52 protein-coding genes and 2 pseudogenes (1 of these 54 running past the window's edge) are annotated in these 57,671 nt (G+C 51.6%); 26 read left to right on the top strand and 28 right to left on the bottom strand.

Features of this window, described 5'->3' with window-relative positions; all coding sequences use genetic code 11:
• The 5 genes from ACQKE4_RS14195 to salA all read right to left on the bottom strand — a co-directional run.
• On the bottom strand, positions 1–548 hold a 548-nt coding region (locus tag ACQKE4_RS14195; RefSeq protein WP_427389063.1), incomplete at its 3' end, for a Rieske 2Fe-2S domain-containing protein.
• Between the two features lie 89 nt (positions 549–637).
• Positions 638–1,612, bottom strand: coding sequence for a catechol 1,2-dioxygenase (gene catA, locus ACQKE4_RS14200; RefSeq protein WP_427389064.1), 975 nt, complete (start codon positions 1,610–1,612; stop codon positions 638–640).
• Positions 1,613–1,675: 63 nt separating this feature from the next.
• A complete protein-coding gene (gene catC / locus ACQKE4_RS14205) occupies positions 1,676–1,966 on the bottom strand; it encodes a muconolactone Delta-isomerase (RefSeq protein ID WP_290836399.1) in 291 nt (96 codons plus the stop codon).
• Positions 1,967–2,023: 57 nt separating this feature from the next.
• On the bottom strand, positions 2,024–3,142 hold the full coding sequence (locus ACQKE4_RS14210) for a muconate/chloromuconate family cycloisomerase (RefSeq protein WP_290836398.1): 1,119 nt from the start codon (positions 3,140–3,142) through the stop codon (positions 2,024–2,026).
• 476 nt (positions 3,143–3,618) lie between these two features.
• Positions 3,619–4,917, bottom strand: coding sequence for a salicylate 1-monooxygenase (salA, locus tag ACQKE4_RS14215; protein WP_427389065.1), 1,299 nt, complete (start codon positions 4,915–4,917; stop codon positions 3,619–3,621).
• A gap of 203 nt (positions 4,918–5,120) precedes the next feature.
• Here salA and ACQKE4_RS14220 point away from each other — a divergent pair, with 203 nt between their 5' ends.
• Positions 5,121–6,026 carry a LysR family transcriptional regulator gene (locus tag ACQKE4_RS14220; RefSeq protein ID WP_290836396.1) on the top strand — a complete coding sequence of 302 codons (906 nt, stop codon included), beginning with the start codon at positions 5,121–5,123 and terminating at the stop codon, positions 6,024–6,026.
• A gap of 33 nt (positions 6,027–6,059) precedes the next feature.
• Here the strand turns inward: ACQKE4_RS14220 and ACQKE4_RS14225 are convergent, their stop codons facing one another.
• From ACQKE4_RS14225 to ACQKE4_RS14235, 3 genes are all read right to left on the bottom strand, one after another.
• On the bottom strand, positions 6,060–6,878 hold the full coding sequence (locus ACQKE4_RS14225; protein ID WP_290836395.1) for a DODA-type extradiol aromatic ring-opening family dioxygenase: 819 nt from the start codon (positions 6,876–6,878) through the stop codon (positions 6,060–6,062).
• Between the two features lie 72 nt (positions 6,879–6,950).
• Positions 6,951–7,898, bottom strand: a complete 948-nt coding sequence (locus ACQKE4_RS14230; RefSeq protein ID WP_290836394.1) for a glutathione S-transferase family protein — start codon at positions 7,896–7,898, stop codon at positions 6,951–6,953.
• Between the two features lie 63 nt (positions 7,899–7,961).
• On the bottom strand, positions 7,962–8,420 hold the full coding sequence (locus ACQKE4_RS14235; protein WP_427389076.1) for a DoxX family protein: 459 nt from the start codon (positions 8,418–8,420) through the stop codon (positions 7,962–7,964).
• Between the two features lie 160 nt (positions 8,421–8,580).
• On the opposite strand from ACQKE4_RS14235, the gene ACQKE4_RS14240 reads away from it, so the two are divergent.
• On the top strand, positions 8,581–9,498 hold the full coding sequence (locus ACQKE4_RS14240; RefSeq protein WP_290836393.1) for a LysR family transcriptional regulator: 918 nt from the start codon (positions 8,581–8,583) through the stop codon (positions 9,496–9,498).
• A 246-nt stretch (positions 9,499–9,744) separates the two neighbouring features.
• On the opposite strand, the gene ACQKE4_RS14245 is transcribed toward ACQKE4_RS14240, so the two are convergent.
• Positions 9,745–10,635 (bottom strand): LysR family transcriptional regulator, encoded by an 891-nt coding sequence (locus ACQKE4_RS14245; protein WP_427389066.1) that lies wholly within the window; start codon positions 10,633–10,635, stop codon positions 9,745–9,747.
• Positions 10,636–10,836: 201 nt separating this feature from the next.
• Between ACQKE4_RS14245 and ACQKE4_RS14250 the strand changes: the two genes are divergently transcribed.
• Genes ACQKE4_RS14250 through ACQKE4_RS14260 form a run of 3 tightly spaced genes read left to right on the top strand, consistent with a single transcriptional unit; the run spans position 10,837 to position 13,817 of the window.
• A complete protein-coding gene (locus tag ACQKE4_RS14250; RefSeq protein ID WP_290836391.1) occupies positions 10,837–11,049 on the top strand; it encodes a hypothetical protein in 213 nt (70 codons plus the stop codon).
• On the top strand, positions 11,042–12,499 hold the full coding sequence (locus ACQKE4_RS14255) for a sodium:solute symporter family protein (protein WP_290836390.1): 1,458 nt from the start codon (positions 11,042–11,044) through the stop codon (positions 12,497–12,499). Before ACQKE4_RS14250 ends, ACQKE4_RS14255 begins: the two co-directional genes overlap by 8 nt.
• Before the next feature lie 16 nt (positions 12,500–12,515).
• Positions 12,516–13,817 carry an amidohydrolase gene (locus ACQKE4_RS14260; protein ID WP_427389067.1) on the top strand — a complete coding sequence of 434 codons (1,302 nt, stop codon included), beginning with the start codon at positions 12,516–12,518 and terminating at the stop codon, positions 13,815–13,817.
• A 73-nt stretch (positions 13,818–13,890) separates the two neighbouring features.
• On the opposite strand, the gene ACQKE4_RS14265 is transcribed toward ACQKE4_RS14260, so the two are convergent.
• From ACQKE4_RS14265 to ACQKE4_RS14275, 3 genes are all read right to left on the bottom strand, one after another.
• Positions 13,891–14,292 (bottom strand): nuclear transport factor 2 family protein, encoded by a 402-nt coding sequence (locus tag ACQKE4_RS14265; protein ID WP_290836388.1) that lies wholly within the window; start codon positions 14,290–14,292, stop codon positions 13,891–13,893.
• 38 nt (positions 14,293–14,330) lie between these two features.
• Positions 14,331–15,152 (bottom strand): 3-keto-5-aminohexanoate cleavage protein, encoded by an 822-nt coding sequence (locus tag ACQKE4_RS14270; RefSeq protein WP_290836387.1) that lies wholly within the window; start codon positions 15,150–15,152, stop codon positions 14,331–14,333.
• Between the two features lie 112 nt (positions 15,153–15,264).
• Positions 15,265–16,767: an SLC13 family permease gene (locus ACQKE4_RS14275; protein ID WP_427389068.1), complete on the bottom strand. Its 1,503-nt coding sequence runs from the start codon at positions 16,765–16,767 to the stop codon at positions 15,265–15,267.
• A 507-nt stretch (positions 16,768–17,274) separates the two neighbouring features.
• On the opposite strand from ACQKE4_RS14275, the gene ACQKE4_RS14280 reads away from it, so the two are divergent.
• From ACQKE4_RS14280 to ACQKE4_RS14310, 7 genes are all read left to right on the top strand, one after another.
• Positions 17,275–18,936 (top strand): AMP-binding protein, encoded by a 1,662-nt coding sequence (locus ACQKE4_RS14280; protein WP_290836385.1) that lies wholly within the window; start codon positions 17,275–17,277, stop codon positions 18,934–18,936.
• Between the two features lie 43 nt (positions 18,937–18,979).
• Entirely contained in the window at positions 18,980–19,747 is a 768-nt protein-coding gene (locus tag ACQKE4_RS14285; RefSeq protein WP_290836384.1) for an SDR family NAD(P)-dependent oxidoreductase, read from the top strand.
• 33 nt (positions 19,748–19,780) lie between these two features.
• Positions 19,781–20,578, top strand: coding sequence for an enoyl-CoA hydratase-related protein (locus ACQKE4_RS14290; protein ID WP_290836383.1), 798 nt, complete (start codon positions 19,781–19,783; stop codon positions 20,576–20,578).
• 50 nt (positions 20,579–20,628) lie between these two features.
• Complete coding sequence (gene aliB / locus ACQKE4_RS14295) at positions 20,629–21,768, top strand: cyclohexanecarboxyl-CoA dehydrogenase (RefSeq protein ID WP_290836382.1); 1,140 nt, start codon at positions 20,629–20,631, stop codon at positions 21,766–21,768.
• Positions 21,765–22,319 carry a MarR family winged helix-turn-helix transcriptional regulator gene (locus ACQKE4_RS14300; RefSeq protein ID WP_290836381.1) on the top strand — a complete coding sequence of 185 codons (555 nt, stop codon included), beginning with the start codon at positions 21,765–21,767 and terminating at the stop codon, positions 22,317–22,319. The genes aliB and ACQKE4_RS14300 overlap by 4 nt, the downstream gene beginning before the upstream one ends.
• A 95-nt stretch (positions 22,320–22,414) precedes the next feature.
• Complete coding sequence (locus ACQKE4_RS14305) at positions 22,415–23,635, top strand: ABC transporter substrate-binding protein (protein ID WP_290836380.1); 1,221 nt, start codon at positions 22,415–22,417, stop codon at positions 23,633–23,635.
• A 65-nt stretch (positions 23,636–23,700) separates the two neighbouring features.
• Positions 23,701–24,369, top strand: a complete 669-nt coding sequence (locus ACQKE4_RS14310; protein ID WP_290836379.1) for a nitroreductase — start codon at positions 23,701–23,703, stop codon at positions 24,367–24,369.
• A 126-nt stretch (positions 24,370–24,495) separates the two neighbouring features.
• Here the strand turns inward: ACQKE4_RS14310 and ACQKE4_RS14315 are convergent, their stop codons facing one another.
• Positions 24,496–24,696, bottom strand: coding sequence for a MarR family winged helix-turn-helix transcriptional regulator (locus tag ACQKE4_RS14315; RefSeq protein WP_290836378.1), 201 nt, complete (start codon positions 24,694–24,696; stop codon positions 24,496–24,498).
• 324 nt (positions 24,697–25,020) lie between these two features.
• Positions 25,021–25,170, bottom strand: a complete 150-nt coding sequence (locus ACQKE4_RS14320; RefSeq protein WP_290841668.1) for a transposase family protein — start codon at positions 25,168–25,170, stop codon at positions 25,021–25,023.
• Positions 25,171–25,596: 426 nt separating this feature from the next.
• Between ACQKE4_RS14320 and ACQKE4_RS14325 the strand changes: the two genes are divergently transcribed.
• From ACQKE4_RS14325 to ACQKE4_RS14340, 4 genes are all read left to right on the top strand, one after another.
• Positions 25,597–26,568 carry a PDR/VanB family oxidoreductase gene (locus ACQKE4_RS14325; RefSeq protein ID WP_290835553.1) on the top strand — a complete coding sequence of 324 codons (972 nt, stop codon included), beginning with the start codon at positions 25,597–25,599 and terminating at the stop codon, positions 26,566–26,568.
• A gap of 9 nt (positions 26,569–26,577) precedes the next feature.
• Positions 26,578–27,774 (top strand): Gfo/Idh/MocA family protein, encoded by a 1,197-nt coding sequence (locus ACQKE4_RS14330; RefSeq protein ID WP_290835555.1) that lies wholly within the window; start codon positions 26,578–26,580, stop codon positions 27,772–27,774.
• Between the two features lie 19 nt (positions 27,775–27,793).
• On the top strand, positions 27,794–28,291 hold the full coding sequence (locus ACQKE4_RS14335; RefSeq protein WP_290835557.1) for a MarR family winged helix-turn-helix transcriptional regulator: 498 nt from the start codon (positions 27,794–27,796) through the stop codon (positions 28,289–28,291).
• A 67-nt stretch (positions 28,292–28,358) separates the two neighbouring features.
• Positions 28,359–29,099, top strand: a complete 741-nt coding sequence (locus tag ACQKE4_RS14340; protein WP_290835559.1) for a class II aldolase/adducin family protein — start codon at positions 28,359–28,361, stop codon at positions 29,097–29,099.
• A 61-nt stretch (positions 29,100–29,160) separates the two neighbouring features.
• Here ACQKE4_RS14340 and nadC read toward each other — a convergent pair.
• The 6 genes and pseudogenes from nadC to ACQKE4_RS14370 all read right to left on the bottom strand — a co-directional run bounded on the left by nadC (position 29,161) and on the right by ACQKE4_RS14370 (position 36,354).
• Positions 29,161–29,930, bottom strand: a pseudogene (gene nadC, locus ACQKE4_RS14345) (carboxylating nicotinate-nucleotide diphosphorylase).
• Between the two features lie 85 nt (positions 29,931–30,015).
• Positions 30,016–30,912, bottom strand: a complete 897-nt coding sequence (locus ACQKE4_RS14350; protein ID WP_290841669.1) for a DMT family transporter — start codon at positions 30,910–30,912, stop codon at positions 30,016–30,018.
• A gap of 80 nt (positions 30,913–30,992) precedes the next feature.
• Positions 30,993–32,837 (bottom strand): TRAP transporter fused permease subunit, encoded by a 1,845-nt coding sequence (locus ACQKE4_RS14355; protein ID WP_290836584.1) that lies wholly within the window; start codon positions 32,835–32,837, stop codon positions 30,993–30,995.
• Positions 32,838–32,940: 103 nt separating this feature from the next.
• A complete protein-coding gene (locus tag ACQKE4_RS14360) occupies positions 32,941–33,939 on the bottom strand; it encodes a TAXI family TRAP transporter solute-binding subunit (protein WP_290836585.1) in 999 nt (332 codons plus the stop codon).
• Between the two features lie 100 nt (positions 33,940–34,039).
• Positions 34,040–35,032, bottom strand: a complete 993-nt coding sequence (locus ACQKE4_RS14365) for an ABC transporter substrate-binding protein (RefSeq protein ID WP_290836586.1) — start codon at positions 35,030–35,032, stop codon at positions 34,040–34,042.
• The gene (locus ACQKE4_RS14370) at positions 35,029–36,354 is read right to left on the bottom strand and encodes a Rieske 2Fe-2S domain-containing protein (protein ID WP_290836587.1); all 1,326 of its coding nucleotides are present in this window, start codon (positions 36,352–36,354) and stop codon (positions 35,029–35,031) included. The genes ACQKE4_RS14365 and ACQKE4_RS14370 overlap by 4 nt, the downstream gene beginning before the upstream one ends.
• Positions 36,355–36,621: 267 nt before the next feature.
• On the opposite strand from ACQKE4_RS14370, the pseudogene ACQKE4_RS14375 reads away from it, so the two are divergent.
• Together ACQKE4_RS14375 and ACQKE4_RS14380 are read left to right on the top strand one after the other, a co-directional pair.
• A pseudogene (locus tag ACQKE4_RS14375) lies at positions 36,622–38,268 on the top strand (transposase).
• A 993-nt stretch (positions 38,269–39,261) separates the two neighbouring features.
• Complete coding sequence (locus ACQKE4_RS14380; protein WP_290836591.1) at positions 39,262–39,783, top strand: nitroreductase; 522 nt, start codon at positions 39,262–39,264, stop codon at positions 39,781–39,783.
• A gap of 180 nt (positions 39,784–39,963) precedes the next feature.
• On the opposite strand, the gene ACQKE4_RS14385 is transcribed toward ACQKE4_RS14380, so the two are convergent.
• A complete protein-coding gene (locus ACQKE4_RS14385; protein WP_290836592.1) occupies positions 39,964–41,853 on the bottom strand; it encodes an FAD-dependent monooxygenase in 1,890 nt (629 codons plus the stop codon).
• 436 nt (positions 41,854–42,289) lie between these two features.
• Between ACQKE4_RS14385 and ACQKE4_RS14390 the strand changes: the two genes are divergently transcribed.
• The 4 genes from ACQKE4_RS14390 to ACQKE4_RS14405 all read left to right on the top strand — a co-directional run bounded on the left by ACQKE4_RS14390 (position 42,290) and on the right by ACQKE4_RS14405 (position 45,656).
• Positions 42,290–43,210, top strand: a complete 921-nt coding sequence (locus ACQKE4_RS14390; protein ID WP_290836593.1) for a TRAP transporter substrate-binding protein — start codon at positions 42,290–42,292, stop codon at positions 43,208–43,210.
• A 48-nt stretch (positions 43,211–43,258) separates the two neighbouring features.
• Positions 43,259–43,777 carry a TRAP transporter small permease gene (locus tag ACQKE4_RS14395; RefSeq protein WP_427389069.1) on the top strand — a complete coding sequence of 173 codons (519 nt, stop codon included), beginning with the start codon at positions 43,259–43,261 and terminating at the stop codon, positions 43,775–43,777.
• Positions 43,778–43,781: 4 nt separating this feature from the next.
• Positions 43,782–45,041 carry a TRAP transporter large permease gene (locus ACQKE4_RS14400; protein ID WP_290836594.1) on the top strand — a complete coding sequence of 420 codons (1,260 nt, stop codon included), beginning with the start codon at positions 43,782–43,784 and terminating at the stop codon, positions 45,039–45,041.
• A 141-nt stretch (positions 45,042–45,182) separates the two neighbouring features.
• Entirely contained in the window at positions 45,183–45,656 is a 474-nt protein-coding gene (locus tag ACQKE4_RS14405; RefSeq protein ID WP_290836595.1) for a MarR family winged helix-turn-helix transcriptional regulator, read from the top strand.
• 204 nt (positions 45,657–45,860) lie between these two features.
• Here the strand turns inward: ACQKE4_RS14405 and pobA are convergent, their stop codons facing one another.
• Positions 45,861–47,045, bottom strand: a complete 1,185-nt coding sequence (pobA, locus tag ACQKE4_RS14410) for a 4-hydroxybenzoate 3-monooxygenase (RefSeq protein ID WP_427389070.1) — start codon at positions 47,043–47,045, stop codon at positions 45,861–45,863.
• Positions 47,046–47,187: 142 nt separating this feature from the next.
• On the opposite strand from pobA, the gene ACQKE4_RS14415 reads away from it, so the two are divergent.
• Positions 47,188–48,090, top strand: coding sequence for a helix-turn-helix domain-containing protein (locus ACQKE4_RS14415; protein ID WP_427389071.1), 903 nt, complete (start codon positions 47,188–47,190; stop codon positions 48,088–48,090).
• A 176-nt stretch (positions 48,091–48,266) separates the two neighbouring features.
• Here the strand turns inward: ACQKE4_RS14415 and ACQKE4_RS14420 are convergent, their stop codons facing one another.
• From ACQKE4_RS14420 to ACQKE4_RS14430, 3 genes are all read right to left on the bottom strand, one after another.
• Positions 48,267–50,201 (bottom strand): TRAP transporter permease, encoded by a 1,935-nt coding sequence (locus ACQKE4_RS14420; protein ID WP_290836598.1) that lies wholly within the window; start codon positions 50,199–50,201, stop codon positions 48,267–48,269.
• A gap of 4 nt (positions 50,202–50,205) precedes the next feature.
• Positions 50,206–51,162, bottom strand: a complete 957-nt coding sequence (locus ACQKE4_RS14425) for a TAXI family TRAP transporter solute-binding subunit (protein WP_290836599.1) — start codon at positions 51,160–51,162, stop codon at positions 50,206–50,208.
• A gap of 76 nt (positions 51,163–51,238) precedes the next feature.
• Positions 51,239–51,985, bottom strand: coding sequence for a class II aldolase/adducin family protein (locus ACQKE4_RS14430; protein ID WP_197671968.1), 747 nt, complete (start codon positions 51,983–51,985; stop codon positions 51,239–51,241).
• A gap of 118 nt (positions 51,986–52,103) precedes the next feature.
• On the opposite strand from ACQKE4_RS14430, the gene ACQKE4_RS14435 reads away from it, so the two are divergent.
• Positions 52,104–53,018 carry a LysR family transcriptional regulator gene (locus ACQKE4_RS14435; protein ID WP_290836600.1) on the top strand — a complete coding sequence of 305 codons (915 nt, stop codon included), beginning with the start codon at positions 52,104–52,106 and terminating at the stop codon, positions 53,016–53,018.
• Here ACQKE4_RS14435 and ACQKE4_RS14440 read toward each other — a convergent pair.
• Together ACQKE4_RS14440 and ACQKE4_RS14445 are read right to left on the bottom strand one after the other, a co-directional pair.
• Positions 53,015–54,757 (bottom strand): thiamine pyrophosphate-binding protein, encoded by a 1,743-nt coding sequence (locus tag ACQKE4_RS14440; RefSeq protein WP_427389072.1) that lies wholly within the window; start codon positions 54,755–54,757, stop codon positions 53,015–53,017. The genes ACQKE4_RS14435 and ACQKE4_RS14440 overlap by 4 nt on opposite strands.
• A gap of 9 nt (positions 54,758–54,766) precedes the next feature.
• Complete coding sequence (locus tag ACQKE4_RS14445) at positions 54,767–56,224, bottom strand: aldehyde dehydrogenase family protein (protein WP_427389073.1); 1,458 nt, start codon at positions 56,222–56,224, stop codon at positions 54,767–54,769.
• 341 nt (positions 56,225–56,565) lie between these two features.
• Between ACQKE4_RS14445 and ACQKE4_RS14450 the strand changes: the two genes are divergently transcribed.
• Both ACQKE4_RS14450 and ACQKE4_RS14455 read left to right on the top strand, forming a co-directional pair.
• On the top strand, positions 56,566–56,799 hold the full coding sequence (locus tag ACQKE4_RS14450; protein ID WP_290833848.1) for a hypothetical protein: 234 nt from the start codon (positions 56,566–56,568) through the stop codon (positions 56,797–56,799).
• Between the two features lie 221 nt (positions 56,800–57,020).
• Positions 57,021–57,278 (top strand): MarR family winged helix-turn-helix transcriptional regulator, encoded by a 258-nt coding sequence (locus ACQKE4_RS14455; protein ID WP_290833882.1) that lies wholly within the window; start codon positions 57,021–57,023, stop codon positions 57,276–57,278.
• A 377-nt stretch (positions 57,279–57,655) separates the two neighbouring features.
• On the opposite strand, the gene ACQKE4_RS14460 is transcribed toward ACQKE4_RS14455, so the two are convergent.
• Positions 57,656–57,671, bottom strand: partial view of an aldehyde dehydrogenase gene (locus ACQKE4_RS14460; protein WP_290833850.1) — the 3' portion only. The gene runs 1,436 nt beyond the window's last position; 16 of the gene's 1,452 nt are visible here — the last part of the coding sequence; its start codon lies off the right edge, out of view; the stop codon is at positions 57,656–57,658.

The following is a 57,671-nucleotide window of genomic DNA, read 5'->3' on the forward strand; positions in this document are numbered from 1 at the left end:
ATGACCTTGGTGGTTTCGCCCAGGTGTTGTTCGAGCGGTTGTACGTCGTCACTCAAGCTGCCGAACAGGAAGCCTTTGTAGTTTTCAAAGCGCGGTAGACGCTTGAGATTGTGGGAGCCATCCTGTTTGAACTGGTCAGGGTAGGCGCCGTTTTTCTCGTTTTTGGCTTTGAGCAGCTGGCCGTCGTTTTTGAACGTCCAGCCGTGGAACGGGCAGGTGAAGGTGCCCTTGTTGCCGCGCTTACGGCGACATAATGTGGCGCCGCGGTGGGCACAGGCATTAATCAGGCCATGCAATTCACCCTGCTTGTCGCGGGTGATGATCACTGGCTGGCGGCCCATGGTGACGGTCATGTAGTCACCCGGCTCACTGATCTGGCTCTCGTGGGCCAGGAACAGCCAGTTGCCTTCGAAGATGTGCTTGAGCTCAAGTTCAAAGAAGGCGGGGTCGGTGAACATGCTGCGGTGGCAGCGGAAGATGCCATTGTCGGGGTCGTCTTGGACGGCGCCGCGCACGCGGGCTTCGAGCTGATCAAGCTGTGTGGTCATGATCTCTCTCCTCGTATTTATTATGTCGCGCTGTGATGTCTTGCTCAGGCGGGCCAAGGGGAGGGCCCGCCTTGCTCAAGGTATAGGGGTTAAACCTTGGCAGTACCGGCGAGCTGGCTGGCCAGATCCTGCTCGTCTTCCTTGGCGCGGGGACGGGCGTGACGCACTTGCAGCTCGGGCGCCTCGGCGGGGGCCAGTGCCACATCGAACACCACGTGGGAGAACGGGCCCTCCAGGTCACGCTTGGCGATCTCGGCCGGATCTTCGATCCGTTCAGCGGGCACCACCAGCTCTTCCCGTGTCGCGAAGGCGAAGTCGTCAAAGGTGTAGGGGTCGCCCGCCAGGTTGATCTGGGTGGTCAGGTGCTGGTGGCCCGGGGCGGAGACGAAGTAGTGGATATGCGCCGGGCGCTCGCCGTGACGGCCCAGGGACTTGAGCACCACATCGGTGGGGGCGCCTTCGGGTACGCCGTAGCCGGAGGGAATAATGCTGCGCGCGGTGTAGCGGCCGTCGCTGTCTGCGTAGATCGTGCGGCGCATGTTGTACTCGTCCTGGGAGGGATCAAAGAACGAGTAGCCGCCCTTGGAGTTGCAGTGCCAGATTTCAACTTTGGCGCCTGGGATCGGGGTACCGTCGACATCGCGCACCTGACCGGTCAGCCACATCACCTCGCCATCGGGGTCACTGCCGTCGTCCATGCGGGCGAAGCCTTCGGCTTCCGGCGCACCAGCTACATACAGCGGGCCTTCGATGGTGCGTGGCGTGCCGCCCGTGCGCTTGGCTTCGGCATCAATAGCGTCTTGGCGCATGTCGAGGAAGTGGTCAAAACCCAGCCCCGGGGACAACAAGCCGAACTGGGTCTGGCTACCCAGCGCATTGAGCAGGTTAACGCCCGCCCAGTACTCTTCTTCCGTGACATCGAAGTCGTCAATCAGCTTGAATAGGTCGCCGACTAAGCGATGGACAATTTGCTTGGCGCGGTCATTGCCGCCGGTTTTATCAAAGCCGGCAACGGTTTTGACAAACGCTTGGACGTCGGGGGTGTCAAATATCTTCACGGTCATGGTGAAACCTCTATTTTTATAGGATATTGTTTTATAAAAAGAACTGGCGTGTTCTATAGGCGATTAGCTGTCGTCGTCCCGTACCGAAGAGGGGTGGCGACAGAGTGGCTTGACGGTAATCTCCATATAGGGAAATAGCGGCAGGTTACTGACGAGTTCTTGCAGCTCGGCGTTATCTTCTACGTCAAAAATACTGACGTTTGAGTAGCTACCCGCTACCCGCCACAAGTGACGCCATTTGCCCTGGCGCTGCAGGTCTTGGGAATACGCCTTTTCAGTCGCCTTAATCTTCGCCGCTTGCTCTGTGGGCATATCGGTCGGCAACTTAACGGTCATCTCTACTTGAAACAGCATACAACTCTCCTCTTGCATGACGGGCGAACGCAAACGATGGCTTTATTTACGTGACTTTTACTTACGTGAATAATGCGCCAACTTATCTTCATCTAAGGTGATGCCCAGTCCAGCGCCTTGGGGCACTTCAACGCCAAACTCGGTGTAGTTGAGGGGCTCAACGACGATGTCATCTTTCAGCAGCAGCGGGCCGAACATTTCCGTGCCCCAGGCCATTTCGGGCAGCGTCGCCCAGGCGTGTAAAGAGGCAGCGGTACCAATGGTGCCCTCTAGCAGTGTGCCGCCATAGAGGCCAACCCCGGCCGCTTGCGCCACATGAGCCAGTTCCAACACGCCGTGAATACCGCCGGATTTGGCAATCTTCAGGGCGAAGGCACCACTAAAGCCACTACAGATAAGATCAAGACCATCGCGGGCATCCTGAACGGCCTCGTCAGCCAGCATTGGCACGTTGAAGCGGTTAGCCAAGCGAACTAAACCGGCATGTTCACGGGCAGCAATGGGCTGCTCGATTAACTCAATACCGGCATCCTGCAACGCTTGAATACCCCTCACCGCAGTCGATTCATCCCACGCCTGATTAACATCAACGCGAACACTGGCACGATCACCTAAGGCTTCTTTTATCGCCGCTACATGGCGTACATCCTGATCCACCGGGTTAGCACCAATTTTTAACTTGAAGTCGCAATGGCGACGTTGCTCTAAACGCAGCAGCGCTTCATCGATATCCTTGGCGGTATCGCCGCTTGCGAGGGTCCAAAGCACCGGTAAATGTTCTTGGCGTGTGCCGCCGAGCAGTTCGGCGACACTCAACCCCAGGCGCTTACCCTGAGCATCTAATAGCGCTGTCTCTAGCGCAGACTTGGCGATCATATTGCCGCGAGTATGACGGTTAAGCCGGGCGCGCAGCTGATGAACATTGTTAGATGGCTGACCAATCAGCAGCGGTGTCAGGTAGGTATCAATATTGCGCTTAATGCTCTCCGGGCTTTCCGGGCCGTAAGCCAATCCACCAATGGTAGTGCCCTCGCCCAGCCCTTCGATACCATCGGAGTGGCGCATACGCACAATAACCATGGTTTGGCAGGCCATGGTGGTCATGGAAAGTTTGTGAGGACGGATGGTCGGTAAATCGACTAGCAGCGTCTCAATATGTTGGATGACGGTTGACATGGCAGCTCCGGCGTCTGGCAATCATTTGACTGGATATCAGTTTGATTGGCGTTACACGACGGAACCAATATTGTTTAGGTGCTTGGCTATACCGAGGAGGTATCACCAGCCAGTGGTTAGAACTGCATTTTTTTAGCTTGTGGATAGCATTATGTAGTCGCTACTGCCTTTACTAAACCCTACAGCTTATTTTTATATTATTTATCAATTAGTTGAAGACAGGTGAATGACTTAAATGGCGCGCAACTTGCAACTAGGTGGCGTAACAAATAGGACATCACCCTGCTTTCAGGCATGTACAGCACCTACTACTAACGATCATGAGAGATGAAAGCTCTAAACCATAAGCCCGCCCGCCACTGGTAGATACGAACCGCTTTCTCCAAAGCGCTCTGCGTTGAGTATCTTGTGCGACAAAAGAATAAGGCAAGGCGGTAACTCGACCTCTTTTACGGCTGAAACTTAGTAATAAAGAGCTAATTGTCTAAGGCCAATTTATGGCGTGCCGCCAACACATCGTCGTGAGGATCGTGGTTCCAGAGCCAATCGAATCGGTTTTCGAGGTTTTCAATCAGCTTGGCTTCGTCGTCGCCGATATACTCACCGGCATATTCATAGACATCGCCAGCTTCATGGGACGTTTGCTGCACCCTGCAAGTGCGGGCGTGACGCACCTGCTCAAAAGCGGCTAAGAAATCGTTAACAGTGTGGCGATCACAATGCTCATCAGTCAGAAGACTTGCCAGGACGTAGGCATCTTCAAGCGCTTGCCCCGCCCCCGCCCCCTGGTGCGGCACCAATGCATGGGCAGCGTCGCCAACAATCAGCACACGGTCACGATGGTAACGGGCAAGTTCGGGTAACTCATGCAGCGCCCAACGCGTTGGCTCAGGAATGCATTCAAGGATTGCTTGGCAGGCTGGGCTCCACCCCTCGAAAACCTCCAGCATTTCCTTCTGGCTGGTGGCTTGTACCCATTCTTCACCTTCGGCAAGTTTAGGGTTCGGTGTAGAGCGGTCAGTAATAAAAGCGACAACATTGATCAGTTGCGACTGCTTAACCGGAAACGTCAGGATGTGTCGGTCTTTGCCAAGATACATTTGGGGTACTAGTGCTAGGCGTTTCTCGCTACCTTTAGCCTCTAAAGCGGCCTCTAGCTCATCGGTCGGGATCATGCCGCGGTAGGCGTAAGTGCCACTCCAAAACGGGGTAATCTCGCCGTACTGCTCTGGAGGTAAGACATGGCGTCGCACCCCAGACTTAATTCCATCAAAGCCAATGATCACATCGCCGGTAAAATGTGTGCCATCATCAAAGTAGGCTGTGGCGCTATCGGCATCTTGCTTAACCTCGACACAGCGCTTGCCAAAGTGAGCGATGCCCTCTGGTAGATTGGCGACAATGGCTTCCAAAAAATCGGCACGGTGTACTGAGGACTGGCCGACACCTGGCGCTAAGCTGGCGGTCAAGTAAGCATCATCGCTGCCACGCCGCCATTCAAACCAAACATCCTCAAAGGGAGCGGGTGAAGAATCGGCAATACGTTGATAGGAAGCTTCCAAGCCCAGCCGCTGAATAGCCTTTACCGCATTAGGGCCAAAGGAGACCCCGGCACCAATTTCAGAGAACTGTGGTGCGGCTTCGAAAAGCTGTACATCAAGGTGGCTGTCGCGAGATAGAGCGACGGCGAAGGCTACGCCGCCGATACCACCACCAACGATGCCAATTGAAAGACGTTTTTGTTGTGTATTTGCTACTGTGTTGTTAGCTACCATGATTTCACTCTGCTCAGGGGCTTATCGTTGTATGTTGAGCGTCATGCTCTCCCCCTAACGCTATTCGGGAGCGTTAACAGCAACCACACAGCCTCCTTCATTCAGACTATAAACGGCGCTAATAACAATATGAATCAATCATTTAAAAACATCTCTGACTGCCGCATACAACTATTGTTGGATACGCAGCGAGGCGCTAGTTGATGGAGAAACTTGCCAATATTGACCTTAATCTGCTGGTCGTTTTTGACTTGTTGTACCAAGAGCAGAATACGCAGCGGGTTGCGCTGCGCTTGGGCATCACTCAACCGGCGGTGAGCCATGCACTGAAACGGTTACGACACTTGTTGGAGGACGAACTTTTCGAGCGCACGTCACAAGGGCTGCAACCTACGCCCCGTGCCAGCCGACTTCACCCCGGCATTGCGGATGCGTTGGCGCGAATGAACGACACGCTGAACCTATGCGATGATTTCAACCCCGCAAAGAGTGATCGCACATTTCATATCAACATGACTGACATTGGTGAAATCGTATTTCTTCCACGCTTGCTGCAGCACCTTTCTCAACAAGCACCGGGCGTTTCAATTAATACCGTGCGCAGCCACCATAACGACCTAAAACACGAGATGGAGGAAGGAGAGATAGACTTGGCAGTTGGCCTGATCCCGCAACTGGGAGCAGGTTTTTACCAGCAACGACTGTTTGTACAGCGCTACGTTTGCCTGATGCGCGAAGATCACCAGCTTGCTGAGGGGAATTTTAGTATTGAGGATTTTCGCGCAGCGCATCACGCTGTGGTGGTTGCCCAGGGCACCGGGCACGGAATCATCGAAGAGCAGCTTGCGCATGCAGGGGTTGTGCGTCCAGTTCGATTAACACTGCCACATTTCGCAGCCGTTCCCTATATCGTCAGCAGTAGTGACTTAGTGGTGACGGTAACCAGCAAGCTGGCCGAGGCGACACGAGCGCGATTTGGACTAGCCGTTCGTGAGCTCCCTCTGGCATTCCCCGAGATTCCGATTAATCTTTTCTGGCACCGCCGCTTTCATCAAGACCCTGGTAATCGCTGGTTGCGGGGGCTTATGTTTGAGATGTTCTCAGAGTAATAAATCACGCTCAGCGACTCCTCTCAGCGCGTTTTACGTGGCACTCTTTCGTGACCAATAGAACATGCCTGATGCCTTGTTCAATATAGTGGCTGATAACTGCTCATCACTTGGCCTGCCAGCTAAGCCATAACATACGTGCAGGGGCAGTAGATGCTCTTCCCGGGGATGGCAGAAACGTGCATAGGGTGCATGATCCCAGTTAGCCAAGCGACGACTGCGCTCTGCTTCATCAATCTCTTGACTGGAGCAGGTAGTCACTAGCCACTCTTCGAAGGCCTGATTTTTAGCTTGGCTCTCTTGCGTAATGGGGCTAAAGAATTCCCGCATGTTATGGAATGAAAAACCTGAGCCGATCACCAGCAGGTTCTCGCGTTTCAGAGATGTTAGCGCTTGGCCAATGGCAAGGTGCGTATCAGCGCTAAGGTTGTTAACCAACGAGAGCTGTACACAGGGAATATCGGCCTCTGGATACATTATTTTAAGCGGAACAAACACGCCATGATCAAAACCACGCTGCGCATCGAGTGTCGCCGGAATGCCGGCGTTTTCAAGCGCCCTGCTCACCTGGTGTGCCAACTCAGGTTCCCCCTGGCAGGGGTACTGAATTTGGTAGGCTTCGGGTGGGAATCCCCCATAGTCGTAGATCAGCTCTGGAGCGGCCCCTGACGTGATCGTGGGGACAGACGCTTCCCAGTGGGCGCTGATAATTAAAATAGCCGACGGTTTGCTGATGACGTTGGCGATTCCTTTCAGCGACTCGACCATCTCTTGGTGAGCTGGGTCACCCAATAGCGGCAGAGGCCCGCCGCCGTGGGAGAGAAATAAAATATCTGGCGAGGTGTTCATCATCGTTTCCTCATGGTTACTTAAGACTGAAGGTTGCAAAACGCGGCCATAGCCCTATTCATTAATTTTTTAAACTTAAATGACTGCAGGCCCTACCGGCACAATACCGCTGGGGTTCAGCGCTTTGATTGAGTAATACCCGGCTTTGATGTGCTCAATATTGACCGTGTCGGCGATCCCATTAATCGCGTAGATTCGTTGCATATAAGCGTGCAAGTAAGGCATGCCTTGAAGTGTATTTCGATTGCATTTGAATAGCCCGTGATAGGCAGCATCAAACCTGATCAACGTCACGAATAGCCGAACATCGGTTTCCGTTAGCCGTTCGCCGAACAGATAAGAACGTCCATCAGATAAACGTGTTTCGAGTTCATCCAAGGTTAGAAACACCTTGCCATATGCCTCTTCGTACGCTTGCTGAGACGATGCAAACCCTGCTTGGTAGACACCGTTATTGAGGTTTTTATAGATAACCTCGTTCAACGCATCAATGTCGTTGGCTAAATCTACTGGGTATAGATTCGATCCTAGTTGGCCAAAATCCTCGAACGCATTGTTGAGCATGCGAAGAATATCGGCTGACTCATTATTGACAATGGTTTGTGTTTTCTTGTCCCACAAAACGGGAACGGTTGCTCGCCCGGTGTAGGTTGGGTCGGCTCGTGAATACAGTTCATGCAAATACTGAGCGCCATTGAGGTTATCTTCATTGGCACCGGGGTAGTCGCCAAACTGCCAGCCATTATCGGATAACCGGGGGTCAACGACCGTCACACTGATCATATTCGTTAGGCCTTTCAGCTGACGCGCCATAAGCGTACGGGAAGCCCAGGGGCAGATATAAGCAACGTAAAGGTGATAGCGGTCTTTTTCTGCCTTAAAGCCACCTTTGCCTGTGATACCAGGCGAGCCGTCCGGTGTGATCCAATGGCGAAACGACGATAGTTGGCGAATAAACCGCCCCTCTTCATCTTTGGCCTGCATAGGGTGCCAGTTTTCCTGCCATGTTCCGTTAACCAACATAGTAATCTCCTTCCATCAAAACAAGCCCCGTCAATAGTGGCGGGGCGACCGGTATGCTAAGAGTTATTTTCGACCCTGAAAGAACTGTGACTGCAGCAGACTATCGACTGACAAGCGCCCGGCTCCTTGAATCGCTAACGCAGTGGTGATGGCGAAAAGAGCAAGTGCGTATTCGTAGCCGTTGTTAGTCAGGAACAGGCCGTTACCCAAATGGACACTTAAAATGGCGACCAGCATGGTGAAGGCTGAAACAATCGCCGCTGGGCGGGTCAAAAGCCCGAGGAATAAAGCGATCCCTCCCAAAAACTCGGCGCTACCTGCCAGTAACGCCATCGTATAACCGGGTTCAAGACCGATACTGGCCATCCATTGTCCGGTGCCTTCCAAGCCGTAGCCCCCGAACCAACCAAACAATTTCTGTGCACCGTGTGCCGCTAATATCAAACCGACCGGTAGTCTTAAAGCCAGGGCCGCATAGCCGCCAGTGGAATTAAATAATGTGTGTGCGAATTGGTTTTTCATGAGTTGTTCCTCGAATAGCGAATGTCGTTTATTTAACAAGCTTTGCGTTACTGATGAACGCACTTTACTCTCGCCATGAAGAAACAATAAGGTCGAAGATGTTGCATTATTAACAACAAAACGTTGATAATATTTATTTCCGTCAGCGATAGGGAAACGAATGGATCGTATTGATGCCATGAGAGCCTTCGTCAACGTAGTTAGCGAAGGAACCTTCACCCAGGCCGCCGAGCGACTTGAAATGTCGCCTCAACTCGTTAGTAAATATGTATCTCAGTTGGAAGAGCGCCTTGGGGTGCGACTTTTGAACCGCACAACCCGAAAAGTGCATCTCACAGAAGCGGGCATTCGTTACTTTGAGCATGCCCAGCAGGTGCTTGACGACATTGACGATATGGACAGTCAGCTCAATGACTTGCAAGAAGGTGCTCGGGGTCGTTTGCGAATCAGCGCCCCTGTTTCCTTCGCGACACTGCACTTAGCGCCACTGCTTGCTGAGTTTCAACAGGCACACCCAGCCGTTAGCATTGACTTACAGTTGAACGATAGAAAAGTGGATATCGTAGAGGAGGGGTTTGATATCGCTTTACGCATTGGCCATTTGAAAAGCTCTTCTCTCATCGCTAAGTTTATTGCCCCCGTGCGGCTGGTAATATGCGCCTCGCCTGACTATTTAGCCCGCCATGGCACACCTAAAAGCCCCAGTGAACTGAAAAAACATCGATATCTGCGTTACAGCTATATGGAGCATGATATGGGATTGCCCGCCACAGAGTGGCTCCCCACTACTGGGCGACATCAAGAGGGAGACTTAATCAGTAATAATGGCGATGTGTTGATCAAAGCAGCTATTCAGGGGGCTGGCATTGCCATTCAACCTACCTTTATTTCCGGCGAGGCGATTGCCAAGGGCAGCCTCAAAGTGATTCTCCCTGAGTGCGAACCCGCCCCTTTAGGTCTTTATGCTGTTTATGCACACCGCAAATTATTGGCAAGTAAGGTACGGTGCTTTATCGACTTTTTAGACGGCTATTTCGGAGACCCTCCGTACTGGGATAACTTCGAATGTGGGGAGTAAATCTCGTTTAACAGTTATCGCTTTTATGTAATGTGCATATAAGGTCGACCCACAATACGGCTATGTCATTTTCAATGACGTAACCATGGAAAACTGGGCAATTTCCGATGAGTTTTTTTGCTGCATCGCTCAGAAAATTGAGCTAGATCACCTACCTCTACCGCTCACACCGTTGTCAGCCTTCACCCAAGCTGTTGTGTTGAAAAACGCAACGGTTTGCTTTTGTTGGCGTCCGAGCAGCCGATTTTACTCAAATATATCTACTGCCATTTGAATAAAATTATTAAGCACAGGAGATACATTGCCTGCGCGCCACGCTAGCCATAGCGGCATATCACAGGTGGTTAACTCCTCCAGTTCAATAAAACAGATACCGGGCATGGGATGGCTACGGCTGGCAGCCGGTACAATGGACACACCCAACCCTGCGGCCACCATACTAAGAATGGTGATGTTATCGGCGCCATACTGCACTACGCGGGGCTCGAAATTTAGACGTGAAAAATGCGCGACCATTCGATCGTAATAGACCGGCGAGATCCCACGGTATCCCCATACAAACTCAGTCTCTGCAAGCTCCACCAGACGTGTTGGCGGCGATTGCGCCCAATATGAGTTGACGGGCACGGCAAGGATCAGATGGTCACGCTGCAAAAGGTGGGCCTTAATGCCTGAGGGCGTATGGTCATCATGATAAATAATACCTGCATCGAGCCCTCCCTGATTCAGCTTCTCCAACTGCGGACCGGAAAGTAACGTAAAGACATCCAGTGCCACATGAGGGTAACGACCACGATAGCCGCCCATGAGCTTGGCCACTTCTGGCACCCATAGATGCGTCACAGTGACACCAAGACTAAGCTTCCCGGTTTGGCCACGGCCCATCGCCAGCAGACGCGCCTTGATGTCTGCACGATCGTCAATGAGTCGGGTGGCCTCGCTATAAAGCGTTCGACCTGCCACGGTCAATCGAACACCACGAGCGTGACGATCAAGAAGCTGTGTACCAACATCGTCTTCCAGTAGCCGCATCTGCCGTGTCAGCGCAGGTTGAGCAACATGCACTTTGCGGCTAGCGGCAGAAATCGATCCTGTCTCTACCACGGCAATAAAGTACTCCAGTTGGCGAAACTCCATGGACTGAAACACCTCACAAATACTCAAGAACCCTCATTCAGGGACAGTTCACCATTACTACCAACACTTACGACCATACCGGCTTTCCATACCCATATGACATGGCTAGCATCTAAAATCTATATTTTTGGTATCTCTATCCTTGTTTCATAGTGAATGAACACTTCATAACAAGACTCGCCATGGCGAGCAGGAAACCCTATGAACAAGACCTATCACCTTCTAACGGGGTTGCACTTTGCCGTGTGCACCCTAGCGATGATCTGGCCCGGCGCACTGATCGCTAATCGTATCGAACCTACCGTGCTTGGGCTGCCCTTTCTATTTTTCTGGTACATCCTCTGGATGCTGATTCTATTTGTCGGCATGTGGGTGGCTTTTGTGATTCGCCACAGAGGTGGTCGCCATGAATGATTCGATCATTGTCGTCGGCATCACCTTAACCTATCTCGTTCTGGTGCTATGGGTGGGGCTCCGCGCTCGCGGTCAGGAAAATTCAAGCTTGGAGGGTTATGTAGCGGGAGGCCGCCATGTGGGCGTGGTGATCCTGTTCTTCATCCTCGGTGCCGAAATCTTCTCCGCCTTTGCATTCCTGGGTGCACCGGGCTGGAGCTACCAGCACGGTGCACCAGCCTTCTATATTCTGGCTTACCTGTCGCTAATACCCATCACTATTTGGGCCATGGGGCCGAGAGTAGCCAAATTAGGTCGTGAACGGGGTTATCTCACTCAAGGCGATATGATTGCCGATCACTACCAAAGCAAAACGCTGGGTATGCTGGCCGGGGTGATCGGCGTGCTAGCGCTGGTGCCCTACCTTACTATCCAGATTGCCGGTGCTGGCTTACTGTTTCAGGCGGCTACTGATGGCCTGATTCCCTTCTGGCTAGGTGCATTGCTGGCCTTCCTGGTAGTCGCTGCCTACGTCTTCTGCAGTGGTCTGAACGGCATTGGCTGGACCAACCTACTCCAAGGCATCATGATGATAGTTATCGCGTGGTTCCTGGGACTGTCGATCTCTGAGCGCCTCTACGGCGGCGTGGGCGAGATGTTCAGCCAGATCCAGTTAACCATGCCTGAATACCTGACCATGCCTGGGGCCACCGGCATGAACTGGGGCTACTTCAGCACCGCGGTACTGGTCAGCGCATTCGGCGGTGCCATGTGGCCGCATCTGTTTATGAAGTTCTACTCTGCTGATAGCGGCAAAACGCTGCGCAAAGTCAGTGTCTTTTACCCGCTCTACGCCTACCTGCTGGTGCCGCTGCTGTTTATCGGCTTTGCTGGCATCTTGACCTTCTCCGATTCTCCTTTAGAGCGCTCTGATACGGTGCTCCTACGCATGGTGATGGACGTGGCCAACTTCTCGCCCTGGGTGATCGGTTTGATGCTCTCTGGCGCACTGGCCGCCGCCATGTCTACTGGCGCTAATCTAGCCCATACCGCTGCTGTGGTGTTGGTGCGTGATGTGCTCGGTCCCACCATGATGAAAGGCGCCAGCGAGAAGGCAGTCGTCAGCACAACACGCTGGAGCGTGCTCGGCCTCTCACTGATTGCTTACCTGTTCGCGCTGGCCAACCCGTCATCGCTGGTACTACTCCTGCTCGGCGCTTATGGATTGATTGTCCAGCTGTTCCCGATGGTGATTGGCGCACTGTTTATGCCACAGCTACGCCGTGCCAGCGTTATGGCGGGTGCCCTGCTCGGCAGCCTGGCTTACTTGGTGATGGAATTCGCTTGGAGCTCTCCACTTGGCTGGCACGCAGGCGTCTGGGCGATGCTGCTCAACGTTGGCGTTGTGACGACCTGTCAATTGCTCGTCAAGCCCACTCTTGCTGACCCCACACCTACCCACCCTCAATGAGAGCCTGGAGAAAAGTATGATTACCCAGACCGATCGATTTAATTTTAAGGGTGCCATTGCCACTCATGTAGATGCGGCATTCGAAGATGTCCAATCACTCTACCGTCAATTGCATCAGACCCCCGAGTTGCCCTTTCAGGAGTATAAGACGAGTGCGCGACTCGCCGACGCTTTGGAAAATTTCGGCTATGAGGTGTCCCGCAACATTGGCGGCACGGGTGTCGTGGCCGTGCTACGTAATGGCGAAGGCCCCACCGTCATGCTGCGCGGCGACATGGATGCGCTACCCATCAAGGAAGAAACAGGGCTAGAGTTTGCCAGCAGTGAAACCGCTGTGGCTGAAAATGGCGAAACTGTGCCGTTGATGCATGCCTGCGGCCACGACCTACACAGCAGCTGTATTGTCGGCGCCGCTGCGGTCATGGCGGGACTGAAAGAGCAATGGTCCGGCACATTGATGCTGATCTGCCAGCCTGCAGAGGAAATTTTTGGCGGTGCCCAAGCGATGCTTGATGACGACCTTTATAGGCGCTTCTCTCGCCCAGACATCATTCTTGGCCAACACAACATGCCCGCTCTCGCAGGCACTATCGGCCACCGCGAAGGTAGTGCTATGGCCGCCTGCACCAACTTGGCGGTCACTATACATGGTAACGGAGGCCACGGCTCCATGCCCGCTCAAACGGTGGATCCGGTAGTTATTGCTGCACATGTGGTCACCCGCCTGCAAAGTATCGTGTCCCGGGAAGTGCCACCTGAAGAAACCGTGGTGGTGACCGTTGGTAAACTCCACGCGGGAACCCAGGCCAATATCATCCCTCATTCGGCAGAGCTTGAGATTAATATCCGTAGCTTTGATGATGCACTGCATCGCCAAGTAGTGACGTCTATTGAGCGAATTATCCGCGCAGAATGCGAAGCGGGCCGCTCGCCCAAACTGCCGGAATTCCGAGTACTCAACGAGACTATCGCCCTGCACAACGACCCGATGGCGGTAGAGCATGTTCGCCAAGCTCACGCTGAGCATTTTGGTGGCGCCAACCTTTTTGCCATGCCACGCCTAAATGCCAGCGAGGATTTCCCGCTGTTCGGAAATGCCGAAGCAGGCGGTTTTAGCGGCGATGATATCCCTTACGTCTACTGGTTTATTGGAGCCACCCCTGCCGCGCGCTGGGCGGAAACCTTGGGAACAAGCGTCTCGCAGAAGATGCGCCACCTTGAAATGCCACACTCGCCCTACTATTTCCCGGGCAACGACGTGACATTACGCACTGGCATCGAAGCCATGACAGTAGGGGCTCTGGCATATCTAACCTAAAGTCGCCATAAACCAAAACGGCAGTGTTATTACCACTGCCGTTTTGCTCACATTGCCTACCCTGTCGAGTCGACTACGGCCTGGCCCATGCCGCACGGCTACTGTGAGCAGCAGTCTTATTGGTGATTTTCCAAGTGCCTTGAACCTTGAGCAGTGCAATCACATCAACCCAAGAATCCTCAAGGTTTTCGCTATTATCAAAGCCTAACAGCACGCTGGCGACATCTCCGGCCTGGGTGATGGCGATAAAACGGCTCTTGACCGCTCGCTGGCTATTCGCCCAGCGCTCGAAGCGATCGCTGATCAAGTCAGTTGCCAATGCGCCCTCAGCGTCCAGAGCAAAAATCCACGCCTCTTTATGGAAGGCTTCCTGAAGCTTTTCCATACCGCCTTGAAAGCCATCCACATAAAGTTGCACAACGCGTTTGATCTCATCGATCTCAGGTGCATCACCCACGACAGTGATATTCGTCATCTCTTTACTCCTGCTTATTAATTGTCGGTTTTGTATTGTTATAACCCAAGCATCTCACGGGCCTGCTGCCAGGTAGCCACCGGGCGCTGGTACTTCTCGCACAGTGCTACGGTTCGCTCGACTAATGCCGCGTTGGAGGGCGCCAGTGTTTCGCTATCCAGGCGCACGTTATCTTCAAGACCCGTACGGGTATGACCACCTGCAGCAATCGACCACTCGTTAAGTACGTATTGATTCGCACCAATACCTGCGCCACACCACTGAGCATCCGGCGCCAATCGCTTGAGCGTGTCGATATAGAAATCAAACGTTGGCTTGTCCGCTGGCATCGAATTCTTTACGCCCATGACAAACTGCACGTAAAGCGGCGTCTTTAGCTTGCCTTGCTTCGAAAGGTTCACCGCTTGGTGAATATGCGACAGGTCAAACGCTTCGATTTCAGGCTTTACGCCGTACTTCAGCATCTCATCGGCAAGCCACTCCACCAACTGCGGCGGATTCTCGTAAACGCGGTTGGGGAAGTTATTGGAACCTACCGAGAGGCTGGCCATATCAGGCTTCAGCGGCAGCATCCCGCCCCGGGCTTCTCCTGCACCCGAGCGCCCGCCAGTGGAGAGTTGAATGATCATGCCGGGGCAGTGCTTCTTGAGCCCTTCCATCAGGCGGCCAAACTTCTCTGGGTCGGATGAAGGCGTTTGATCATCGTTGCGTACGTGGCAGTGAGCGATGCTAGCGCCCGCTTCGAACGCCGCCTGAGTGCTTTCAATCTGCTCTTCCACCGTAATCGGCACGGCAGGGTTGTTCTCTTTGCGTGGCAGGCTGCCGGTAATGGCGACGCAAATAATGCAAGGCTGAGCCATAGAAAACTCCTTTATTCTTATTGCGAACACTAATTTGTATTGCGAACAAAATAGAACGGTTATTTGCCACCGTCAAATCGAAATCGTTTCCAGTGACGCTTGCAGCTCCAGCTTAAAAAGAGACATCGAATACCAGGGGGACGATGGTGTAGAGCGAGACCATAATCACCAGTAAGCCGATAACGTTGAGCCAGATACCTGCACGGATCATGCTCTTGATCGGAAGATCCCCTGTTGCGAAAGCCACCGCATTGGAAGGTGTTGCCACTGGCAACATAAAGGCGCAGCTCACAGCAAAGGTAACCACGATGGTCATCAAGAAAGGTTCAATACCCAGCCCCATGGCAATAGAGCCCATAATCGGGAAGAAGGCAGCCGCGGTCGCCGTGTTGCTGGTTAGCTCGGTCAATAGGATGATCACGATAGCGGTGATGGCTAGAATCAAAATTGGCGGTAGGCCCGACAGTCCCGAGACGCTCTCGCCAACCCAGGCACTCAAACCCGTGGCGGTGAACTGGGCTGAAAGTGTTAGGCCACCGCCAAATAGAATCAGTACTCCCCAAGGCACGTCACGCGTGGCCGACCACTCCAGCAACGCCCCTTTTCCTTTAGAGGCAGGAACCACAAACATCAGAATCGCCGCGAGGATTGCCACACTGGTGTCGTTGATGTTAGCCAACCAAGGCAGCGCACTCTGCACGACAGGAATTCTCGCAATTAACGGCACGAAGACCCAGCAGAACACTGCCCCGGCAAAGACCATCAATACACGCGACTCTTCAGGCGATAGATGGCCCATCCCCTTGAGCTCTGTCTCGATCATCGCCCGACCGCCCTGAATGTTCTCAACTTCCGAGCGGAACACCAGTTTGCTCAGCACTAGCCAAGCCAGCATCAGCATGGTGAATGAGAACGGCACACCCACTAACATCCAGTGACCAAAGCCGATGCTAAGTCCGTGGGTGTCTTCCATGTAGGCACGCATTAGCGCCATCGGCGGCTGGCCGATCAACGTGGCCATGGAGCCGATGGTGATGGCATAGGCAATGCCCAATAGCACAGCAGCAGAAAACTTGGGCGTGTCATCACCGTTACCCAGTGACTTCACTAGCGCGATGATCGAGCCTCCAATGGGCACCATAATCACTGCGGTGGCGGTATTGCTGACCCACATGGTGATAAACCAACTAGCGAACATCAAACCAAAGACGATTTGAGCCGGCTTGGTACCCACGGTGAGCACCGTCAGTAGAGCGAAGCGGCGATGTAAATTCCAGCGCTGCGTTGCCAAGCCCAGCAGTACGCCCCCCAACACTAGAAAGACAATGCTGTGGGCATAAGGTGAGGCGGTCTCACCGACCGAGGCAATATCGAAAAATGGGAACAGGACAAGTGGCAGCAGCGACGTGGCAGGAATCGGGATCGCCTCGGTCATCCACCAAGTGGCCATCAGCATCGCAATGCCCGCTACAAGACGAGCATTGAAGGCCAGCGTTTCGGGCAACAGAAAGAAAACACACAGGCTTATTAGGATGCCCAGCACAAGAGAAACCGGCTTAAAAGCCGAGGCTTCCGCGTAGGACGTTTGCTCAACAGACCTAGTGGTTTGCGGCATGGTAATTACCTGCATAGTAATAACAGTGTAGGTGAGTGTTACGGTTGAAGTGATGCGTTACCAATACCTCTCAGGTTGATACGCATACCTAATCGGGCAACATCTTGCGGACACATAAAATACTCAGAATCCATATAAATCAGTCGCTTAAAATATAATAAATAAACAATTAGCGAATCTACCATATAGGTATATTGCAGAGACTCTGGAATATACCTCTTGTTACTGTTCATTGCTTACGACTAATGGATGCTAAGGCCAGCCTGTTGATGAAGCCATGTGTCTTTAGCTTCTCCACTAAAAACTACTAAGTCGCAAAGCGTAGACAAATTAGGGTAATACCTTGTTGTACGGCTTTCTCCATGTCTTCTTTTTTATGCTGGAAATAAAAGACAACATGTTGACATAAAAACCATCGTAGCCTAATTTACACACAAGACTTTTAAAATAAAAGAAAGTAAAAAACGTGAATATATTTTAAAATAACAAATAATTTCAGGATTTTATATGAAAATCAGTACAAATATGACACCTGAGCGTAGAAATAAGATGATGTCGCTTGGCGCCTGGAATGACATGCTCATTACAGATTATCTTGATCAAGCGGTTGCTCAAGCACCTAACAAACCAGCCATTGTTACCTACACCATGGCCTCTGGAGAACGAACCCAGCTTAGCTATAGCGAACTCAATGAGCGGGCCACACAAATAGCCGTTGGGCTTGTCTCGCTGGGCATTCAGGTGGGGGATGTGGTGTCTTGCCAATTGCCTAATTGGTGGCAAATGACCGCGCTCCACTTAGCGTGTGTTCGAGTCGGCGCAGTACTTAACCCGCTTATGCCCATTTTCCGCGAGCATGAGTTGCGTTTTATGCTCGCCCAAGCCGAAAGTAAGCTGCTAGTCGTACCCGGTGTGTTTCGAGGTTTCGATCATGCTGCCATGGCAGCAACTCTTAAGGCAGAATTGGCTTCGCTAACCCATGTACTGGTGATTGGCGGTGAAGGTAAAGGAGAATCCAGCTTTGAAGCTCGCCTGCTTAACCATGGAGAGGAAAAGACGCGCGATACTGCCGCACTGTTTACAGAGCGCCGCCCATCCGGTGATGATGTTGTGCAACTGCTTTACACATCGGGTACTACGGGCAAACCAAAAGGGGTAATGCACACCTCTAATACGCTGCTTAGCCATATTCGCCCCCTTGCCGAACGCTTAGCGCTGAATGCTGCTGATACCGCCTTAATGCCTTCGCCTCTGGCGCATCAGTTAGGCTTTCTTTACGGCTTAATGATGCCGATCTATTTGCAGGCCACGGCCGTTCTTCAAGATACGTGGTTACCCGCTGAAGCAGTCAAAATAGTACGCTTTGAACAGCCCAGTTTGATGCTGGGTTCTACTCCCTTTTTGGCAGATATCGCCGAGCAAGCGATTGCTCACGGAAGTGATCTGCAGTCACTGAAACTCTTTCTTTGTGCAGGCGCCCCTATACCCAGTCCGCTAGTAGAAAAAGCGGCGCGTAATTTGCCCACTAAAATCATCTCCGCCTGGGGAATGACCGAGAACGGCGCCGTTACCACTACTCGTTTGGATGATGCGCCTTCGTGTTCAGTCGAAACCGATGGCGTCCCTCTGCCCTTTATGGAACTCAAAGTGACCGATATTGAGGGCAACACCTTGCCACCTAATCAAGAAGGCAGCCTATGGGTGCGCGGTGCCAGTCTGTTTGTTGGCTACTTCAAACAACCTGATCTTTACGGCGTAGATGAGGAAGGCTGGTTCCCAACGGGGGATTTAGCACGCCTCAATGAAGCGGGCTATGTGCGTATCACGGGCCGCTCTAAAGATGTGGTCATTCGAGGCGGTGAGAATATCCCCATCGTGGATATCGAAAACACTCTTTATCAGCATCCCGCTATCCAGGCACTGGCGCTTGTTGGGCGCCCAGATGAGCGTTTAGGCGAGCGGTTGGTCGCTTACGTTGTGCTCAAAGAGGGTTACCCCAGCCTGAGCCTTGAAGAGATCACTCAGTTTCTTACCGAGCGGCATGTGACGCGCCAATACCATCCGGAGTTTCTTGAAGTGCTGGAAGAGCTGCCACGCACGCCTTCTGGAAAAATTCAGAAATTTAAGCTTCGCGACCAAGCGGCTATCCATTCCGATTCACGCGCTTAATGTGTCGTTATGCGCCTCAAATGGCCACTAATGGGAAAACAATATGCAAGGTTTAACTGGAAAAACCGTAATAGTGACCGGCGGCGGCGGCGGCATTGGCCGCGCGGTGTGTCAACGCTTTGCTCAGGAAGGCGCGCTGGTCGCTGTGCTTGACCGTGATGAGCAAGCCGCCCAAGTAAGTGTCGACAGCATTATTGAAGCAGGCGGTAACGCTCGCGCTTACGCTGCGGATATCACCAATTACCACGCTATTGAAGCGACCGTTAAGCGCATTGAAGCAGAGCTCGGCACGCCCACTATTTTGATTAATAACGCGGGCTTTGACCGCTTTATGCCGTTTCTTAAAACCGACCCCGCGATGTGGGAGTCGCTGATTGCCGTGAACCTGACCGGCGCGCTCAATATGCACCACATCGTACTGCCAAGAATGGTGGAGGCGGGCGGTGGCAAGGTGGTCAACATTGCCTCGGATGCAGCCCGGGTGGGCTCTTCCGGTGAAGCCGTTTATGCCGCCTGTAAGGCGGGGCTGCTCGGTTTAAGTAAAACCCTCGCCCGGGAGCTGGCGACTAAAAACATTACCGTCAACGTTGTTTGTCCTGGCCCTACCGATACTGCCCTTTTAAAAGGCGTGGCCGATACCTCCCGTGACCCTGAAAAGTTACTGGAAGCCTTCCGCAACGCCGTACCCATGCGCCGGATAGGCCAGCCTGAAGATTACCCTGGGATTATCGTGATGCTCGCGAGCGACGAAGCGAATTTTATTACCGGGCAGGTGATCAGCGTCTCCGGCGGGCTGACCATGGCGGGTTAACGCAAGCCGCTTACAAAAATAAGGAGCTAAATCATGAGCCATACCACTCACTACGAAGACATCTTGTATGAGGTAGACGACGGCGTCGCAACGATCACTATCAACCGACCCGAGCGCTATAACGCCTTCCGTGGCCAAACCTGCATGGAACTGCTGGATGCCTTCAACCGTGCTGGCTGGGACAAATCGATTGGCGTCATTGTGCTCACCGGCGCGGGTGATAAGGCATTCTGCACCGGGGGCGATCAAGGCGCGCATGAGGGCCAATACGATGGCCGCGGCATCATCGGTCTACCGGTAGAGGAGCTGCAAACGCTCATCCGCCAAGTGCCTAAACCGGTCATTGCCCGTGTGAATGGGTTTGCCATTGGCGGCGGGCACGTTTTACACGTGGTCTGCGATCTAAGCATTGCGTCAGAGACAGCCATTTTTGGCCAGGTGGGCCCAAAAGTGGGATCGGTTGACCCCGGCTTTGGCACCGCTTATCTCGCCCGCGTCATTGGCGAAAAACGGGCCCGTGAAATCTGGTACCTGTGTCGAAAATATACGGCTCAGCAAGCGCTCGATTGGGGGCTGCTCAATGCTGTGGTGCCGCCTGAGCAGCTTGACGAGGAAGTGCGTAAATGGTGCGACGAAATTCTTGAGAAAAGCCCTACTGCCCTGTCCATCGCCAAGCGCTCTTTCAATGCAGACAGCGAAAATATCGCCGGTATTGGTGCACTCGGTATGCAGGCGCTAAGCCTCTACTACGACACCAAGGAGTCGCAGGAAGGAGTTGCCGCGTTTAAGGAAAAGCGTAAGCCCGAATTTCGCAAATATTATGAGTCATAACCGATGCTCCCCTTCACAAAGGGTAGTCTCAAGAGAGCGAGTGAAGCGTCATGAATTTTGCATTTACCGAACAGCAAGAAGCCATTCGCGACACCATCGCGCGGTTTGCCAGCGAGCGATTAGCCCCTCGCTATCGGCAGCGTGAGCAGGCGGCATGCATTGAACGCGAGATCGTCGCCGAGTTAGGCCAGATGGGCTGCCTGGGCGGTGAGCTACCCGAAGAGTTCGGTGGCAGCGGGCTGGACTGTATGACCACTGGTGTAATTGTTGAAGAGATCGCCAGGGGTGACTTTAACGTCGGCTACTTGCCCCTGCTCGCTTCTCTTAATGGTCAAATCATCGCCCATCACGCCCGGCCGGAGTTGGCCCAAGAGTGGTTATCAGGCATGACGGCTGGCCATAAGATCTGCTGTATTGCGCTAACCGAGCCCCATGGCGGCTCAGATGCAGCAAACCTTAAGCTCAAAGCGACCCGTGATGGCGATAGCTTTCTGCTAAAAGGTGAAAAAACCTCCATTTCCATGGCCGATCAGGCGGATGTAGCGGTGGTCTTTGCGCGCACCGGGACACAAGAGCAGCGCGCCAGCGGCATCAGCGCGTTTTTAGTACCCATGGAGAGCACGGGTATTTCGACCAGTCGCTTTGAGGATTCAGGCCAACGAGCCATTGGCCGCGGCTCTATTTTCTTCGACAATGTGCGTGTGCCTGCCGACCACATGCTAGGCATCGAAGGGCAAGGCTTTAAGCAGGTGATGCAGGGGTTTGACTATAGCCGTGCGCTGATTGGTTTACAGTGTTTGGCCGTGGCTCAGCAGTCGTTGGATGAAACCTGGCAGTGGCTCACCCAGCGTGAAGCCTTTGGCCAGCCGTTAGCTGCCTTCCAAGGCTTGACCCATCCACTGGCGGAATACCAAACCTACGTACAAGCGGCGCGGCTGCAGTGTTATTACGCGCTGTGGCTAAAAGACAACCAGCGCCCGCATACCGCTGAAGCGGCAATGAATAAGTGGTGGGGACCGAAGCTAGCCTTTGATGTGATCAAACAGTGCATGCTGGCCCACGGGCATACGGGTTGGGGGGAAGATTTGCCGTTTTCCCAGCGCATGCGTGATGTACTAGGGCTGCAGATTGGTGATGGCACGGCTCAGATTATGAAAAATATTATTGCGCGTCAGTCGGTCTCTGCGTGAACGCTGGCTTCTTGCTTGTCTCACTTGATCGCCTGGGCGCGGATTCTATCGACCCAGTCAAGGATATGCCGATGGCGAGTGAAGACGACAAAAGCGTGGCTAACCGACTTTTTTTTCGGCTTTTTCAGGTCAGCAATATCCTGCAAAAGCAGACGATAAGCGAAGTAGGCTTGACCACCGTGCAGTGGGCAGTGCTGGGCGCCCTTTCACGTAAAGGCTTTGAAGAGGGTATTTCGTTTAATGCGCTGACCGAGTACTTGGTGGTTAGCCGTCAAAGCCTGGACGGCGTGCTCAAGCGTTTGGAGCGCGATGCCCATGTTGAACGTATTCCTCATCCCGACGACAAGCGCGCACGGATTATTTTACTGACCCACCAAGGTCGCGCCTTTTGGGAGAGTTTACAGCCCCGAATTCATGAGTTTTACCGTGATGGGCTTAGCAGTTTTTCCTTCGATGAAACCGTCAGCTTGTTGCACTACCTCAATAAACTTCAGCACGATTTAGAAAATACCGCGCTAAACGCCAAGGAGGAAACGACCGAAACACCATAACCAACCCAACGAACGGCGCTGTTAAAGCGCACCCAGCGTTACTACCCATACCGATAACAACAATTTGCCTCGTCTTGCACGGGGTTGGGGGTTCTATGTCTGCTCTAAATAAACAACCGTTAGCCATTGCGCTAAGCATCGCGTTTGCCAGTGCGTTCAGCAGCGCTCAGGCAAACGTCAGCGATAATGAAATTCGCATCGGCTATTTATCCGATATGTCAGGGCCCTACCGCGATTTGGCCGGTCCTGGTGGCTTGGAAGCGCTTAACATGGCGGTGGAAGATCACGGCGGTGAAATTAACGGCGCACCGATTGTGGTGTTTAGTGGTGATGACCGAAACAGCGCTGATGTGGGAGCCAACACCGTACGTGAATGGATCGACCAGCGTAATGTCGATATGGTCGCAGGCATGGTGGCCTCGTCGGTGACAATCGCTGCCACTCAGCTCCTGGCTGAAAACGATAAGCTTGCCATGGTGGCAGGTGCCGCCGCACTGAGTATCACCAATGAGTATTGCACGCCCAATCATGTGCAGTGGGTCTACGATACTTATGCTATGTCCAATGGCGCTGCTAAAGCGATACTCGAAGAAGGGGGTGATAGTTGGTTCATGATTACCGCTGACTATGCCTTTGGTCACTCGCTGGAAAACGACGTTACCGCCGTCGTGGAAGCGCATGGAGGCGAGGTGTTGGGTAGCGTGCGCCATCCGCTAAATACCAGCGATTTCTCATCGTATGTGCTGCAAGCGCAAAACTCTGGCGCCAAGATCGTAGGGCTGGCGAATGCGGGGGCCGACACCGTTAATGCGATCAGCACGGCGGGGCAATTTGGCCTGGCACAGTCTGGTCAGTCACTCGCCGGGTTGATGGTGTTTTTAAACGATATACACGCGCTGGGCTTAGAAAGCACCCAAGGCATGCAACTAACGACCGGCTGGTACTGGGATTTGAATGAGGCTTCACGTGAATGGGCAGAGCGCTATCATGCGCGTACTGGCCGAATGCCAACGATGGTACAGGCAGGCGTTTACTCCAGCGTTATGCACTACTTAAATGCCGTTGAAGCGAGCGGCACGGACGACTCAGCCACCGTTCGCGCCATGATGCAAGACACGCCCATCAACGACATGTTCGCCACCAACGGCTACATTCGTGATGATGGTCGCATGGTGCATGATATGTACCTAGCCAGGGTGAAAACACCTGATGCCTCCACTAACGAGTGGGATCTTTACGAAATACTGCGCACGATTCCGGGTGAAGAGGCCTTCCAATCGCTGGAAGAGAGCCGCTGTCACTTGGTCGCCCAATAACATCATTTAATGCGCGCGGCATGCTAGCGGCAAAGCACCGCGCGACTCTTTTAAGGAGTGCCCGCATGCATGTAGATACCGCCATCACCAGCCGCAAATCGGTGCGCCGTTTTCTCGACACCCCCGTCGAGCGCGCAACGATTATGCACATATTGGATATTGCTAGCCGCGCGCCCAGCGGTAGCAATATCCAGCCGTGGAAAGTGCATGTAGTGGCGGGAGCCGCTAAAGACCAGCTGTGCCAGCGGTTATTAGATGCCGTTGATCACGGCAAAAGCGATACACCTGAGTATCACTACTACCCGCAGAACTGGTTTGAACCCTACCTGGAGCGCCGCCGACGCTGTGGCTTTGGTCTTTATGCAACGCTGGGCATTGGCCGTGACGATAAAGCCAAGCGCGAAGCCCAGGCACGGCGGAATTTTCACTTATTCGATGCACCCGTTGGGCTTTTCATCACGATGGATCGTCGCCTGGAAGCGGGCAGTTTTATGGATTGTGGCATGTTTATCCAAAGTGTCATGTTAGCCGCCCGTGGCCAGGGGCTACATACCTGCCCGCAGGCTGCCTTTGCTTGGTACCACACGCTTATTCGCGACGAGCTTAAGTTGGATGAAAACTCGCTACTGCTCTGCGGTATAGCGCTGGGCTACGAAGACATGCAGGCACCCGAAAACGGCTTTATTACCGAGCGAGAAAGCGTGGAAAACTTTACGACTTTTCGTGGCATTTAAGCGTAAAAAAGCCCAGGCAGGCGCTTGGGCTATAAGGGTTAATCTCTTCACTATTTAACGTCTAAACAGGAGACTCGTAGAGCCTGCCGACAAGTTTTATCGAGGCGATCAGCTTGGCCATGAGCGTTAAAGAGCGTTTAGGTTATGAAACATTCTACTTAAGCATTGATTGATATAAACAATGTCCTGCTTGCTGAAATCGGCAAACGCTTTTTCCACTAAACGACTAGTAACTTGCCTGGCAATATCCAGCTTTGCCTCGCCCGCCTCGGTAAGCTCTACTTCAGTGACGCGCCCATCCTGCGGACTGGCTTCTGTTTTAAGCAAACCCTCGTACTCGGCACTAATTGAGACGTGAAAAACAGCTCTTCGTTACTTCATTTAATTTAGCCTAGTCAAACAGACAGCTTACCGGGCTGCCAATCAAGCAGGTCATAGCAATGAAATTGGCCTCGTTTCTATAGCAACGTGCACGTGACAAGCCACCTGAAACAGGCTATTCATTCAAAAAAGCGCTGAACGCTTTAATGGCATACTTGCCACAACCAGGGAGGGCGAAGGCGACCGGTTCCTCGAGAAATACCGTTACATAGCGATAGCCGCGACGAGACGGCGTTTCGGCCACACCGACGTTGGTCACATCCGACAGATTCAGCTCCCCAGCATGCAGCCCACGTAGTGATGAACAATGCGCCACAACCGCTTGCCGGAAATCTCCAACTGCCGAGAGGCGGCCAGCACAGGTATCTCCTGAGCCAATGACATGGCGGCTTGCTCAATGAAGTCGCTACCCGGCCGCACTCAAGGCACCCCAATGCGTTTGACGCCATGTCCAGGACACTTCGTGCGAGGCACGCGAGCATGGGTAAAACTACCGTGCTCGGCCTCGACCTAGAGATCCAGACGAGGGGGCGATACAGAAGTCTCTAGGTGCTGGTTATTGAGAACCCAGAGCGCTTCCCAACCTAGCCCGAGAGTCAGCAAATGAGTGCCGTCAATATCGTACCTACTGCTGTTGAGGAATCATATCTGGCCCACCTCAGGGGTCGAACTCCCGCTCCAACGTCGAAAAAGCCAAAAATAATCACTTAATTTGATGAGAGGAGTGCCAGCCAAGGCTTCACCTTATTATTTTTGTCACTTAACCCATATATCGGCTTCAAAAAGTGGCAGGGCTAAGGTATTTTGAATAAACTTAGAAATATAATATTATTTTGGGAGTACCTCATGGCCGCCAATCGCGAGCTAACAATACCTGTCGAAGTAGTGAGCAAAACTGAACTTGCTGCCGGCATTTTTAAGTTTGAGTTAATGCCTACAAATGACACCGAATTGCCAGAACCCGATGCCGGTGCACACATTTATATTGAAGCACCCAATGGATTAGAAAGGCGGTATTCGCTAAGCCAATCTCCAGATGTTCTGGATCGCTATGTTATTTGTGTCAAGCGGGAAGAAAATGGAGAAGGCGGATCTAAAAGCCTGTGTGATGAGGCTGAGGCTGGAACGCGACTGCGCATCTCAGAGCCTACTAATGATTTTCCACTGACCGGGAACCCAACTCGATACATTTTCATTGCGGGCGGCATTGGTATCACACCTATATACTCCATGATTCAGACCCTGAGACTGTCAAGTGGAATACCTTTTAAACTGTACTATTTATCCCGTGACTCAGATCATACAGCCTATGTAGAGGAGTTTTCCCAACCCGAATACAAAGGCAAGGTGGTAATACATCACACTCAATGCAGCTCAGGCAATCGTTACGATCTTTGGCCCGTGCTAGAACAGCCAAAGGGAGCCTACATATATTGCTGCGGGCCACGCGAGCTGATGGAAGAAGTGCGTGACATGACAGGCCACTGGTCACCAAGCAGCGTACATTTTGAGGATTTCGCTGGTGCAGTGGCACATCAACCTAACGACAAACCTTTCCAGGTTAAAATTACTGATACTGACGAGACCGTTCATGTCCTGGCAGAACAAACCATCATAGAAGCGCTTCGGGCTAACGGGTATGAGGTGCCATCATCTTGTGAAAGCGGTACATGTGGAACTTGTCGCTCTAGGCTTTTGTCCGGCAAAGCCGATCATCGGGATCTAGTTTTGTCCGAGGAAGAAAAGGAAGACCAGATCATGGTATGTGTTTCACGGGCGGAAGGTGATGAAATTGAAATCGAACTACCACGATTTTAAGGCTCAGATATGACTTACGCACCGTTACGGCTCGGCATCGCTGGACTGGGCCGAGGCTTCATGCTACTTCTACCAACTCTAGCAGCGCATCCAGGTATACGTCTCACCGCAGCAGCAGACCCTCGCCCGGAGGCGCGCGCCCAATTTGCATCTGACTTTGCTGGCTTCACCACGGATAATTTTGAGGCTTTATGCCAAAGATCGGACGTAGACGCCGTATACCTTGCCTCTCCGCATCAGTTTCATCGTACGCAAGTAGAACTTGCAGCCCACTACGGGAAACACGTACTGGTTGAAAAGCCCATGGCTTTGTCGATGACAGACTGCCAAGCAATGGTAGACGCAATGCAAGCCGCTAATTGCTGGTTGCTGGTAGGCCACAGCCACAGCTTTGATACCCCGTATCGAGAAACCGCGCGCCTTATTCATTCAGGTGAAATGGGGCAGGTGCGCATGATTACAGCTTTCAATTACACTGATTTTTTGTACCGCCCCCGCCGACCAGAAGAATTAAACACAGCTCAGGGCGGCGGTGTGGTATTCAGTCAGGCTGCGCATCAAGTGGACATTGTACGTCTGCTTGGTGGTGGAGAGGTAGAGAGTGTACGGGCACTCACAGGACGCTGGGATCCGAATCGGCCAACCGAGGGAGCTTACTCTGCACTGCTGACTTTCGCAAACGGCGCCTTCGCAAACATGACTTACAGTGGCTACGCGCATTTTGATTCTGATCAGTGGCTAGATTGGCAGGGGGAGCTAGGCCAGCAAAAGTCGTCGAAAGATTACGGCAAGGCTCGCAGCCTGCTTGCCACTGTCGATACACCGGCACAGGAAGCTGCTCTGAAAAACAGACGGGCCTACGGAGATGGCCAGACTCTCGCAGATGCCAGCCTAAAAGGTATTGGTCACAATCACTTTGGCCATTTTATAGTGAGCTGTGAACTTGGTGACCTAAGGCCTACGCCATCAGGCATTGAGGTATTTGGTCATACTAAACGCTTTACCATACCTCTCAGTCCTCCCCACATTCCTCGTAGGGAAGTGCTAGATGAATTGATTGCGGCTGCTCAAGACAATCAGGAGCCTGTGCACTCTGGAACCTGGGGATTAGCCACAATGGAAGTATGTTTTGCCCTACTGCAATCGGCTAATGATCGAAAAGAAGTTATAATGCGGCACCAGCAAAGTATTCTTTCTCAATTATGATCACGAAGGCATCTACCGCATGGTAAAACGAGAAGTCAGAGAATCGCAGAGCGTCTTGCGGCACTGGCATACCGATGTACCGGATGACCGCATGGCGCATCTGGTACGTGACGCTGGTCGGTTATTGGCGAAAAGTCTACAGGCCAGGCTTGCTGAGCACGATGTAAGCTTTGGTCATTGGTCATTTCTTCGCATTCTGTGGGTAACTGAAGGCCTAAGCCAGCGGGAACTCAGCGATGAAGCTGGAGTGATGGAACCCACCACTTTCACAGCGCTGAAGGCCATGGAGCAAAAAGGTCTTATCGAGCGGCGGCAGTTAAACGGCAACCGGCGCAAGGTGCACATTTTTCTAAGTCCCAAAGGGCATGCTCTGAAAGATATTCTGACCCCATTAGCGGAAGATGTTAACGCTACGGCACTGGAGGGAATTACCTACGACGAGATGAAAGCAACCCGCAGCGTTCTACTGCGGATGATCGACAATCTGGCCCAAGATGAATTTCTGGACAAACACTGACTGACAGAAGCCTCTAATTAAAGCGTCTTGTTCAGTACTACTAAAAAAAGCCCTGAGAGGATTGAATATGCCCAATATCACCCCCGAACAGGATGCTTTATTAAATGATCTGGTAGACGCCAACCACATACTATTCAATGAGGGAGTTGTTGACGCGTTCGGTCACGTGAGCGTGCGGCATCCTGAAAATCCTGAACAATTTATCCTATCCCGCAATCGTGCCCCAGGTTTAGTTGAAAAAGAAGACCTGATGATATTTAACCTGGACGGCCAGGCAGTAAATGATAACCGTAAACCCTACCTGGAACGTTTTATTCACGGTGAGATTTATCGTAAACGGCCCGATGTAATGTCCATTGTACACAGCCATTCAGCCTCGGTAGTGCCATTTAGCGTATTACGAAATTATCCCCTGCGTGCCATGTGTCACATGAGCGGCTTCATTGGTGAAGGTGCACCCATTTTTGAAATTCGCGAGGCTGGGGGGAATGCCACAGACTTACTTATCAGTAGCCAACATCTAGGATCCGCTCTAGCAGATTCACTAGCGGATCACCCATTGATTCTGATGCGCGGTCACGGATCTACGGTCGTGGCTGACTCACTCAAAAAGGCTGTCTATCGAGCAGTGTATGTTGAAGTTAACGCCCGTGCTCAAACCGAAGCCAGTCGCCTGGGTAAGATAGAGTTTCTAACCAAAGAAGAAGCCGCCACTGCCATGAATAACATAGAAGGGCAAGCGGATCGTCCCTGGCAGTTGTGGAAGTTGCGTGCTAGAAAAGCTCGTGACATTCTGCTCGCTAAATGAAGGCAATACAGATGTGCCTAAAGGGTGCCTAACCGATCTATAGAGGGGCGCCCATAGATCCTTAGCAGGTTAACAACATTGATAAGTCAATAGCTTGAATGTCTTTAGTCAGAGTGCCCAACGAAATATAATCAACTCCGGTTTCAGCCACCGCACGCAAGTTATGTTCAGTTACCCCACCAGAGGCTTCCAGTTTTGACCGGCCAGCGACTCGCTAAACCGCAGAATACGTGTCCTCCAGGCTAAAATTGTCAAGCATGATCACGGACGTGTTCACTGCTAGTGCTTGTTCCAACTCCTCCAGCGTTTCCACTTCGACTTTTATGATTTTCCGGGCGCTACTAGCCGGGCAGAGGCAACAGCTTCAGCTATGCCACCGCATGCAGCAATATGGTTCTCCTTAATCAGAAAACCGTCGTACAGCCCCGTGCGATGACTCGCACCACCACCACAGACCATAGCAAATTTTTGGGCCAGACGTAGTCCCGACAATGTTTTACGGGTATCCAACAGCGTCGCCCGTGCGCCTTCAATGAGGGCACTCAATGCCGCACATCGCGTGGCTGTGCTTGATAGGCACTGCAAGAAATTTAATGCGGTGCGTTCCCCCTTCAACAAAGACCGGGCGTTACCGGATAATCGCAATATCGTATTTCCACTCTTTAAGTCATCACCGTCTGTGCAGACCCATTCCAGTTCCACAGAGGGCTCCAACTGTTTAAACAAGGCTTCGACCCAGCGCTGGCCACACAGCACAGCCGATTGCCTGGCAATGATAATGGCTGTGGCTTCCTTGTCTGCTGGTATGAGTTGCGCATTATATCTCCGCACCCAACGTCCTCGAATAACGCAGCTTTCACATTTTCAGAGATCGCGAGTGCCAGAACCGCTTCATTTAAAGAGTAAATACTTACCTCTAACCAAATACAGTAATGACGGCCACTCCAATCACCGTTGCGAGAGTACCGCTGATTACTCCAGGGGTGAATAACTCGCCGTCTTTTATAAACCAATAGGTGCCCACCAAAACAAACAGGGGCGTAGTTGCTGCCAGTGGCGCCACCACGATCAGCTCTCCATGCCTTAAGGCTGTAAACAAGAATACTGGCCCTAGGCTGGAAAATACCCCAGCGGCTACTAGGTAGCCAAACTCTATCTTGGAGCAGCGAATTTCTAGCAGTCGACGACTACCGATACCAAATACGGAAATCAAAAGCCATGAAGCTGTTGCAGTCAATGCAGCAGCAGTCACTGCTTCCATTCCCTCGTCGATTCCCAGCTTACGAAACACGACGGAAATGCCGTAACACAATGACGCCGCTATCGGAAATAAAAGCCAAACTTTTGGTGGGCGAAGTGGAACTGGCTGACCAGAAGTAGGTTTTTGTCGTTGCATGCCCAATATAGTGGAACCGCTTAATACCAGTCCTGCACCCAAAAAGACAGTACCCGAGATAGGTTCGCGCAATATAGAGACTGCGATCATCATCGTCACTAACGGATGCGTTAGGGTAATCGGCGTAGTAATATTGGCGCCCAACCGTGCCATGCCCATAAACTGAAATGTTCGACCAAGCAGAGGGGCAAACAAGCCAGCCAATATAAAATACCTCCACTGCCACCAATCCAAAGCAGGTAAGCCGTAAACCACCACACTCCAACCCCACAGCAATATCACATTTACGGTCAGACTGATCCAAATAGAGGTCATGGTCGACGCATTGTGTACCCCTATACGAACCACGACGAACGTTGCCCCAAACATAAATGCTGACAACAATGAGAACCAAACTGCCAACAGAGGATCAGACACTCGTTACTCCTTTGGCATGAGCAAGCATATAGAGCCCCCATTACCCTTGAGACATAGGTAAATGGGGGAATACTTGGGCCTTAATGTACCGGCTTTATAGCTGCACGGAGGTGGGGGGTAAAGAGACAGGCACCAATGGCAAGAATTACAGCTCCACCTATGGCGAACCAACTCGGGAAAATAAACAGTAGTCCAGCACCAACAAAACACCAGCGAGCAGGCGCTGCCAACTTATCTCGTAAGTAGCCTTCAACACCTAAGCTTAGCAATATTACCCCGATCACTGCCGTCACGCAGGATACTAGGATGGTGTCCCAATCTCCGACCATTAGCAGGCCGTCACCATATACAAAGGCAAACGGCACGATGAATGCGGTAATAGCCAGACGTACTGCTCCCGTGGCGATCTCCAGCGGTTTAGCATCCGCTATAGCAGCCGCGGCGAATGCTGCTACTGCTACCGGTGGTGTCATGGCTGACAGTACAGCAAAGTACAGAATGAACATATTGCTTTGCAGAACACTGAAATCAAGACTTGCCAAAGTCGGGCCGACCAACACTGCCGCCAGAATAAATGCCGAAGGTGTCGGCATTCCCATACCAAGAATAATGGCAAGTATGGCCGATATAATCAGCACCATCACCGTGCTGTCTGCAGCCAACAGAAACACTAAGTCAGCAAATTTACCACCCAGCCCGGTCATGGAAATACCACCTATTACCAGACCAGCAGCTGCACAGGCCGCGACAACAGACACCATACGGAGCGTAGTCTCAGCCAGGGCACCCCAGATCTTCACAATACTCATGCGAGTGGAGGGTTTAACAGCTGCCACTAATAAAACAACTCCGGTCGCGACTGCCGCCACATAAGTGGGCGAAAACCCCATCACTAACGCTATAGAAAGTGCGACCAAAGGCACGATAAACAAACCGCCATTTTTCATGGTTTGGCGCATTCTAGGTGTTTCGTCTACCGGTATGCCTTTTAACCCCAGTTTTTGCGAACGCAGATGTACCTGAGTGTAAACACATAGGTAGTACAAGAGAGCTGGGATGATCCCCGCAATTACTATATCGCGATAATCAATGCCAGTATATTCAGCCATTATAAAGGCCGCTGACCCCATTACCGGAGGCAATAAGCTCCCACCGGTTGAGGCCGCAACTTCAACACTACCGGAAAGTTGTTTGCTGTAACCCAGGCGCTGCATAATGGGTATAGTTATAGATCCAGTAGTCACTACGTCTGAGGTTGGGCTGCCCGACATGGTGCCGTAAAGTCCTGACGAAATAACGGAAATTTTTGCAGGCCCTCCTACTCTATGGCCTGCAATGGCAGACGACAAATTATAGAAAAACTCTGCGCCTCCGGCCTTAGCAAGAAAAGTACCAAACATGACGAACAGAAAGGCGTAGGTCGCAGCCACACGCAACGGCACACCAAAAAGCCCATCACTAGTAAACATCATAATATCAAGAAAGTGCTGATAGCTGACTTCTCTAAAACCCAGGCCACCGGGAAGACCATGTCCCCAGAGGTTGTAGACCAGAAAAATCATCACCACACTAGTGAGGCCCACACCAACCGTTCGACGAGTGGCCTCTACAGTTAGCAAAAGTAGTAAAGACGCCGCAATAACATCAAGCGTCTCTAGTGGAAACAACAGCGTAATACGCTGAGAAATGCGACCACTTTCTAGGTAGAAGTAGATACCAACGAGTATGCTTGCAGCCACCAATACCCAGTCAATGATACTTGGTCTATCTATCCTTCCAAGAGGCCCTGGAGATATTGTCATAAACAGCAAGGCGAGAATGGCCGATAGAAAAACTATGGTCATCACAAACAGGTCTATATATACAATTGTAGTGGTGTAGATAACACCCAACGCAACCAAGGCAGCACATCCATGTACTGCCATTTTTAGCTTACCTGATAGAGTACGCCGTGACCCCGTTTCCGTCAGCAAGTTTAGGAGGGAACTCATAAAAAAAGCCTCTATACTGATTTAATGAGATCCCGCTTCAGCGAAGACCAGCTTCTTCAAGGTAGCGTTGTGCGCCAACATGAAACGGTACTACTTCGATAGACGCCATAATTTCTGGAGTCAACTCGTCCATAGCAGGGTGCACTCCACGCAGCTTATCGTAGTTCGCAAAAATTGCTTTTGTCAGATTATAGGCGGTTTCTTCGTCCATTCTCTCATGTACTGCCAGCGCAGCACCTAGAGACACCGTGGTAGCTGCGTTAGGTGACCAGTCATAAGTGTCTTCCGGAATGGTGAACGGAATGGTACCCGTCCGTTCAGTTACTTGAGCGACAGCGTCCTCGTCTGTCATGGGCAGCATGCGCAAATCCACACTATTACCCGCCTGCATAATAGAGCTGTGCCTAACAAACAGGCTGTTTAAAATCATATCGGCTCGCCGATCCTGTATTAGGCTCATCTGCTCGTCAGATGCCGCATAAATGACCCGCCCCCCCCAACTTTCGATGTCTGCTTCGGTTATACCCAAGGCATCTAACATCTCAATGGCGACATTGGATGCAACATTACCCCGACGATTAATGGCTATAGTGATGGGCGGTTGTAAGCGGGCAATATCCTCTAGGCTTTCAATGCCATAACTCTCTGCGACGGTTTCACGAATAAAGGCCTGCATTGGAGCCCAAGTATACAAATATGCAAGAACGCGAATGTCTTCTGCAGGCTCGCGAAAAGGTTCTGAACCACTTTTGGCCAACTGCAGTTCTGCGTCATGAATCAAGCCCATGTCCGCGTCATCCCTCTGAAGAACTGCCACATTAGCAATTCCACCACCCGACGTCTGATAGGTAATGGTAGAGCCTGGAAATTCTTCGCGAATAGCACTGTCCAGCCCTGCGCCAAGCAAAGACCATAAGCCACCAGGTGATGCACCTGCGACATTCATGTTGTAGGGCTGTGCAGACACTGGGTTAAAAACTACAGTGGTGGCCAACAAAGCCAGGATGCCAATGGGTTTCTTAATTGTTGATTTCATTTTTTCACCTCAGATATTGCTAGTTTGTATTTGTTGTAATCTCGGCGGCCTTAGTCCGAATCGATCCTGTTTCCACTAACCGCCGCATGACTGACTCCGCTTAAATTTTAAAGCTCTCCATGCTAGCGGGATGGAACAGTTCCTCAGGTTCAACTAGACGGCTCGATAACCCTTCAGCATGATGTTGCGCTAAAAACCTCGAGAGTGTTTCCCGGTTCGGCGCAAAGCCATATGACCAAAAATCTTCACCCATCAAAGCGCGAGCGGATCTCAACTGATCTTCAACAAAGGGCAGAGTGACCTTGGTGGCCGAGGTGTCAGACAGCCGGGTTAACGCTTCTTTTTTGGACTGTTCGAATGCCTTATACACCGCGAAAGGTAACCAGGGATGCTGCTCTACCAGAGTTCGTCGGATACCAAGTAAATGCATGATCGGGAAGATTCCAGTGCGACGATACCAGTCCTTGGCCTCATTCATAGGATCATTGAAGAGATAGCCCACATGCGGGTGCCCATAGCTAAAACAGGATGGTGCTCGCGGACCGATTACAGCGTCTATATCGCCAGCGGCCAGTGCGCCACTGAGCGTATCTCCTTCTGGCAGGTTTTCTACCTCTACACCCCGGGTGAGATTCAAATTGATCTTTTCCACTCGACCAGGTTCTTCGTAACCACCACGCACCCAAGTCACATCATTCGGTTTTAGTCCATAGTCTTCCTCCAGAAACAGCCGCACCCAAACATTGGCCGTCAATTGGTACTCTGGTAAACCAATGCGCTTACCTTTCAGATCCGCGGGTGTTTTGATACCACGGTCAGTACGCACGTAAATAGAGGTGTGCCGAAACGCTCGGGAGGGAAACACAGGCACCCCAATGTAAGGGCAGTCACCGTTAGCAGTTTTTACTACGTAACTGCTCATGGACAACTCGGTGATGTCAAAATCAGCGTGCCGAAAGGCTCGAAAGAAAATTTCCTCCGGGTCATGCAACATGAAAACGGGGTCAACTCCATCAATCTGAACTTCACCGTCCACCAGAGCCCTAATGCGATCATAATTGCCCACCGCTACGGATAAATTCAGCTTACTCATACGTCGTTTTCTGCCTGTTCTGTTAATTTTTGCATATCAGGATGGGTCTTCTCCTCCTCAGCCATGCCGAGCTCGCGCCATTCAGTGCCCTTTTCGACAATTCCTTCAAAGGATTTGAGATGAGCATGAGGAATCCGTGGCTCCACTCGACCTATCACTGGACCACCGTCTCTCACCTTTTTGGCTGCTTCAACCATCTGGCGCCGAAACTCCACAATGGCTACGTCACTTGCACCCAGCACGTCATCAGAACGATCTGCTATTGAACCCATAGTTTCCCACATCGCAATATCCTGGTTTGGAATGCCACGAATGCCGGTAAAACTCTCACCGGTTTTCATCAGGATGCGATCCTGCCAATAATTGTTTTCGAAAGTCCGAAATCGGTTAAACTGCGCGTCCAGGTCAATGCCAATCTGCATGCCCAGAAACTTGCGCCAAGTTTCCCGATCTGGAGTAGTAGCGGAATTACCCCAGGCGATGAAATGAAACGCTGTATGTGTGTCGTCAATTGGAATATGTAAAATTGCTACGTCGTAACGATTGTTCGGGGGGATTTGGACAGTGAACGGCGCTAGAAACAGAGTGGTACGGATATATTCGTGCGTTTTGGCGTCTTTTATGGGTCGGCGAATAGCTGCGTAACGGAAACCAAACGGTGTCTTCTGCAATTGCAACTTGGGTGCCCGGTCGGTCGAAGGGCGGTACCACTTTTCATCGTCAGCTTCAGCCGATGCCTTACGAGCTGGCACCATATCTGTGGAATGCAGCGTAGATGAGTGGGCTGAATCTATTGCACCTTCTAAAATTTGCGCCCAGTTGCAGTCAATCTTGGCTTTTGCAATGGATACTTTAGTATCGGGTGTTGGCTGAAATACCGGCGCTTCGAATTCTGGTACGTTTTCTTGATCGCCCATGTATACCCAAACAAAACCCGCTGCCTCATGTGTTTTATAAGCTTTGTGCTTAACTTTTTCGGTCATTCCTGAGCTGCTCGGCTCGGAGGGCATTTCTAGAATGTTACCTTCAACATCAACTTTCCAACCATGGTAGAGGCACCGAAGCCCACATTCTTCATTGCGCCCCAAAGCAAGTGAAGCACGTCGATGAGGGCATCGCTCATCGAGTACCCCTACTCTGCCATCTGTGTCTCGAAATGCGACCAGATCTTCACCCAGTAAGCGTAATCGAACTGGTACTCCGTCGGCTTCATTGACTTCCTCTGATAAGCACGCGGGCAGCCAATGGCTGCGCATGATTTTTCCCATCGGAGCGTTGCCTTCTACCCGACAGAGTAAATCGTTGTCTGCATGCGATAACATAGCTAAAACCTCATTATTGTTAATATTAATTCATTGCCAAAATGAAATGTTAAATTTTAATAACGGACTCACACAACAAACTTAGCTATCTAAGTTTAAAAGTCAAGTAAAAAATAACACGCCTGAACGTCAGCAAAGTCTTTGAGATGAGAGATCAACTCACTAACTGACGTCTAGAGCCCTTGAGTGGGTCATTGAGGCTGTAGAAAAACCCCACTGACGGCTAAGTTTTGGTAGGATCGAGGAAATAGACGAGGAGTGGTCAGCATGCCGCGCTTCAAAGCTTATAACTACGATCAGAACGCCATGGTGGTGATTAACTACCAAGATCAACTCCAACCCGGCACCTTTGAACACGCGGTGCACTACCTGATCGAGCACAAGCTCGACTTATCCGTTTTCCATCCCAAGTACCGCAACGGTGCGACCGGTCGGCTGGCCTATGATCCGGCTATCCTGCTTAAGATTATCCTGTTTGCTTACTCACAAGGCATCACTTCCAGTCGCGAGATGCAGTGGAGCTGCGAGACCAATATTATTTTCAAAGCCCTTTCCTGCGATACCGTGCCCCACTTCACCACACTGGCCAGCTTCGTCAGTCGACATGCCGATGAGATTGAAGCGCTGTTCGAACAAGTGCTGCTGGTGTGCCACGAACAAGGCTTGTTGGGTAACGAACTCTTTGCGATTGATGGCTGCAAGATGTCCTCCGATGCCTCAAAAGAGTGGTCTGGCACGTTCAAAGAATTGGACGAGAAACGTGAGAAACTGAGAGGCCTAATTCGGCATCACCTACTGGAGCACTACGCGCGTGATGAGGCGAGACGGAAGCCGATCTGGATCGGGATATCCGACGGGCCAAGACGATTCTCTCGCTAGATGCCGCCATGAACAAAGTAGATCGTTTCCTAAAGACGCACAGCCCAAGGACGGGCCGGGGGAAGCGAATCAAGGAAGTGAAGAGCAACCTCACTGATAACGAAAGTGCCAAAATGACGACAAACAAGGTCACGATCCAAGGCTATAACGGCGTCGCCACGGTGGATAAAAAGCACCAGATCATCATTGATGCTCAGGCTTTCGGCGAAGGCCAGGAACACCACACTTTGCAGCCCGTACTGGAAACGGTCGAAGCCCGGTTTAAGAAACTGGGGATAGCGGAAAACATCTACCAAAAAGGGACTGTCGTCACCGCCGATACCGGTTTCGCCAATGACAAATTTATCGGGAATAAATTTGAACAGCCGCAGGCTGGCCCGGAAGGCGAGTCTCATGGATGAGACGAGTAAACCCAATATGAAGTACCTTCACGAACGACAGACCAACGGCTACATCCCCGATAATCAGTTCCGCAGCCGAGATCCGAAATTTACCGACCAGAAAAGCAAATACGGTAAGCGCCACCAGAACTTACCAGATAAAGGCTGGCGAGAGACGATGCCAGCCAGCGCGTTCCAATTTGATCCTGCAAAGCTAACGTGTATCTGCCCAACGGGCGAAAAGTTGACCTATAGAGGTCAACGGGAAACCGATCATGGCCAGACCCGAGTGCACTTCGAGGGGCGTTTGCTGCAATGTCGGCACTGCCCAAAAAAATACCACTGTATGCAGAACCCGAGCTCTGCCGACCATCGCAAGGGAGCTGGTCGACAAGTGTCTTTTATTATCGAGAACAAACGCTTACCCAATTACACGGACTGGATGAAGCATCGGGTTGATAGCCCGAAGGGCAAAGAGATTTACAGCCATCGCATGTCAGTCGTAGAGCCTGTATTCAGTAACATTGGCACGACGAAAAAACTGAACCGTTTCAGCCTTCGGGGTAAGAAAAAGGTGCAAGGTCAGTGGCAGCTCTACTGCTTGGTGCATAATATTGAGAAGTTAGCGAATTATGGTCATTTGGCCGCGTCATGAAGGGCTTAGAGTGGGATAAGTGGCTTTCTAAGAGTAGACGACCGTCTTCAACAAGCTTTAGCTGGGCGTTCAAGTGGCTAAATGCCGAGATTAAGATTACTCAACCAGATGACTGGCTGAGTAAGTAAATTAAGACGAGAGATGGTGGAGACGGCTCGAAATCGGTTTTTCTACAGCCTCATTAGCGCAAGAGCACTCGTTGTCCGTGCTCGAAGTTGGTGGATGTGTAGTGGTCAACTAATCCCGGACAGTAATTTAAGATTTTCCTCAGCCACAACGGGAGGCATGCCATCGTTAAACGAGTGAGGGCGCTGCTGGTAAGTCAGTCCCCTGGTCTTTGATACTTGCTTCGGCATTCTGAAATGCCCCGATAGTTACCAGTGTGCATTATGTTGCACTGACCGATTAAATCTACCCCCAGGCCAATTAGGATGCCCAGTACAAGAGAAACCGGCTTAAAAGCCGAGTTTTCCGCATAGGACGTTTGCACAACGGCCCCAGAGGTTTGCGACATGGTAGTTACCTGCAGAGGAATAACAGTACAGGTGAGTGTTGCGACTGACGAGCCGAGTCGCCAATACCTCTCAGGTTGATATGCATACCTAATCGAGCCATTTATTTAAAAACGTGAATCTCTTTATAGGCTTAAAAAATCAACTGGTTAATAGTTTATAAGTGACTATTTCGGAAGTTGGCACATCCTTAAATTTTGCACGGGATAGGGTATATTCACTTAAATTGAGACGTATCGCTTACAACTAATAGATGAACTAACTCTTTTGCCGGTGTAAGCCACCTGCGAGTAGTTGCAAGGCAAAGCACCGCGCGACTCTTTTAGGGAGTGCCACATGCATGTAGATACCGCCATCACCAGCCGCAAATCGGTGCGTCGTTATCTCGTCACCCCCGTCGAGCGCGCAACGATTATGCACATAGCAGATTGCTAGCCGCGCGCCCAGCGGTAGCAATATCCAGCCGTGGAAAGTGCATGTGGTGGCGGGGGCCGCTAAAGACCAGCTGTGCCAGCGGTTATTAGACGCCGTTGATCACGGCAAAAGCAATACACCTGAGTATCACTACTACCCGCAGAACTGGTTTGAACCCTACCTGGAGCGCCGTCGTCGCTGTGGCTTTGGTCTCTATGCAACGCTGGGCATTGGCCGCGACGATAAAGCCAAGCGCGAAGCCCAGGCGCGGAGGAATTTTCAGTTGTTTGATGCGCCCGTAGGGCTTTTCATCACGATGGATCGTCGCCTGGAAACCGGCAGTTTTATGGACTGCGGCATGTTTATCCAAAGTGTGATGCTGGCCGCCCGTGGCCAAGGGCTGCATACCTGCCCGCAGGCTGCCTTTGCTTGGTACCACTCAATTATTCGCGATGAGCTTAAGTTGGATGAAAACTCGCTACTGCTCTGCGGCATAGCCCTGGGCTACGAAGACATGCAGGCACCCGAAAACGGCTTTATTACCGAGCGAGAAAGTGCTGAGAATTTCACTACATTTCATGGTGTTTAAGCACAAAAAAGCCCAAGCAGATGCTTGAGCAAGGAGGAAAACTGGTAAAAGGCTAAGCACTACTCAAACAACTCATAGGGCAAACCGACATAGTTTTCTGAGCTAGTATCCAGACCGATAGTTGAGAAAGGGCATGGTCACCTAGGAAGACATCGCTACTATTAATTGACTTGGATGTTCTCAGCGAGTCTTCGTCATAAAGTTTGAGAAGAACTGGGTAAGCTCATCAAACCCATCGAGCGGAAGCACAAGCGAGACGTATTGATCCGGACGTACCACCACAAGCGCGCCAGCGCCACGATCAATACCACGTAGATCGAAGATATCCTGGTCGGTATCCAGCACCGGGGCATGGGCTTTCTGGTAGTCCTGAAGGCCGAGGGTGCCCTTATGTGGTTTAAGAACATCGTGCATATCGGCCCAGTCCACCTCAAGGTGCGATTGCTGGATGATGCCGTGAATATCGAAGACCGCATCAGGATCGGCCCCTTGTGGGGTGAATCGACGGATCGGCGAAGCGTCGCTAGCAAGGTAGTCCATCAGTGCGTTAAACCGCGACCCCGGGCTTCTCGGGTCGACCATGTCGGCGAAGGCGTAGAGCCGCCAGCGGCCGTCGGCGCGATGGACATGCCCGAGATGGGTCTGCCTGGCATCGCCGAGCCGGATCACCTCGGCCGAATGGAACCGCCGCCCGGGTGGGAAGCCGGTGGCCAAGTGCAGGTGGGTATCGTCACCGGTGAGCAGGTCCGGTGCGTAGTGGGTGGCAAACCCGGCGGTGAACTCACTGTTAGTGACAAACTGGCGCTGCACCTCAGCCAGGCCTTTCATGGCGGCCTGCGGGTCGTCGGCGTCTTGCGCAGCACCGATCGCCCTTGACCAGCGGGTATCCATCTCGATTAGATTCTCGGCGATGACGTGACGCTCGGCATTGTAGGTGTGTAGTAGGCTGGCTGGGCTGCGCCCCTGCAGCACCGAGATCAGCTTCCAGCCCAGGTTGAAAGTGTCCTGCATCGACACGTTCATGCCCTGGCCGGCCTTGGCGGTGTGGGTGTGGCAGGCATCGCCGGCGATAAAGACCCGTGGCGTGCGACTCTCCATCTGGTCGTCATCGACATCGTCGAACTTGTCAGTGACCCGGTGGCCGACACGGTAGACGGAGAACCAGACGGTCTCCTTCACCTCGAAGGTGTAAGGCGCCAGGACCGCCTGGGCCTTGGCCAGCACATCATCCTTGGTCAGCCAGGCATCCGGGGCGATGTTACCCATGTCGACGTAGAGCCGGACCATATAGCCGCCTTCACGCGGGATCAGCAGGATATTGCCCGCGTCGGCGGATTGAATCGTGCACTTGAAGCGGATGTCCGGGAAGTCGGTCACCGCCAGCACGTCCATCACGCCCCACGCCTTGTCTTCGCCGTGGCCTTGCGGTACACGACCGATGGAATCGCGCACGACACTGTGCGCACCGTCGCAGCCGACCACATGCTTCGCCCGAACGGTGACCTCGCCATCCGGCGTGTTGAGGATAACGGTGACTCGCTCATCGGCGGCCTCGGGGACTTCTACCTTGACCGTCTCATGACTATAGTCGACCCCCAGGCGGCTGGGAGAGTTGTGCATGTATTCCAGCAGGAAGTCGAGTAGTCGAGCCTGGTTAACAATCACGTGCGGAAACTCGGAAAGTCCGTCGCGAACGTCCTGAACACGACCGAGGCGAGTGATCCGAGCCTTGTCACCGCCGTCCGGGCCCCAGAAGTGAGTCTCGTTAATCCAGTAGGCCTCACTGGTCAACCGCTGGGCCAGGCCAAAGGCCTCGAACATCTCGACCGTACGGCAGGCGATACCATCGGCACGCCCCACTTCTAGCGGCCCCTCAGCCTTCTCCACGACGCGGGTGACAATCTCGGGGAATGTCGAAAGCTGGGCGGCCAGCAGCAGTCCGGCTGGGCCGGTACCGACGATCAAGACATCGACCTCCTCGGGAAGCGGCCCCTGCTTGGCACTGCGCCCTTCTGCCAGGGGGTGAATTCGCGGATCGCCACTGCGGTAACCGTCGAGGAAGTACTGCATCTGCTCGCTCCATCCCGTGTGTTACGGGTTTTCGTTGTTAAAAGTCCCTCAAGGGGCTGGGGCATATCTGATTTAGCAATCAGCCATCGCTATATTAATCAGTATTGTGATCAATTCAATGGCGGGCAATTAGACTTTCCTCCAAGGCCAAGCGTACTTTGCGGCAGAATTGGGTGAGCTATTACCCTATCTATGTATCGACCTTCGGATAATTGATCATTATTGTGATCATCACAATAATGACGCATATCAAGAATCAATCATCCGCATGCCTTGACCTTCTCGACTTTGATAGATACATGGTCAGGCAATTGCCCTCCCCCAGCGACAAATGACAAGAGAGTTAACAATGATAATTACCTCACACGTTTCGTGCCGCCATACCCTAAGCATAACGCTGCTTTCAGCCACTTTGCTCCTCGTTAGCACACCGCTCATGGCCAAGGAACTTCGCTTAGGTTTGATCACTCCTCCACAGCACATCTGGACGCAAACCGCTGAGCGCTTTGCCGACGAGGTTGCCGAGCGCAGCGACGGTGAATTGACTGTAGCGCTATTTCCTTCTGGTCAAATGGGTGATGAGTCAGCGATGTTTTCGCAAATGGAAACAGGCTTACTCGACATGGGCATTATGACAGCTGCATTAACTAGCCAACGCGAACCATCGGTAGTCGGTTGGTTTACGCCGTTTCAATTTAATAGTGTGGCCCAGGCGGCCGAAGTGGCCGATACCGATGCAGCCCAGCAGATGCTTAGGAATTTAGAAAACAAAGGTCTTCACGCCTTTGGCTACACATTTGCGGGCATGCGTCACATTTTGATGCGTGACGAGCAAATAGAAAGTGCAGCGGATGTTGCTGGCAAAAATATGCGCATTATCCCCTTTTCAGCGATGAACGCTTGGTGGCGAGCGGTCGACGCTCGACCAATGCCGATCAGTTTGCCGGATGTTTATCAAGGTCTACAGAACGGTATGCTAGATGGCGTGGATATCGATCTTGATGCTTTAGTGGGGTCTGGCTTTTACGAGGTCGCCGAACATCTCACGCTGACCAATCACATGGCCTTCCCTGCCGTGTCGGTAATGAGCCAGGCCACGCGCGCCTCGCTCTCTGATGATGAGCGCCAATTGATAGACGCCGCCATGGAGGATGCGCTGGCTTGGGGTATTGAGGCACAAATAGAAGCGGAAGAACGTAATCTGACCATGCTCGAAGACCGCATTAATGTGTATACGCTCGAAAGCGCTGAAGACGCTTTCAGCACGGCGAACCAAGCGTTCGCTGAGCGCTTTGGCGACCATCCGCTTATCCAAGCATTCCAGCAACAGTCTACCGAACTCCTTAACGCTGAATAAAATGCGCCGGGGCGCTTCTGCGCCCCGAACCAAAGAGGCGTACCCAAGATGCATTTTCCCCAAGATACCTGGCTAACCAAGGCGAGTCGCCAGCTAGCCGGGGTTGAACAGCTGCTCTGCAACATGCTGATAATAGCTTTTAGCGCGTTGCTTATTACCAATGTTTTCGCACGATACGTACTTAACAGCCCGCTCTTTTTTGCCAATGAGCTAGCCGTATATATTCTGATTTGGATGGCGTTTCTCGCCATCTCTATCGCCATACATAATGACCAGCACGTACGTTTGACCATGCTGATTGCGATGCTGCCTAAAACGGCTCAGCGCGCTTGCTATTGGCTTACTGAGCTGGTCTGTCTGGCGATACTTACTACTATTCTGTGGTACACCATCGCTTGGCTGTGGTCACCTTCGATCCACTACGATATAGCTATTACGCTCGATTGGCCCAAGTGGCACTTCTATCTCATCGTGCCGCTTTTCTGTGTCACATCGATTTTTCACCTCATCGCTAGGCTTTTTGATCGCTCGCGAGCGAGTTTCGCCCTAGCCAACGACGAGGAGTGACCCAATGACGCTTGCGGCTTTTATTGTGTTGATGCTGCTTGGAATGCCCATTGCCTTTGTCCTCCTGGCTTCAACACTTACCTTCGTGATCACTTCCGGCAACTACCGTTTATTTGAAAACCTACCCCAGGTTATTTTTGGCTCGCTAGAGGTATTTGATCTGCTGGCGATTCCGCTGTTTATTCTTTTAGGCGAAATAATGAATGAGGGCGGCATTACACGTCGCATTATCACCGCCACACGAGCCTGGTTTGCGTGGATTCCTCATAGCATTGCCTATGTATCCCTCACCTCGAACTTGATGCTCGCCTCTATTATGGGTTCAGCGACGGCGCAAATCGCCATTATGAGCCGGGTAATGACCCCCGAATTGGAGCGTGATGGTTACGACAAGGGGTTCGCCGCTGCGTTGACGGCAGGTGCTGGCCTGCTGGGGCCGATTATTCCGCCGTCAATGGTGTTTATTATCTATGGCGTCATTGCTCAAGTGTCGATTGGTGCCATGTTCATGGGGGGCATTCTGCCTGGGCTACTGCTGTTTATACTGATCAGCGGCTTAATCGCGATCATGGCGCGTCGCGCGCGTAAGAAAGGCAGTGTTGATCAGGAACGCACGCCTCTATGGCGTGCGACTCGTGGCGCACTGCTCACACTTAGCATTCCCATCGTCATTGTGGGTGGTATCGCGTTTGGCATAGTGACGCCTACTGAGTCTGCAGCGGCTGCGACGCTAATGGCGGTGGTGATAGGCGCCCTCTTCTTTCGAGAGCTTAAGTGGGGGCAGTTACCTGGTGTTTTGAGCCGAACAGCACGCAATACTGCCATTGTGCTATTTCTGATTGTCGCGGCAAAAGCTTTTGGCTGGGTACTGGTGTATAACCAGATACCTCAGCAGGTAGCCGGGCTAATGCAAGGCACAACCGAAAGCCCGCTGGTGTTTATGCTTCTGGTGTTCATGATGCTGATGGTAGTAGGGATGGTGCTTGATGGGATCGCCGCGCTGATCATCCTAGTGCCAATTTTGCTTCCAGTGGCACAACAAAGTTACGGTATTGATCCCGTCCATTTTGGCATCATCACCTGTATGACACTAAGCCTCGGACTATTAACGCCACCTGTTGGTGCAGGGCTCTATGTTGCCTCCGCTATCAGCAACGTTAGCTTGCCTCGCATTACAAAGTGGATCTTTCCGTTCATCCTCGCGGCCTGCCTCGTTATATTGGCGGTCATCTTTAACCCCTGGCTCGTTAACGTTTTTGTTTAAGTATAGCCATTATCTCCTGCTTACTCTTTATTGAAGAGAGGCACTGGCCAGTATCATGGCGGCCAATGCCTCTCATCCAGTGCCTATCACAGAAACTTCTGCTATGGTCACAACGTATTTTTACCCTTTATAAGACTCCACATGACCCGATCACCGCTATCTGAAGCTTTTGACTTACCTGGCAATCTTTTAAGACGCTGCCACCAAATTAGCGTGGCTATTTTTTTGCGCAAGTGCGAAGCGTTCAACCTTACCCAACTGCAATATATAATTCTTTCTGCACTTGAAGAGATGGGAGCCAGTGACCAAATCACCTTAGGCGGCTATACGGCGTTAGATCGCAATACCATCGCGGTCGTGGTTCGAAAATTAGAGGAGCGCGGACTCATTACCCGGCACCGCAACCCTGAAGATCGTCGTTCGATGGTGGTGAAGCTCACCAAGGAAGGAAAGGCGTTACGAGAAGCCGTAGAACCTGCCGTTGAAGAAGTTCAAAGTGACATCCTGGCGCCGCTTAACGCCGAAGAGCAACAGATATTGCTTTCTCTGCTGCAAAAGATCGCTAACGATAATAACCATTTAAGCCGTGTTCCAGTGCGCTTAAACGAAAGATAGTACTGTTATCTGTAGCGGAACCTACGCCTCCCATGACTTCCGCTTTGTTTATTCGGCTTGGCACTTGGTTATTAAGAAGCTCCCGAGAATGTCTTTATTACCGGACGTGAAAGCGTGAAGAACTTTACAACTTTTCATGACATTTAAGCAAAAAAGCCCAAGCAGATGCTTGGGCAATGAGGAAAACTGGAAAAAAGCTAAGCGCTACTCAAGCGACTCATAGGGCAGGCCCACATAGTTTTCTGCAATGGTGGTTAGCCCCGCTTTAGAGCTAGTCACGTAATCCAACTCGGCCAGCTGCATGCGGCTGTTGAAATCCTCTTCATCTGAGAAGTTATGCAGCATGGAGGTCATCCACCAGGAGAAACGCTCGGCTTTCCAGATGCGTTTCAGGCACGTTTGCGAGTAGCGCTCGATCAGATCTGTACGGCCTTCTTGGTAGACCTTCATCATTAACCGGTAAAGCGTATTGACATCGCTGGCAGCCAAGTTAAGCCCTTTGGCACCAGTGGGCGGCACGATATGCGCCGCATCGCCGACCAGAAACAGCCGCCCGTACTGCATGGGTTCAACCACATAGCTTCGCAGCGGCGCGATGCTCTTCTCAATCGAAGGCCCAGTCACCAGCTTTGCGGCAACGTCGTCAGGCAGGCGGTGCTTCAGCTCTTGCCAAAACCGCTCATCTGACCAGTTTTCAACTTTTTCATCTAACGGCACTTGCAGGTAGTAACGGCTGCGGGTGGCGGAGCGCATGCTACACAGACTAAAGCCGCGCTCATGGCGCGCGTAGATCAGCTCATCAGAGACCGGGGGCGTGTCCGAGAGAACCCCCAGCCAGCCAAACGGATAGACCTTTTCAAACTCTTTAATACGCTCTTGAGGAATCGATTGGCGGGATACACCATGGTAGCCATCACAACCGGCAATGTAATCGCAATCGAGCCTGACCGTTTCGCCGTTGTGCTCAAAGGTGAGATAGGGGCTGTCACTCTCCAGATCGTGGGGCTGAACGTTTTCTGCTTCATAAAGTGTTGTTGCACCGTTAGCTTCACGAGCCTCCATTAAATCCCGCGTTACCTCGGTTTGACCGTAAATCATGACTTTACTGCCACCGGTCAGCTCATCCAGAGCGACACGCACGCGGCGGTTGTCGAAGGCAAGCTCAAAACCATCATGGGGTAAGCCTTCTTCCTCCATCCGCTGTTCAACACCCGCTTCGCGCAGTAGGTCCACCATGCCCTGCTCAAGCACACCGGCGCGAATACGGCTTAATACATACTCTCCGCTACGCCGCTCAACAATCACGTTATCAATGCCTTGGCGATGCAGTAGCTGGCCCAGCAATAGGCCAGAGGGGCCTGCGCCAATTATCGCGACCTGGGTTTTCATAGGGGCCTCATCGTTGTCATTATATAAATGCTTATGACTTGTATTTTTCAATGAAACGATGCGCATAATAAGGCATGAATGGAACAGTTAATTGGACTTTCCAAGCGTTATGGCACGACATTAGTCGCATGAGGAGCAGCGCGTGAAAACAGCAACGACAACCCATGTTCCCGTGTTCAAGCTATACGGTGAAACCCAGCACTGGCCGACGCCGGACTTATTACACTGTGAGTCAATTCCCGAACGCAGCCGTCTGCATGATTGGCGCATTCGCCCTCACCGGCATGTTGATTTAGTGCATATTCTATTTATCAGCCACGGCAGCCTTGAACTAGAGCTTGAAGGGGCTAAACAACGCCTTGAAGGCGCGGTAACCATTATTGTGCCCGCGATGGCCATCCATGGTTTTCATTTTTCTCCCGATATCGGCGGTCACATTATTACCCTGGCGAAGCCGTTGGCCGATCACCTTAACGAGCTAATGGGTGAAAGCAGTGCGCTACGCAAAGCCGATTTTCTACGCCTTAATCAGCCCGCTAACACCCAGCGCATTGCAACGTTAATCGACCAAATTGACCAGGAGTACCGCCAGCCCGCTCCTGGACGAAACCGGCTGCTTGAAGCGCTGGTACAGGCGTTAGTTGTCGAGTTATCGCGTCTTACCGATTATCCTGACAGGCCTGCAAAGCGCCATGGCCCCCGCCAGTACGATAAGGGGCGCATGCATCTTGAGAACTTCCAAGCGCTGATCGAAGCTCATTACCGTGAACAGCCAAGCATTGAACAGTTAGCCGAGCAGATAGGTGTGAGCAGCGCACACTTGAACCTGCTCTGCCGCCAACTCGCCGGGCACAGCGCTCTGCAATTACTGCATGAGCGCCTAATGCTAGAAGCCAAGCGCCAGCTCACCTATACCAATATGACCATTGGCGAGGTCTCCGACAGCTTAGGCTTCTCAGAACCGGCTTACTTCACGCGCTTTTTTAAGCGCAATACCGCCCTTTCACCAAGGGATTTTCGGCTGCGGCAGCACGCTCAGTCATAAAGGGCACTATATCTGGGCGGCGGCCAGGTCTGTATTCAAAGCGATAGTGTTGGGAGAAAGGCCACCCTCTAAAATGATTTTCCAATTATGAATAAATCATTTGAGTTCTGAACATCGTAAAACATGCTCCCAATTTTCCCCTTAGATTACGTTTTCACTATATTTCAAGCAAAAAACTAAACCAAGGGAAGGGCAGACCTATTTTTAGAGAAATATTTATAAGCTATGCAAAAGCCTAAAACTGTTAAGCCTATAATGTCGGTGTAGAAGCCACCGGAGAAAAGATCCGCTGGAATAAGCAGGAATAACCCTCCAAATAGTAATAAGCAGCGATACCATGTGCTCACTATACCGTGCATATAACCAACGATTCCCGCCGTAACCATGTATATGCCTAATATTGCCGTTCCTAACGCCAAAACTACCTCTATAAGGCTCCCTTCTAATATAAGAGATGGGGCAAATAGAAATAGAAACGGTACGACATAGGCTGGCCAGGCCAGGCGCATTGCAGCAATACTCGTACTCCACGCTCCAGCACCAGCAATGTTAGCGGCCGCGAATGAAGCGAGGGCCACAGGTGGAGTCACCATAGAAAGAAGACCGAAGTAAAAGACGAAAAGGTGTGCCGAAATCACAGGTATACCGACCTCAACAAGTGCTGGCGCCACTAGCGTTGCGAGTAAGATATATACCCCTACAGTGGGCATTCCCATACCTAGCACAATACTAATTAGCGCGGTAATGAGAGCTAGCAGGAAAACATTCTCTCCACTTGCGTTGATAATATGAAGCGTGAGATTAAAGGCGAGGCCTGAAATATTGAGTACACCAATGATTAAACCAGCTGCAGCACAAACAATAACGAGCCCACACGCGGCTCCCCCTGCTGAAGACACAACCGGCCAAATATCACTAAGCGCAATGCGGCGTCCACGATACCCAAAAATTAAGCTTACAATTAACAGGGTGAGCACCGCCAAAACGGCCGCTCGTTCGGGGCGCATATTTAAAGCAAACAGTGCATAAAAGAGGATTAAAAAAGGAATTAGAAAATGCCAGCCTTGTTTTAACGAATGCCAGCCTGAGGGGATCTGGGAGGCTTCGACCGAGCGAATATTGCGCTTGGCGGCATAAAGATCAACGTTGATAAAAATGGCAAGGTAGTACAGCAGTGCAGAAGGCAGCGCTGCCATCATGACCGTTGAGTAGTCGACACCTATGAAGTCTGCCATGATAAATGCAGCCGCCCCCATTACAGGAGGTACTAGTTGGCCACCTGTAGAAGCCACTGCCTCTACCGAGGCTGCATAAGAAGGGGTGAAGCCTGCCCTTTTCATCATTGGGATCGTAACAACGCCAGTGCCAACCACGTTACCCACGGCACTGCCCGATATTGAGCCGAAGAGCCCCGAGGCGGTGACGGCAACTTTGGCTGGCCCCCCTCGAAATCGCCCCATGCCCGCTAAAGCGATGTCATTGAAAAAATCAGCTGCCCCGCAACGCGCCAGCAGCTGGCCGAACAGCAAAAATGGAATGACGATTAGCACTGCGACTTTTAGAGCAGTACCAAGCATCCCATTTGCATCGATCGCGAGATAGACCACCAGCTCCGATAACGTTGTCTCTCTGCTCTGAAGTTCTCCTGGGACAAGATGTCCAAATAGCCCGTAGGCTAGAAATATCAGAACAACCGATAGGATGCCAATACCGGCAGAGCTTGGCAGGTTAAATATAAGTGCGCTGAACAGGACTACGCTAGTCGCAATAAGCCAGCCCGGAAGATAGGGAGCCTCCATCGATATCATTGGATAGTAGAGGGAGACATACAGCCCAACACAAAATGTTAAAGCCGCACAGACAAAATCGGTTATTTTAAGAAGTCTTTTTTGAGAGTGCTCCGCCATGATCAAAAAACCAGCAGAGAGAGCAAGTGTTAGAACTAAGGCCAAGAGCTGTACATCGTAAACTGAAATGTTCAGCAGTTGATGCATGTTGCCGGCATAAGCGACCGGCAGCAGTACCATTAGTCCTCCTGCGAGCATCTTCAACTGCTTGATCACACTAGTAGACATGTCAGGAACCATGGTGTCATCTTTGGACTCTAGCATGACGTTACTCCATCATCCCTACTTCATTATAAAAGCTAATCGCACCTGGGTGATAGCTTAACCCATTGAATTCAGGCGCCATTCTTTCAGGATCAAATTCCGCAAAGGTTCTGAGAATTCCACGCACTTTTTCAGGATTATCATGTAAAAGCTTCACAATTTCATAAACAGTTTCTTCAGGAACATGTGTTCCCGCCGTTAGCACGTAGTCGTAACCCATCATTGGAGTAGGCTCATCCACGCCTACACTGTCACTGCCCGGTTCGACCGTCTGAATATAAGAGGTGGGTACGAATTCCTGCATCGCTGCTTCGGCCTCGGGTGTATCGTTGACCGCAAGCCAGCGGATGCCTAGGGAAGCATCTGCCTCGCGTGTTTTACCCCCTTGTAATGCGAAGAAAGCTACATCTACGTTGCCCGTAATAAAGTCATCGACGCCATTTGGCACAGAAGGAACCATGTGCGCTTCCATATCATCAATAGACAGCCCCCCAGCAGCGAGAATGCCATCGACCTGAAATTTTAAGGTCGGCTGAGCTGTGTACCCATAGGTGATACTCGTGCCTTCAATATCGGAGACTTTGTAATAATCTGAATCTTCACGCACCATGAAGCCATAAGCTGAGGAGCTCAGCGAGGCAACAACTCGAAGGTTTTCCAGGGGCCTACCCTCGAATGGCTCCTGTCCCTGTACAGCAGCCGAAATATCGGGACTTGGTATTAATTGCAGGTCTAGACGCCCTGTATCAATCATTGGCATCGACTGTCCCGTTCCGCCATAGGCCTGAACACGCACATCTATACCCGCTTCATCAGATAGAAACTTCGCCATACCGGCATTGACGGCGTAGTTTTGTGAGCCTTGAGTTCCTGCGCCAATACCAAGCGACTGTGCGTTTGCACCGTTAGCCATAAAGAGTGTTGTACCGAGGAAAATTGCGCCCAGCATTGTTTTTTTCATGGTAATACTCCGTTGTTAATTTTATTTTTATCGATGATAAATAGCTTGTTTTTGTTGGGGTCAATCGCTTCCGTGCTTATATTCCACTATATCCAGCACGTGCCACCCAATAATCCCACGCACGTGCTAATGGCATAGGACTTAGGAGCATGGCGCTGGTTTTTTCTATCTCTCCGTCGGTCAAGTAGCTCAGTTCTCCGATCTGTAACGTGTCATGAATGAGCTTGGCATTATCCTTCAATCCTATAGAGACCATGCAAACCGCCTTAAGATTGTCAGCAGCACAGACACACCCATGCCCACGCAATAGAGCAACACGGCTTTCACCAAGTACCTTAGAAAGCGAGTGGCCCATCTCCATTGAATCTACAAGCATATTGGTATCGCCGAATTCGTCTTGGCTGTCCCAAGTTTCTATTGTTGAGCCTATTACGGCTGACATATGAAAGATCGGACGCAATGAAATGGCGTTCATGGTAAACGGCAGGATTGAGCGCGCATGATGATGCGTGACCGCGTTCACGTCGGGTCGATCCTTATAAATTGCGCCATGAATATGTCGCTCAGCATAAGGCCGACGATGGTCACTGCCGACCAACTCGCCATCCAACGTAAACTCCATGATATCGCCACGGGTCACTACCTCGGGACTGCGCGAGCGCGATAAGAAATAGCGATCAGGGTTCAGTGGGTTTCGTACGCTCACATGCCCAAAGTCATCTATTACGTCTTCACGAGCAAGAATGCGATTGGCAATGACTAGGTTGGTAATTGTCGTCTCAAGGATATCGTGCTCGAAACGTACGCTCATATTTTCAGACATTTGTTGGCTACTCCGCCGGAAGGGATTGGGAATGACTTCCTTCAGACTAGTTGTGTATTGTCACTTGAACTAATATATATTTATATGCTTCTTTATACTCTTAAAGGTATAGATTACTATGCGATCCTTTGTCTCCCAGCTCTCCATTCATAAGCTCGAGGTCTTTTGCATGGTCGCCGAGCTGAAGAGCATTTCTCGTGCTGCAGAGCGCCTTAACATTGCTCAGCCTGTCGTCTCAGCACATCTTAAATCGCTTGCGGACAAATTAGGGGTATCACTAACTGAACGAAGTGGACGTCGAATAGCATTAACCGAAGAAGGGGAACGTGTTTATCAATGGGCTCACGATGTTGTCATTCGCACTCATGAGCTTGAACGTGAAATAGCTGATACTCAGCGTGGACTGGCAGGGAAGGCTAAGGTGGGTGCTTCGATGACTCTGGGCTCTTACGTTCTGCCTAGTATTATCGCATCGATAAGGCAGCGTTATCCCCAAGGGGAAATATCAGTACAAGTAACTACCCCAATATTAGCGACGGATGCGGTGCTGCAAGGTGAATGCGACTTTGCTTTTACTATTCTAGACCCACGTCATGAAATCGCAGGTTTGGAAGTGCAGCGTGTGCGGGATGAGCAGTTAATCCTCGTTGCTTCTAATAATTCGGGGCCCAAGACAAAAAGCGTATCGCTTGAGGAGCTTGCTGAACTGCCTTTCGTCACTGCTCAGTTACGCACTCCTCGTCGCGAGATCGAGGAGCACTTGTTAATGGAATTTGGCGTGTCGCGCAACCAAATTGTAATGGAATTTGGACATGCCGAAGCAATTAAACAGGCAGTACGCGCCGGTGCAGGGGTTGCCTTCTTGTTCCAATCTTCGGTCAACGACGAACTTGCCTCGGGACTACTAAGAAGGCTCGATACATCAGGTATGGAATTACGTGTTCCGGTTTATCTGGTGCGTAGGAAACACAAGAAATTGGCCAAATTCCAGTCCATGATGCTGGATGAAATAACCCAAGCGCTAAGCAATTAGCCTGGCGATCTCATCGCATTTTCCATCGAAGGTGCGTACCCCTTAGCGGCCTCAATCTCAACTACCGCTACACCGCCACTATCAAACACATCCAGAGCATCAATCATAGCTTTTTTCACTTCATCAGGTGAGCTTAACAGACCATAACTTACCGCCCCGAAGCCTTGAGCTATGGAACTGACATCAATATCTGGCCCGTTCATAACGATGCCAACATGCTTGTTTTCGACTGGGCGATTCCGCTCTCTAGCAACCGACTCCTGGTGTACTTCATCGTTGTAGAATGAATGGTTATTCACGACGACAATCAGCAAGGGGATGCTCTGGTTTACCGCAGTCCAAATAGCTGAAGCATTCATCAGAAAGTCTCCATCGCCCAGTACTGCCAGCGCGAGGAGCTTAGACTTCTCGTCACGTAGCGCTAAGGCTGCACCCACCGCCATACCGGGGCCAGATCCTATGCCGCCGCCTCCATCATAGCCCAGCGAGCCATAAGGATTGTCCACGGGCCAATCCGCACCTGTCCAACTGAGCGGGGCGCGGATTAGGCATGCAGAGCGCTTACCAAGAGCGCTGCGCACTATTGCCGCTATAACTTGCGGAGTCATCGGTCCGTTCGCGATTTCTGCTGGTATGGGAAGCACAGGAACTGGATCTGGATCTCTTGCCTCTAGTGCTTCTACTAGTGCGGCTACTACTTGGTCAGGCTCATTAAGGAAGGCTACATCGGCCGGAGCGGGCGCCCCTCCATCCTTCACCCAGCCGCGATGGTTATGAACATCCAGCGTCGCTGAGATGATTTTCGCTGGAACCGGACGATCTCCAAAAACTGAACGCAGTGTGCCTCCGAAGTCCAGCCAGTCGAAATTGACTATAACGTCAGCTTCGGCGATGGCGGTTTTAGCTTGAGTGTCTGGAAAGTAACCTGCGCGTCCTACATTCGCGACATGAGTGCTGGGAAATGTCGCGCCGGTCTTAAAGTCAGTTACTACCTGCGCTCCCAGGCGCTCTATTAACGCAATTCGCAGCTTCCAGTCAGTTGCAGAGCGCGACATGCGGCCCATAAGAACGACAACTTTATCTGCACCTGACAACAGCTTAGCTGCTGCCTTTACTAAGTCGGGCGCGGGCGCGCCAGCCCTTGGGGCTCCTCGGCGGGCTATATCTATGTCAGGTAGCGGAGCATATAGAGTCTTCTCTTGAAGTGCTGAATCGATATTTATATATACTGGTCCGCGTGGCGCGGTTCCCGCACGAGAAACCCCTTCGACTAACGCGTGAAGAGTGGCAGTGACACCGCCAGGTTGATCGTCCCACTTTACAAAGTCTCGAATCAGTGAGCCTTGGTCTTGGGAGGTATGGATCCAGTCTATCCAGGAGCGTCTATGTGTGGCATCAACCGGTCCTGTAGCTCCAAGAACCAACATTGGCACCCGGTCGCACCATGCGTTATAAATACCCATAGAACCATGCATCAAACCTACATTAGAATGTAGTGCAACGCCCATGGCGCGCCCAGTTACTTTGGCATAGCCATGTGCAATGGCCACTGCCGCCTCTTCATGTACGCATAGCAACAGTTGAGGGTCATTGTGGGTGAAGTTCACTAAACTATCGTGAAGTCCTCGATAACTCGCTCCGGGGTTGAGAGCGATATAACGAAGGTCCAGTTCATTTAATGTTGTGGCGATCGCATCCGAGCCCCAGCAGGGTGTATTGTTTTGGGTCTTATGGCTCATGATTTCCTCTCAAGACAGCATGATGTTAATAGTTTTTGATTCGGTGTAGCTAAGCAGCTCTTCACGACCTTCCTCGCGGCCCACGCCGCTTGACTTCATCCCGCCAAAAGGTACGCCCAGGAAGTGCATGCTCGAGCCGTTGATCCATATATGCCCCGACCGGATCTGCTTTGCCATCTTTAGTGCTGCGTTAATGTCATGCGTCCAAACGGCAGCGGTTAAGCCATATTCTGTGCTATTTGCCATAGCTACTGCTTCATCAAAGTCTTTCCAGCGGCCAATCGCCATAACAGGCCCAAAGACTTCTTGTTGCCATAAGCGCATGTCGGGTGTCACATCACCGTAGACTGTTGGCGCTACCCAGAACCCCTTAAGGAACTGTTCTCCTTCGGGACGCGCGCCCCCTAGCATTCGACGCGCGCCATCAGCATCGGCATTGTCGCAATGAGCCAGGATACGCTGCATGTGCAGTTCAGAATTGACCGGCCCTACATCGGTTGCGTCACTCAAGGGATCACCAATTCGCAACGCGGCGACACGCTCTACCACCGCGTTAAGCACGTGATCGTAGATATCTTCATGCACTAGCAAACGACTGAGCGAGCCACAGGATTGGCCTTGCCATGAAAAGTTCATCCCAAATACGGCGGCGTCAGCGATCTTTTCAGGTTCGCAATCGGGGAACACAATCATCGGATTCTTGCCGCCCAGTTCCAGCGTTATGTGCTTGACCCCGACTTCGGCCGCCGACTTTTGGATAGCCCGTCCGGTCTCGGGCGAACCGATGAAAGCGATCCGCTTGATCCCTGGATGTCGAACGATTGCGTTACCAACAACGGCACCTTCACCGGTTATGATATTAAACACACCCGGAGGTAAGGTATCGCGAGCGATCTCGGCGAGTACCATCGACGATAGTGGAGATGTCTCAGGGGGCTTTACGATCACGGCATTACCTGCCGCCAGCGCCGCGGCGGTACGTGCGACGGCAAACATGATAGGGTGGTTAAAAGGTGCAATTCGCGCCACTACCCCATAGGGTTCATGCAGCGTCAGGTGTAGATTCTGAGATGTCGCCGGAATTGTGTCGCCCCGCAGATCGGGGCCAAGTCCGGCGTAGTAGCGCAGACTCTCCACGGCTGTTGGCACGTCGATCAGTCGCATTGGCCGAATCGTGTTTCCAGTATCGCTGACTTCGATTCGCAGTATTTCATCCGCACGGGCAGCAATAGCGTCAGCGAATCGATTCATAGCTGCGGCCCGTTCCATCGGTGTTAACGCCGCCCAGGCAGGCCAAGCTTTTTCTGCAGCTTGTACCGCTCGATCAACATCTTCTGACGAACCTGCTGGTACACGACCAATGGGCTCTTCCGTTGCGGGATTTATAGATGTAGACCATTCGCCAGTGACGCTTTCAACCAGTTCACCTCCGATTAGCATTCGCTCTGCTTCGCAAACACGTTCCATTTTGTTCTCCTTATTCTGATCTCAAGAAGTAAACAGTAATGAAGGCATCGGCAGCCATCGGTCAAATATATATACGATGCGATATCTATAGCTAATTAGGTATATGTGGATTCTTTATATCCATGTGAACTCTAAAAAAATTCTTCAGCATCGTGAGGGTACAAAGATATTCATAAGGGGTCAGAAAGCTTCGGACTGATATCCCGTCAACCGTCTCATTATTTTGTACTTAGAATGAAGGCCAATTATCAAAAAGTATAATTGCAATACTACAAAGCAATCACAACACTAATGATCACAATGCTGATCAATATTAATAATATTTCTGATGAGGAATCGCCATGCAGTTTCATCTCAACGGCTTTCAGACAGGCGACCCAAAGCGCTATATCTCTGACAAGGCAATTGCCAATTCAGACCAATTACCCCAAGAGGTGGATGTACTTATCGTCGGCTGCAGCCCAGCAGGTTTAACACTTGCTGCCCGGCTGTCACGCTTTCCTGAAATCCGTACATGTATCGTTGAGCAGAAAGACGGGCCCATCAATGGCATGGCTTTTTTCATTCATCACTGAGTAAAAGCGATAATATAACCGGAACTCCGCTCTCCGATGCAAACGTACTACCAGGTAACCTGCTCCGGCGCTGCCACCAGATCAGTGTTGCAATATTTCTGCGCAAGTGCGAGGCAAGCAACCTGACTCAATTGCAGTACATTATACTTTGTGCGCTCGAGGAAATGGGTTCGGTCGACCAGATCACTCTGGGCGGTTACACCGCCTAAGATCGCAATACTATAGTTGTGGTGGTTAGAAAGCTGGAAGAGCGAAGCCTTGTGAATCGACGCCGAAAACCAGAGGATCGGCGATCAATGTTTGTCAGTCTCACCGAGCAGGGCGAGCAACTTCGCATCGACTCTGAATCGGCAGTTGCCGAGGTGCAGAAGGAGATTCTTGCCCCATTGAACGAGAACGAACAAGAAGTGCTTTGCTCATTGCTGAAGCGTATTGCTGACAGCAACAACCACTTGAGTCGTGTACCTATACGTCTTTGAGGCTTACTCAGGTTACCAGCCAATCAAGATCAGTAGTTTGCTTAAAAGCCCATGGCCGTAGAACTGAGCTGAGTGCAACAACTTAATATTTCTGTAAAGTGTTTGATTTATGACCTATTCATAATTCGATAACGGAGAACGCCCCATCATACAGGTCAGCCTTTAGCAGGAGATCAGCCTCCGACAAATAGCTAATTTGATGCCTGTTCTCCGTCCACTATCAACCTCGAAGCACGTCTCAATCAAATTCAATTTGGTAACTATTGTGCTCATCGTTTCTACGGCCAATATGTATAATATGCAAAAGGAGCAGCACAAATGCGTAGACCCTTTTGGCGTCTTTTTAAAAAATATCCAAAATAAGGGCAACTAGGCGTTTAGATAGGGTAGTGG

This window comes from Halomonas sp. NPDC076908 (assembly GCF_050269715.1).
Taxonomy (GTDB): Bacteria; Pseudomonadota; Gammaproteobacteria; order Pseudomonadales; family Halomonadaceae; genus Vreelandella.

Bases quoted from the DNA above. Each gene is read 5' to 3' on its own strand.
- catA (WP_427389064.1), bottom strand. From the start codon at position 1,612: ATGACCGTGAAGATATTTGACACCCCCGACGTCCAAGCGTTTGTCAAA.
- catC (WP_290836399.1), bottom strand. From the start codon at position 1,966: ATGCTGTTTCAAGTAGAGATGACCGTTAAGTTGCCGACCGATATGCCC.
- ACQKE4_RS14210 (WP_290836398.1), bottom strand. From the start codon at position 3,142: ATGTCAACCGTCATCCAACATATTGAGACGCTGCTAGTCGATTTACCG.
- salA (WP_427389065.1), bottom strand. From the start codon at position 4,917: ATGGTAGCTAACAACACAGTAGCAAATACACAACAAAAACGTCTTTCA.
- ACQKE4_RS14220 (WP_290836396.1), top strand. From the start codon at position 5,121: ATGGAGAAACTTGCCAATATTGACCTTAATCTGCTGGTCGTTTTTGAC.
- ACQKE4_RS14225 (WP_290836395.1), bottom strand. From the start codon at position 6,878: ATGATGAACACCTCGCCAGATATTTTATTTCTCTCCCACGGCGGCGGG.
- ACQKE4_RS14230 (WP_290836394.1), bottom strand. From the start codon at position 7,898: ATGTTGGTTAACGGAACATGGCAGGAAAACTGGCACCCTATGCAGGCC.
- ACQKE4_RS14235 (WP_427389076.1), bottom strand. From the start codon at position 8,420: ATGAAAAACCAATTCGCACACACATTATTTAATTCCACTGGCGGCTAT.
- ACQKE4_RS14240 (WP_290836393.1), top strand. From the start codon at position 8,581: ATGGATCGTATTGATGCCATGAGAGCCTTCGTCAACGTAGTTAGCGAA.
- ACQKE4_RS14245 (WP_427389066.1), bottom strand. From the start codon at position 10,635: ATGGAGTTTCGCCAACTGGAGTACTTTATTGCCGTGGTAGAGACAGGA.
- ACQKE4_RS14250 (WP_290836391.1), top strand. From the start codon at position 10,837: ATGAACAAGACCTATCACCTTCTAACGGGGTTGCACTTTGCCGTGTGC.
- ACQKE4_RS14255 (WP_290836390.1), top strand. From the start codon at position 11,042: ATGAATGATTCGATCATTGTCGTCGGCATCACCTTAACCTATCTCGTT.
- ACQKE4_RS14260 (WP_427389067.1), top strand. From the start codon at position 12,516: ATGATTACCCAGACCGATCGATTTAATTTTAAGGGTGCCATTGCCACT.
- ACQKE4_RS14265 (WP_290836388.1), bottom strand. From the start codon at position 14,292: ATGACGAATATCACTGTCGTGGGTGATGCACCTGAGATCGATGAGATC.
- ACQKE4_RS14270 (WP_290836387.1), bottom strand. From the start codon at position 15,152: ATGGCTCAGCCTTGCATTATTTGCGTCGCCATTACCGGCAGCCTGCCA.
- ACQKE4_RS14275 (WP_427389068.1), bottom strand. From the start codon at position 16,767: ATGCCGCAAACCACTAGGTCTGTTGAGCAAACGTCCTACGCGGAAGCC.
- ACQKE4_RS14280 (WP_290836385.1), top strand. From the start codon at position 17,275: ATGAAAATCAGTACAAATATGACACCTGAGCGTAGAAATAAGATGATG.
- ACQKE4_RS14285 (WP_290836384.1), top strand. From the start codon at position 18,980: ATGCAAGGTTTAACTGGAAAAACCGTAATAGTGACCGGCGGCGGCGGC.
- ACQKE4_RS14290 (WP_290836383.1), top strand. From the start codon at position 19,781: ATGAGCCATACCACTCACTACGAAGACATCTTGTATGAGGTAGACGAC.
- aliB (WP_290836382.1), top strand. From the start codon at position 20,629: ATGAATTTTGCATTTACCGAACAGCAAGAAGCCATTCGCGACACCATC.
- ACQKE4_RS14305 (WP_290836380.1), top strand. From the start codon at position 22,415: ATGTCTGCTCTAAATAAACAACCGTTAGCCATTGCGCTAAGCATCGCG.
- ACQKE4_RS14310 (WP_290836379.1), top strand. From the start codon at position 23,701: ATGCATGTAGATACCGCCATCACCAGCCGCAAATCGGTGCGCCGTTTT.
- ACQKE4_RS14325 (WP_290835553.1), top strand. From the start codon at position 25,597: ATGGCCGCCAATCGCGAGCTAACAATACCTGTCGAAGTAGTGAGCAAA.
- ACQKE4_RS14330 (WP_290835555.1), top strand. From the start codon at position 26,578: ATGACTTACGCACCGTTACGGCTCGGCATCGCTGGACTGGGCCGAGGC.
- ACQKE4_RS14335 (WP_290835557.1), top strand. From the start codon at position 27,794: ATGGTAAAACGAGAAGTCAGAGAATCGCAGAGCGTCTTGCGGCACTGG.
- ACQKE4_RS14340 (WP_290835559.1), top strand. From the start codon at position 28,359: ATGCCCAATATCACCCCCGAACAGGATGCTTTATTAAATGATCTGGTA.
- ACQKE4_RS14355 (WP_290836584.1), bottom strand. From the start codon at position 32,837: ATGGCAGTACATGGATGTGCTGCCTTGGTTGCGTTGGGTGTTATCTAC.
- ACQKE4_RS14360 (WP_290836585.1), bottom strand. From the start codon at position 33,939: ATGAAATCAACAATTAAGAAACCCATTGGCATCCTGGCTTTGTTGGCC.
- ACQKE4_RS14365 (WP_290836586.1), bottom strand. From the start codon at position 35,032: ATGAGTAAGCTGAATTTATCCGTAGCGGTGGGCAATTATGATCGCATT.
- ACQKE4_RS14370 (WP_290836587.1), bottom strand. From the start codon at position 36,354: ATGTTATCGCATGCAGACAACGATTTACTCTGTCGGGTAGAAGGCAAC.
- ACQKE4_RS14385 (WP_290836592.1), bottom strand. From the start codon at position 41,853: ATGCAGTACTTCCTCGACGGTTACCGCAGTGGCGATCCGCGAATTCAC.
- ACQKE4_RS14390 (WP_290836593.1), top strand. From the start codon at position 42,290: ATGGCCAAGGAACTTCGCTTAGGTTTGATCACTCCTCCACAGCACATC.
- ACQKE4_RS14395 (WP_427389069.1), top strand. From the start codon at position 43,259: ATGCATTTTCCCCAAGATACCTGGCTAACCAAGGCGAGTCGCCAGCTA.
- ACQKE4_RS14400 (WP_290836594.1), top strand. From the start codon at position 43,782: ATGACGCTTGCGGCTTTTATTGTGTTGATGCTGCTTGGAATGCCCATT.
- ACQKE4_RS14405 (WP_290836595.1), top strand. From the start codon at position 45,183: ATGACCCGATCACCGCTATCTGAAGCTTTTGACTTACCTGGCAATCTT.
- pobA (WP_427389070.1), bottom strand. From the start codon at position 47,045: ATGAAAACCCAGGTCGCGATAATTGGCGCAGGCCCCTCTGGCCTATTG.
- ACQKE4_RS14420 (WP_290836598.1), bottom strand. From the start codon at position 50,201: ATGCTAGAGTCCAAAGATGACACCATGGTTCCTGACATGTCTACTAGT.
- ACQKE4_RS14425 (WP_290836599.1), bottom strand. From the start codon at position 51,162: ATGAAAAAAACAATGCTGGGCGCAATTTTCCTCGGTACAACACTCTTT.
- ACQKE4_RS14430 (WP_197671968.1), bottom strand. From the start codon at position 51,985: ATGTCTGAAAATATGAGCGTACGTTTCGAGCACGATATCCTTGAGACG.
- ACQKE4_RS14435 (WP_290836600.1), top strand. From the start codon at position 52,104: ATGCGATCCTTTGTCTCCCAGCTCTCCATTCATAAGCTCGAGGTCTTT.
- ACQKE4_RS14440 (WP_427389072.1), bottom strand. From the start codon at position 54,757: ATGAGCCATAAGACCCAAAACAATACACCCTGCTGGGGCTCGGATGCG.
- ACQKE4_RS14445 (WP_427389073.1), bottom strand. From the start codon at position 56,224: ATGGAACGTGTTTGCGAAGCAGAGCGAATGCTAATCGGAGGTGAACTG.
- ACQKE4_RS14450 (WP_290833848.1), top strand. From the start codon at position 56,566: ATGCAGTTTCATCTCAACGGCTTTCAGACAGGCGACCCAAAGCGCTAT.